The following is a 42,163-nucleotide window of genomic DNA, read 5'->3' as shown; positions in this document are numbered from 1 at the left end:
CGCCGGGGATGCGTTTCAACGCATCGAGCACGTAGATGTTCGTGTAGTTGGCGATGTAGGTCGAGTCGTAGCGATCGGTCGGCGAATAGATCGTGATGACCATCATGAACGCCGACGACTTCTTCTGCACCTGGATGCCCTGCGCCTGCACCGACTGCGGCAATTGCGGCAACGCGAGGTTCACGCGGTTCTGCACGTCGACCTGCGCGAGCTCGGGGTTGGTGCCGATCTTGAAATAGGCGTTAAGCGTGTAGTTCCCCGTCGATGAACTCGACGAGTTCATGTAGATCATGTTGTCCGCGCCGTTCACCTGCTGCTCGATCGGCGCGCCCACGTTGTTCGCCACCACGTCGCCGGTCGCGCCCGGGTAGGTCGCGGAGATCGTGATCTGCGGCGGCGTGATGTCGGGATACTGCGCGACCGGCAGCCCCAGCATGGCGAGGGCGCCGCCGAGCGTGATCACGATCGAGATGACCGACGCGAAGATCGGCCTGTCGATGCAGTAGTGGGAGATGTTCATTGGGCCCGTCCGCTCAGTGCGTCACGGCGTCATCGGACGAACGCCGCGCGAGACTTTGCGTTTCGCCACCGCCCCGCTGCCGCTCGGCGGGAGCGGCGGCCGCAGCGGCGGGAGCGGACGCGGGTGCGGCCGGCGGCGCATCGGTGATCTTGAGCGGCGTGTCGGCTACGACGCGGATCGCGCCGTCGACCACGATCCGCTCGCCCGGCTGCAGGCCCTGGTTGATGAACCAGTCGTCACCGTGCCACTCGCCCACTTCGACCACGCGTTGACGCGCCTTCGAATCCTTGTCGACTACCCAGACGAAATGGCTCTTCGAGCCCTGCAGCACCGCGCGCTGCGGCACGAGGATCGCGTGCAGACGCACCGCGCCGTAGACTCTCGCGCGCACGAACTGGCCGGGGCGCAGCGTCCCCTTCGGATTGGGCAGCGACGCCCGCACGAGGAACGTGCCGGTCTGTGTATTGAAGGCGGGATTCGTGAAATCGATCTTGCCGCGCGCCGGGAACACGGTACCGTCGGCGAGGATCACCGCGACCTCGAAGTCGCGGTTAGGCGGGAACTTGATGAGGCCCTTCGCTTCCTGATCGCGATACGACAGGATCTCGTTCTCCGAGATGCTGAAGTTCACCCACATTGGATCGAGTTGGTAGACGTAGGTGAGGAGGCCCGTCGCGCTCGCCGTGACGTAGCTGCCGTCCTGCTGGCGCGCGAAGCTCGACAGTCCCGTGAGCGGCGACTTGATCGTGGTGTAGCTCAGATTGAGTTCGGCGGTGCGGACCTGTCCGCGCGCGGCGATCACCGCGGCTTCGGCTTCCTTTTCACTGCCGGTGGCATCGTCGAGGTCCTTCTGGCTTAACGCGTTCTGCGCGACGAGCGGCACTACGCGCGCAAGATTCGCCTTCGCAACCGACAGTCGCGCCATCTGCTGCGACAGCTCGCCGCGCGCTGATTGCAGCGTCGCTTCGAACGGCTTCGTGTCCATCAGGAAGAGCGTCTGCCCGGCCTTCACTAGCGAGCCTTCGGTATACACGCGCTTTTCCAGAAAGCCATCGACGCGTGCCCGGATCTCGACTTCGCGCGAGCTTTGCGTCTGCGCGGTGAACTCGTATTCGACCGGGATATCGCCCTGCTTCACGGTCATCACCGTGACTTCGATCGCTGCGTGCGGCGCCGGGGCCGGTTTCTTGTCGCAGGCTGCAAGCAACGCTAGCGCCGCACCCGTGCATGCGATGCGCAGCCAGGCGCGTGCGCGCCGCGCCTCACTGTTCCCGTTCCCGTTCCGCGAATGTGACATCAGCATGTGACGCTCCCTTACGCTGGCGCTTGGGTTTGTGGTGGTTCAACATCGTTTGATGTTTGATGCGCTTAGGCTTCTATGGAACTTGCCTTCCTCTCGGTCTATTAGCTCTGCCCCTGTCCGGAGCGGGACTCACTTTCTTTGCACAAGGTTTTACGCTGGCGCTTGGGTTTGTAGTTCAACACCGTTTGATGCGCTTAGGCTCCTAGGAAACTTGTTTTCTTTTCGGTCTATTTGCTCTGCCCCTGTCCGGGGCGGGACTCACTTTCTTTGCTGCTGCAAAGAAAGTAAGCAAAGAAAGCAGCTTCCAACCGCCAGTGCTAACGGTCCATCACTCGCATAGGGAGGGGATTGGCGCTGGAGAGTAAGTGTCGCCCTCACGGTGGAACCCGGCTTGGCTCGCGGACCCACTGTGGCAACGCGCAGTACAACGGACCGGTGCAGCAGTCATACATCCGTCCTCGCGCTACGCGCTCAGACGTTGGGTGCACCGCGCAGGGAATCCAAGGTAACAAGAGCGCAAGCACAAGATGGCTTTTGTGAACCCCACGTCGGAGCGAAGCGAGGACGGAGCCAAGCGGAGTGCATACCACTCCGAGGAAGTACGCGTTGTCACAGTGGGTCCGCGAGCCAAGCCCGGTTCCGCCGTGAGGGCGACACTTACTCTCCAGCGCCAATCCGTTGTTACGCGAGTGAGGGTTCGGTAGCACTGGCGGTGGGAAGCTGCTTTCTTTGCTTACTTTCTTTGCAGCAGCAAAGAAAGTGAGTCCCGCCCCGGACAGGGGCAGAGCTAATAGACCGCTAAAAAAGCAAGTTCCATCGAAGCCTGAGCGCATCAAACGGCGTTCAACAAGCCCACCCCCTCACTGCGGCGTGCAGTAACCAAAGACCACCAAAACCTCCTGATTATTAACGAGCGTCATCGACATCGACCCATCCTGGTCGAGCACAACCGTCCAGCCGTAGCCAAGTTCGTTGCCCTGCATCAGCACCTGATCCGAAGTCTTTTCGATAGACCGAATCTCCGTCGAACGCTTCGGACCCGCGATCGTCTTCTTCGCGAAGTTGACGTTCATGAACTGCGGCACGCCGAAACCCGCCGGAAGATCGCGCAGGCACACCTCGCCGGGGTCGCACGCGTGCGCGTCGACGGTGGCGCAGATGAGCGCCTTGCTGCCGTCGAAGTCCGCGCCCGACGCCCACGTCGCCGCGCCCGACAACACCGTGGCCAGCGCAAGCCGCTTCAGTTCGGTCACCCTCATGCCTGCCTCCCGACTCATTGAACGGTATACCCACGGCCCGTCATGCAGGCGCCCACCGCGCGGTTGAACGTCACCATCGCCTCCGACGACTGCTGCTGACTCGCTTGCTGCTGCTCGCCCGAAGCCCGGTTGGCGCGGCGCTGCCGCGAGCCGCCGACGACCGTTCCCGTCACCGCGCCGATCGCCGCGCCCTTGCCCGCGTCGCCCGCGATCGCTCCGATCATCGCGCCGCCCGCCGCCCCGCCGGCCGCGCCGCGCACCCGGCCGCCTTGCTGCTGGGCAGGCGCGGGCTGGCTGGAATGCTGCGCAATCGCGACGGGATCCACGCCGGTGCTCTGCTTGGCCCAGCCCTGGCACGCGGCGAGATCGCTGCTCTGCTGCTGCGGGCTCTGACCTTTCGCCGGATAGACGATAGGTTGCTGCGCGCTGGCGGCAAACGCGATCGCCCACACGGCCAGCGCGACTGGAATTTTCAGCGTTCGTTGCATGGCTCACGCCTCCCGACTGTTCGACTGCTTTCCCGATGTGCTTGACGTTCGCCCGGCCGCGCGCGCCGGGACCCTTGCCCCGGATCGTTTCCATAGTGGTGGGTGAACGGCCAGAGGGCTATTGGACTTTGGTCCCATAGCCATGCCCGTGAAGACGTGTGAGCGCGTAGTCATGGCCCGGCGTCCAGGTTGAGGACCGTGCGCACCGCCTTGATGAGGACTTCGTCGTTGAAGGGCTTCCGCAGGTAAGCCGCCGCACCCGCCGACAGCGCCTGCTGGCGCACGCTGAGTTCGTCGTGGGCCGTGATGAAGATCACCGGGATGCCGCTGCCCGCGAGCCGCTGCTGGACTTCGAGACCGTTGAGGCCCGGCATCTGCACGTCGAGAACAATGCAGGCGGGCCGGTAGGACGGAATCGAATCGAACATCTCCAGGAACTCGTCGCCCGTCTTGAACGTGTCAGCCGCCAGCCCCGCGGAACTCAGGAGCCGCTTGATGGCACGGCGCACCGATTCGTCGTCATCGACGAGTGCGACGAGCGGCTTGACATGGCTCATGGCGAATATTCCCCGTGCAGGCACCGTGGTACGCAACCCGTTCGACGCTTGGGTTTACGTTATGGCAGCGAGGAGACGTCGTATATTGGACTTTGGTCCAATACACGCTTGCGAGGAAGCGAGCGCGTTCAGCCTTGCGGCCGATGGAGCCCGGCTTTGTCATTGATGCGCACGAGTTCGGCGAGCGAATGCGCGCCCATCTTGTCCATCACGCGCGCGCGATGCACCTTGATGGTCTTCTCAGCGGTGCCGAGCTTGCACGCCACCTGTTTGTTCAGGTGACCCTCGACGACCAGCGCAAGCACTTCCCGCTCGCGCGGCGTGAGGCGTTCAAGACGATCGCGGATCGAGTCGATTTCGATACGGTTCGCGCGCGCATCCGACGCGTGGCGCAACGCGTTTTCGATAGCGGAGAGCAAAGCCGTATCGCCGACGGGTTTCACCAGAAAATCGAGCGCGCCGGCCCTCATCGCGCTGACCGTCATCGCGATGTCGCCGTGTCCGCTGATGAAGATGACCGACACCGGCGCGCTCATCGCGTTCAGTTCGCGCTGCAGTTCGAGACCGTTGAGGTCCGGCAGTTCGACGTCGAGCAGCAGGCAGGCGGCGCAATCGTCTGCGTGCGCGCGCGACAGGAATTCCCGCGCCGATTCGAACGCCTCCACGCGGTAACCGGCGGAACGGATCACGCGGGTCAGCGCGCGGCGCACAGAGACGTCGTCATCGACGACGAAGACGACTGGCGTGGCATCGTTCATCGGATTCACCTCAACGAAGCGGCTCGGTGGGAAGCGTGAAATGGAACGTCGCGCCGGCGTCCGCATTGTTCTCGGCCCAGATGCGCCCGCCGTGCATATCGACGATCGTGCGGCTGATCGACAAACCCAGCCCGAGCCCGTCACGCTTCGACGTAAAGAACGGCGTGAAAAGCTTTTCGACGATATCGTCCGCGAGGCCCGGCCCACGATCCCGCACAGCCACTCGCACCGAGCCTTCGTCTTTCACCGACGCCTCGATCACGACCTCGCGATCGGGCACGCCGTGAGACTCCATCGCGTCGAACGCATTGAGCAGCAGATTCAGCACGACCTGCTGCAACTGCACTCGATCGCCGTGAACCGGCGGCAACCCGGGATCGATGTTCAGGAAAACGCGCACGCCGCGCACGATCGCATCGCTGTGCAGCAGCAGCACGACGTCGCCGATCACGTCCGCGAGACTCAGCGGCGCGGCTTCGAGTTCGCCTTTTTTCAGAAGCGCGCGAATCCTTCGGATCACTTCACTTGCGCGTCGATTGTCCGCGACGAGATCGTGGAGAATCTCGCGCACTTCGTCGAGATCGATCGGGTCCATTGCCATGAAGCGCTGCGCTGCCTGCGCGTTGCTGAGCATCGCCGTGAGCGGCTGATTCAGTTCGTGAGCCAGCGAGCCCGCGAGTTCGCCGAGCGTCGAGACGCGCGTGAGATGCGCGAGGTCCTGCCGGTTGCGCTGCAGCTCGTGACGCTCCGTCCGGTCGATGACGACGGTGAGCATCAGCGCTTCCCTGTGCGACGTCAGAGGATTGGTCGTGATCTCGGCGGGGAATTCGGTGCCTTCCTTGCGGCGCGCGAACACATCGCGCGAACCATGCGCTGCGCCAGGCGCGTGGCCCGAAGCCGTATCGATCTGCAACGCCGTATGCGCGCCGTCGCGCAAGCCGGGCACGAGCGCCTCGGCGGACGCTCCGATCAACTCGTCGCGGTTGTAGCCGAAGAGTTTCTCCGATGCCGCATTCGCCTGCACGATTTCGCCATGCCGGTTCGTGACGAGAATCGCGAACGGCAAGAGTTCGAGCGTGCTGGGAAACGGATCGTCGTCGTTCGGGAGTTTTTTCAGCGACTCAGGCCGTGCGTCCTCGCCGTTGCGCCGTGTGCCGAGGCGCGACGTGTATTGCATGAGCCGTGCAGCGGACAGCATCAGATAGGCGCGAATGCGCTTCCTTCTTCCGCCTTGCTGCGTTTTGCGTAATGGTGGATCGAAACGTTGCGCCTCGTTGAATGCCGGAGGCGGAACAGTAGTGACAGAAGAATCCGACGAAGAGACCACTCCAGCGTGAACCACGGTCATGGTGTCGCTCCTGCGCGTTGATCCGCAATATCGGCACGGATTCGTCGCTTCGCCCCTGGGGCCGCCATCTGATGGCGACTCGAATTCGCAACGGATGCCAGCATCCGCGCTTCGGTCGCAGTACTGGCTTCATGCAAAACGCGGCAGGCGACTCGCAACGAACAGATTCGAGGACGTTCCGTGTTTTCGTCGATTACTTACCGGGACGAGAGCCCGTTGTGCGGGGCTGTCGGATTGGGCGCGCAAGGATTACCCGTGCGCGCCGAAGCCCGTGCGCATTGGCACTCCGGTCGTTGCTCGTTGCAACTCGGCTTGGCGAGTGGAGTATCGAGTAAAGACTACGCGCTCGGAAGTCCTTCGTAAACAAAAATCCGACTGCGTTCACGCAAACTTCATAACGGTTTCGCGATGCGTCGAATCCGTGCAATACGCGCATCAATAGGGCTAGGATCGCAGACACAATAATCGAGAGAATCCGGACGATGCCAAGGCACATCCCCGCGCTTCAGCGCACCCGCAAGCCACCCATGCCGCCAGGACGGCGGCGGCTCTTTGTCATCGCCGTGGTGTTGCTGGTCGGGGCGCTCGGCTGGTCGCTCGCGATCGTGCTCAAGCCCGCGATCCAGCGAACGATCGTTATCACGACCGGCGCGGAGGCCGGCATCTATCGCGGCTTCGCGGATCGCTATGCACCAATCCTGAAGCGCGACGGCATCACGCTCGATATTCGCGGCTCCTCTGGTTCGATCGAAAACTACGAGCGGCTAAAGGACCCGAACAGCGAATACGAAGTAGGCTTCATCCAGTCGGGCACCACGAGCCCGAAAGACACCGACGGGCTGCAGACCATCGCCGCCGTCGCGTACGAGCCGATCTGGCTGTTCTATCGCGGCGACGCCACGATCAACCGGCTCGCGCAACTACGTGGCAAGCGCGTCGCGACGGGTGTGCCCGGCAGCGGACTGCTCAACGTCTCGATGGTGCTGCTCGCGCATAGCGGCATCACCGCGAACAACACGACGCTCATTGAAGTCGATGCCACAAACGCGTACAAGGGTCTGCAGAATGGCGAACTCGATGCTGCGTTCTTCATCGGCCGGCCCGACGCGCCGATGCAGAAGACGCTGCTGAACAGTAATCTGAAGCTGATGAGCTTCGCCCAGGCCGATGCGCTCGTGCAGAAGTTCCCGTCGCTCACGAAGGTGGTGTTTCCGCGCGCGTCGACCAGCATCGTCGACGATCTGCCGCAGGCCGACGTCACGCTGCTCGCGGCCACGGCGCTGCTCGTCTCGAAGGACACGCTGCATCCCGCCCTCGTGTATCTGCTGCTCGACGCGGCCAAAACCGTGCACGGCGGCGAGGATTACTTCACGCCGCTCGGCACGTTTCCAAACCTCAACACCGACGAATTCCCCGTGTCCGACGAAAGCGCGCGCTACTTCAAATCCGGTCGCCCTTTCCTTCAGCGGTATCTTCCGTTCTGGCTGGCGAGCTTCGTCGAACGGCGTTTGTTGATTCTCGTGCCGTTCATGGCCGTGCTGCTCGGTTTCCTGCAGGCGCTGCCACGCATGGCGGAATCGCGCATGAAGCACCGGCTCGTGGTGTGGTATCGCGAAATCAAGGCGCTCGAGGACGAAATCTGGAAGACCGCGCAGCCAACGTCGGAGCAGATCGCGCAGTGGCGCGACGAGATCGACAACATCGATGCGCACGCGAGCCAGATCCGCATCCCGCACCGCTACTTCCAGGACATCTACGCGCTCAAGCAGGCGATCGGCCTCGTGCGCGAGCGGATCGATCAGGCGGCGCGCAAGGCGCCGTCTTAAGCGCTGACTTCTGCTTTGACCGGCTTGGCTGCGTAAGCCGCGTCTTCCTCGGCTTCGGCCGATTCCCCGGCCGGACACACTGCAACCAGGATGCTGCACGACACGCGATCGAGCAGCGGCGTGTTGCCCGCGCCCATCCACCAGCGCGCGAGGCCGCTGCGGCATCGATGGCCGACCACCACGAGATCGACCTTGAGGCTCTCTGCAAGATTGGCGATTTCGTCGATCGGATGGCCGAACGCGAAATGTCCCTGCGCTGGGAGCCCACGCTCGGTGAGCCAGTCGACGCCTTCCTGAAGGATGTCGCGGGCAGCGTCTTCGAAACGTCCGCACGCCATGTCGGTGAGAAGCCCAGCGCTTTGGGCGATCGACGAACGCATGTCGACCACGGCCAGCACGTGCGTCTCGGCCTTCAGGTCGAGCGCGAGATTGGCGCCATGACGCAGCGCCTTGCGGCCTTCGCGAGTGCCGTCGTAGCACAACAGGATCTTCTGATAGCTCGCCATGATGGGCCTCCCTGGCCGCATGTGAATCGGTGAAGCGTTGTCTGCATGATGGTGCGTCGCGGCGCGAGCGGCAACGCTGGAAAACGCGTACGTCGCTACGCTTGGGCTCACAGTTCGGGCACACCACTAGCTCGCATCGTGCCAGCGTCGCAGGAGCCTTGCCAGCCAAGGCGCTGGCATTTTCAGCCGACGCTCGAACCCGAATTTCGACGCTGTCACGAAGGCATCACGCGCTCGAGCAGTGCAACGAGTGGCGCTCAAGCGCCGGATTGGTGCAATGAATTACACTAGCTCGCCCGGCTTCTTTCGTGGCCGCATACATCACAGGCTCCGTGCGCCGTCGCACTCAATTTCAATGTCAGCTCTGGAATCCTTCGCAAAATCGCCGGGTTCGCCCGCCATCGACTTCGCCGATGTAAGGAAGCACTACGGCGGCAAGACCGTCGTCGACGGCCTGTCGTTTCACGTCCAGCCCGGCGAATGCTTCGGCCTGCTCGGCCCGAACGGCGCGGGCAAGACGACGACGCTCAAGATGCTCCTCGGCATCACGTCGCCGGATGCGGGCTCGATCAGCCTCGTCGGCGAGCCGATCCCCGAGCGCGCCCGCTTCGCGCGGCGGCGCGTGGGCGTCGTGCCGCAGTTCGACAATCTCGATCCCGATTTCACCGTCCGCGAGAACCTGCTCGTGTTCGGACGCTATTTCGGTATGTCGAGCGGCGAGATCGCGGCGCTCGTGCCGTCGCTGCTCGAATTCGCCCGGCTCGAAAACAAGGCCGATTCGCGCGTGAGCGAACTGTCGGGCGGCATGAAGCGGCGCCTCACGCTCGCGCGCGCACTCGTCAACGATCCCGACGTGCTCGTGATGGACGAGCCGACCACCGGCCTCGATCCACAGGCGCGCCATCTGATCTGGGAGCGGCTGCGGCAACTTCTTTCACGCGGCAAGACGATCCTTCTCACGACGCATTTCATGGAAGAAGCCGAGCGCCTCTGCGATCGCCTCTGCGTGATCGAGGAAGGCCGCAAGATCGCGGAAGGCCGGCCGCACGAGCTGATCGAATCGGTGATCGGCTGCGACGTGATCGAGATCTACGGACCCGATCCACAGGCGCTCGCCGACGAACTCGCGCCGTTCGTCGAGCGCATGGAGATCAGCGGCGAGACGCTTTTTTGCTACGTCGACGATCCGCAGCCGGTGCATCAGCGGGTGAAGGGACGCGCGGGCGTGCGCTACCTGCATCGGCCGGCGAATCTCGAAGACGTTTTTCTGCGCCTGACCGGGCGCGAGATGGTGGACTGACACGATGAGCACTTACGACAATTCCCGCATCGCCGGCAAGGGCGAGCGGCCTCAACGTCACGGCGAAGGCGGCAAGCGCTACCCTTCCGCGATGCCTTCCAGCGCGACCAACTGGATGTCGGTCTGGCGGCGCAACTATCTCGTCTGGAAGAAGCTCGCGATCGCGTCGATGTTCGGCAATCTCGCCGATCCGATGATCTACCTCTTCGGCCTGGGCCTCGGGCTCGGGCTGATGGTCGGGCGCGTCGACGGCGTCTCGTACATCGCGTTTCTCGCGGCCGGGACCGTGGCGTCGAGCGTGATGATGTCGGCGAGTTTCGAGTCGATGTATTCGGGCTTCTCGCGCATGCACGTGCAACGCACGTGGGAGGCGATCATGCACACGCCGCTCACGCTTGGCGACATCGTGCTCGGCGAGGTGATCTGGGCGGCGAGCAAGTCGGTGCTCTCGGGCGTGGCGATCATGCTGGTGGCGGCGGTGTTCGGCTATGCGAGCTTTCCGTCGATGCTGTGGGCGCTGCCGGTCATCGCGCTGACGGGGCTCGCGTTCGCGAGCAGCACGATGATCGTGACGGCGCTCGCGCCGAACTACGACTTCTTCATGTTCTATCAAACGCTCGCCCTCACGCCGATGCTGCTGCTGTCGGGCGTGTTCTTTCCGATCGCGCAGTTGCCGGTGGCGGCGCAGCATATTACGTTGCTGCTGCCGCTCTCGCATGCGGTGGAGTTGATTCGCCCCGCGATGCTCGGACGACCGATGGAGGATGTAGTGCTGCATGTGGGGGTGCTGCTGGTTTATGCGGTTGTGCCGTTTTTTGTATGTGCTGTCTTGTTCAGACGGCGGATGATGAAGTAAAAAGACCGTCCCTTCTGAGAGAGGGGTGGGAATTTTCGTACTAACAAAAATTCTCGCTTTTTTTAATTTTTGTTAGCACAATAATTATGACAATCACGTATGACATCCCAAGCGCGACGAGACGCTGGCGGACCGGGGGCTGGACTTTGCACATGCCGAGGCGGTGTTTGCCGGTCGCACTCTTACACACGCGGACGTGCGCGGACTATGGCGAACCACGCTTCGTTACGGCCAGTCGGCTGCGTGGAAGAATTGTCATGGTGGTCTGGACTCCATGCGGCGCGGCTCGCCGCCTCATCAGCATGAGGAAAGCAAATGAACGCGAAATTAAAAGCTATGAAAAGCAATTGGGTTGACCCCGACGACGCCCCGGAACTTACCGAGGAATGGTTTGAAACCGCGGAGATACGCGAAGGTGACAGGATCATCCGGCGCGGCCGCCCCATGGGTAGCGCCAAAACACCGACTACCGTGCGGCTCGACAACGAAGTGCTCGAAGCGTTCCGCGCTACCGGCCCGCGCTGGCAATCGCGCCTGAACGCGGCGTTGGCCGACTGGCTCAAGACCCACTCGCCGGCTGAGCTCGCGGTGTAACGGCATCCGTGACACTCACACATGCAACGGGCCGCGTCGAACGACGCGGCCCGTTCTCCTTCCGGCAGCAGCAATCGCAATGGCTACTTCACCGGAAACTCCTTATGCCCGCCGAACCCGAACCGCATCGCCGACAGCATCCGTTCCGGAAACGCTTCCATATCGCGTGACCTGAAGCGCGTATAAAGCGCCGCCGACAGCACCTGCGCCGGCACCGCTTCCTCGATAGCCGCCTCGATCGTCCAGCGCCCCTCCCCGCTATCCGCGACTTCGGTTGAGAAATGCTCCAGCGTGCCGTCGTGCGCGAGCGCTCCCGCCGTCAGATCCAGCAGCCACGACGACACCACGCTCCCCCTTCGCCATACTTCCGCGACATCCGCGAGATCGAGGTCGTAGCGCTGCTCAGCCGGAAGTTCCGTCGATGCCTTGTGCTTCAGGATATGAAACCCTTCCGCATAAGCCTGCATCAGCCCGTACTCGATGCCGTTGTGGACCATCTTCACGAAATGCCCCGATCCGACCGGCCCGGTATGCATATACCCCTGCTCGACCCGAGGATCGCGTCCCTCGCGTCCCGGCGTGAGCGGTATATCGCCGCGATGCGGCGCAAGCACGGAGAGAATCGGATCGATGCGCCGCACGACCTCCTCCTCCCCGCCGATCATCATGCAGTACCCGCGCTCCAGACCCCACACGCCGCCCGACGTCCCCACATCCACGTAATGCACGCCCTGCTCGCGAAACTGCGCCGCGCGCCGGATGTCGTCCTTGTAAAAGCTGTTGCCGCCGTCGATCACGACATCGTCCGCGCCGAGGATCTTGTGCAGATCGCCGAGCGTGTCCTCGGTGATCTTGCCCGCCGGCAGCATCAGCCAGATCACGCGCGGCGCGTCGAGTTTCGTGACGAGATCGCCGAGATCGCTCGCGCCCGTCGCGCCTTCCGCGGCGAGCGCCTGCGTGGCGTCCGGATTGTGATCGTAGACGACGCAGCTATGGCCGCCACGCATCAGCCGCCTTCCGATGTTGCCGCCCATCCGTCCCAACCCCACGATGCCGATCTGCATGATGGCTCACTCCTTGCCGTTGATGCCGCTGGATTTGACGCGCTCGATCTGCTTCTTCGCTTCCTCGTACACGCGCTCGGGCGTAAAGCCGAACTTCGTCTTCAGCGCCTTGAGCGGCGCCGATGCCCCGAACGTATGCATCACGATCTGCGAGCCGAGCCGTCCGACGTAGCGATCCCAGCCGAGCGTCGCCGCCTGCTCGACCGCGACGCGCGCGTTCACTTCGGGCGGCAGCACCGAGTCCTTGTACGCGTTGTCCTGCTGCTCGAAGATGTCCCACGACGGCATCGACACCACGCGCGCCGCAATGCCTTCGGCCACGAGCTTCTCGTAGGCCTCCACGCACAGCGACACTTCGCTGCCCGTCGCGAGCAGCAGCACTTCGGGCGTCTTGCCGCCGGGAGTATCGGCGAGCACATAGGCACCGCGCCGCACGCCCTCGGCCGATGCGTACTTCGTGCGGTCGAAGGTCGGCAGCGGCTGGCGCGTGAGGACGATGCACGACGGCGCGTGCGGCTTCGAGAGCGCGACGCGCCACACTTCGCTGACTTCGTTGGCGTCGGCGGGGCGCAAGGTCGAAAGTCCTGGCACGCCGCGCAATGACGCGAGCTGCTCGATCGGCTGATGCGTCGGACCATCTTCGCCGACGCCGATCGAATCGTGCGTGAATACGTAGATGACCGGCACCTCCATGATCGCGGAGAGGCGGATCGGCGGCTTCATGTAGTCGCTGAAAATCAGGAATGTCGACCCATACGGCCGCATGCCGGAGAGCGCGAGGCCATTGACGACGGCGCCCATGCCATGCTCGCGGATGCCGAAATGCAGGTTGCGGCCGGCGTAGCTGCCGGCTTCGAACGAACCGGCACCTTCGAACTTGAGATTGGTTTTGGTCGACGGCGACAGGTCCGCCGCCCCGCCGATCATCCACGGAATGCGCTGCGCGATCGCGTTGATGACCTTGCCCGACGATTCGCGCGTGGCGATGCCCTTCGCGTCCGGCTCGAAGACCGGAATATCGGCGTCCCAGCCTTCGGGCAACTGCGCCGCGTGCATCTGCGTGAACTCCTTCGCGAGCTCGGCATGCTGCTTGCCGAAGTCGTCGAAACGCTTGTGCCACTCGGCGCGGGCCGCCTTGCCGCGCGCGCCCATTACTTCCGCGAAACGTTCCTTGACGCCGTCCGGCACCAGAAACTGCGCGTCCTCCGGCCAGCCGTACGTGCGCTTCGCGAGCTTGATTTCCTCCTCGCCGAGCGGCTCGCCGTGGGCCGCCGACGTGTCCTGCTTGTTCGGCGCGCCCCACGCGATGATGCTCTTCACGACGATCAGTGTCGGCCGGTCGGCGGTCTCTTTCGCCTTGTTGATGGCGGCTTCGAGCGCGGCTTCGTCGTTGGCGCTGTCGACGTGCATCGTGTTCCAGTTGTAGCCCCGGAAACGCGATTCGACGTCGTCGCTGTACGCGAGGTCCGTGTGCCCTTCGATCGTGATGCGGTTGCTGTCGTAGATCCAGATCAGGTTCGAGAGCTTCAGATGCCCCGCAAGCGATGCCGCCTCGTGCGACACGCCTTCCATCATGTCACCATCGCCGCACAGCGCGTAGACGCGGTAATCGAAGAGCGCATTGTCCGGCTGGTTGAAATGCGCCTCGTGCCAGCGTGCGGCCATCGCCATGCCGACGCTGTTCCCAAGGCCCTGGCCGAGCGGGCCGGTCGTCGTCTCGACGCCGGTCGTCATGCGGTATTCCGGGTGGCCCGGCGTGTTGCTGTCGAGCTGGCGGAACTGCTTGATGTCGTCGAGCGAGACGGCGGGGGTATCGGTCGGCTTGCCGTTCTTGTCGACCGATTTCACGCCCGCGAGATGCAGCAGCGAATAAAGCAGCATCGACGCATGCCCGACCGACAGCACGAAACGGTCGCGATTGGGCCACAGGGGATCGTCCGGGTCGTAGCGCAGATGGTTCTGCCACAGATGGTAGGCGACGGGCGCCAGGGCCATCGGCGTGCCGGGGTGGCCGGAATTGGCCTTCTGCACGGCGTCCATCGACAGCGTCCGGATCGTGTTGATGCAGAGTTGATCGAGCTCGGCGGGGGTTTTCGCGGAGGGTTGTGACATGAGCGACGACTCCTTGGAAAGAGCGCGCGCTGGGCACGACAGGCGCCACAGCGGGCAACCAGGACAATCGAGCAAGCGCAGTGCCTTGCCTGCGGCACTGCACCAGAAAAAACCTGAAACGCCCGTCGCGCAAGGCTTCGCGGCGGATGAGCGGGCTTGGCGCCCGCCCTGGCGGCACGGTACTGCGCCGCGCGACCCGCTAATGCTGACACATCGGCGGCCGCGCGGGTTCAATCAAGGGCTTGCAGCCTCATCGATGCTCAAGGCGCGGGATTCGGCTGCTGCTCGTGCAGCGCGTCGATCTCGGCGAGTAATTCGTCGGACAGTTTCACGTCGATGCTGCCGATGTTCTCCTTCAACTGCTCAAGCGTGGTCGCGCCGATCAGCGTGCTCGTCGTGAACGGCCTGCCGTTGACGAACGCAAGCGCGAGCTGCGCGGGCGTCAGGCCATGTCGGCGGGCAAGCGCCGAGTAGGTGTCGATGGCGGATGTCGCCTGCGGCTTGCTGTAGCGTTGGAAGCGTTCGAAAAGCGTGATACGCGCGCCGGCCGGCCGCGCGCCGCCTTCGTACTTGCCCGAGAGCCAGCCGAACGCGAGCGGCGAATACGCGAGCAAGCCGACGTTTTCCTTGTGCGTGAATTCGGAGAGCCCCGTTTCGAACGTGCGGTTCACGAGGCTGTACGGATTCTGGATGCTCACGATGCGCGGCAGCCCGAGTTTCTCCGATGCGCGCAAAAACTGCGCGACGCCCCACGGCGTCTCGTTCGACACGCCCACATGACGAATCTTGCCCGCCTTCACGAGATCGCCGAGCACGCCGAGCGTTTCCTCGATTGGCACGGTGTATTCGTCGTCGATATACGGATACGACGGGCGGCCGAACGTCATCGTGCTGCGGTCGGGCCAGTGCAACTGGTACAAGTCGATATAGTCGGTTTGCAGGCGCTTCAGGCTGCTATCGACGGCTTCGGTCAGGTTCGCGCGGTCGAACTGGTTGCCCGCGCCGCGAATATGCCGCGGATTGTGTGGCTGGCGCGCGGGACCCGCGATCTTGGTCGCGAGCACGATCCTGTCGCGCTCGGCCGGATGCGCCGCGAGCCATGTGCCGATGTATTGCTCGGTGAGCCCCTGCGTTTCGGGACGCGGCGGCACCGGATACATCTCCGCGGCGTCGATCAGGTTCACGCCTTGCGCGAGCGCGTAGTCGATTTGCGCGTGCGCCTCGCTTTCCGTGTTCTGTTCGCCCCACGTCATCGTGCCGAGGCCGATCAGGCTCACGTCGATATCCGTTGTCCCGAGTTTGCGAAACTCCATTGTTCCATTCCCTTGTTCGTTGGCAAAAATCCGGCGAGAACGTCGAAACTACCATAGCCACGCCGGCTTTGCTTCGACGCTAAAATGTCAGGCCGCAAGCGCCTGCCCGAGCCTTGCAAGCGCCTTGCGGCACGCTTCCGAACCCCTCCGAGGAGACCCCAGCCGATGCAGGCCCCCGCCGCCCCCGCGCGTTCCAGTGCGTCGCTGATCGTCACGCTCGTCGCGGCGACCTTCTTCATGGAGAACCTCGACGGCACGATCATCGCGACCGCGCTGCCGCAAATGGCGCGCTCGTTCGGCGTGCATCCCGCCGACATGAGCCTCGGGATCACCGCTTACCTGCTGACGCTCGCCGTCTTCATCCCGATCAGCGGCTGGGCCGCCGACCGCTTCGGCCTGCGCACCGTGTTCGCGAGCGCGATCGCGGTCTTCACGGCGGCTTCCGTGCTGTGCGCGACCACGTCCACATTGCCGGCGTTCGCGGCGGCGCGGGTGCTGCAGGGCATCGGCGGGGCGATGATGGTGCCGGTCGGGCGCCTCGCCGTACTGCGCGCGACACCGAAGGACGGCCTCATGCGCGCGATCGCAATCATCACCTGGCCGGGGCTCGTGGCGCCGGTCGTCGGCCCGCCGCTCGGGGGTTTCATCACGACTTACTCGTCGTGGCGCTGGATTTTCTATCTGAACCTGCCGCTCGGCATCGTCGGTCTCTTCGTCGCGCTGCGCTATCTCGACAACACACGCGAGAACGCGCAGCGACGCTTCGACCTGCCCGGCTTCGCGCTCTGCGGCCTCGCCTGCACGACCCTTCTCTACGCGATGGAACTGATCGGCCGCAGCGACACGCCGTGGGGCTTCACTGGCATGCTGATCGCGGTGGGCGTGGTGTCGGGGTTCATCGCGTGGCTGCATTTGCGGCGCGCAGAGGAGCCGGTCGTCGATCTGACGGCGCTGAAGGTGAAGACGTTCGCCGTCGCGATGGGCGGCGGCTCGCTTTTTCGCATCTCGATCAGCGCGGTGCCGTTCCTGCTGCCGCTGATGTTCCAGGTCGGCTTCGGGATGGACGCGTTTCAGTCCGGCCTGCTGACGCTCGCGGTCTTCGCGGGCAACCTGTCGATGAAGCTCGTCACCACGCCCGTCATGCGCCGCTTCGGCTTTCGCTCGGTGCTGATCGTGAACGGCGTGCTCGCGGCGGTATCGCTCGCGGCGATGAGCCTGCTCTCGCCCGCGACGCCGAAAACCGTGATCGTCGTCGTGCTGTTCCTCTCGGGCCTCGCGCGCTCGCTCCAGTTCACCGCGCTCAACACCCTCAGCTTCGCCGACGTCCCGAAGACGCAAATGAGCGGCGCGTCGGCGTTATCGAGCACGCTGTTCCAGATGACGATGGGTATCGGCGTAGCGGCCGGCGCAATCGCGCTCCGGCTCGCGCAATGGATGCACGGCCACGATTCGCACGCGATGACGCCCGCTGATTTCAGCGTGGCGTTTCTGATTGTCGCGGTGATCGGGCTCGTCGGCGTGGCGGATCTGTTCGGGCTCGCGCGCGATGCGGGCGCCGTCGTGAGCGGGCATCGGCCGGAAAAGACTTGAGCGTTTCCGCCGCGCTCAATGCGTGCCGCGCTTGAGCCAGTCGAGCCAGCCGAGCTGGATCGCCGCGTTCACGAGCACGCCTGTGGTCGCCGCAATCGCCGCGATCATCGTCCAGAACGCCGAGCGGCGCGCGGCTTCGGAAGAATCGCGTGCTTCGGTGGCGGCATCGTTCGCCGCTGTGACCGAGGCGAACATCGCCCGGCGCTGCTCGTCCTGGCGCCCCTCTTCCTTCTGATAAAGCCACGCGCGCTTGGCGAGCGTCTCGGCATCGGCGGGCGACGTCGCCTCGACCTCCGCCCGAATCGACGCCTCGCCCATCGACTCGTAGCGGCGATAGCGCGCTTCGTGATTTTCGTGTTCGTCCATGTGGCCTCGCTCGCGGGTTCCGCACGATTCTCGCCTGCGCGCCGGATCGGCGCCAGCGATCGTGTGTCGGTACGCACGCGACGGTTGTCACAGCGTTGTGTCGGATCGAAGCCGACATTGTCGGTATGAAGGAAGCGTCCTGCCTTGATTGACGGTTCTCGCCCGATGGCACGACTAGTGCAGTGATGTGTCGCGGGCGGACTGACGCCCTCATCGAACGCCAATGGAGAGCACCATGAAGACGCTGAACATCAACGACATTCCCGTCGCCAACGATCTCGACAAGGAAGAAATGGCCGCGATCCAGGGCGGCATGCGCAAGTTGCCGTTCCAGATCAATCACGTCGGCCTGACGCTCGCCGATGGCGAACCGGCCGACGTGTACGTCGACGGCGTGCGCGTCAATTCCGTGACGGACGGCTTCGCGCATTGAACCGCTGGCGGCGCGAGAGCGCCGCCCATCGTTGCTTACTGCCTGACGAGATCGCGCATCGGCTGCAGGAACTCGATCGTGCGTTCGCGCGAAAGCAGCCTCGGCAACGCCGCCTCGTAATCCTGCCGATACGGCAAGCCGAGATGATGCGCACGGAAATACTCGGCGCTGCAAGCCCAAGTCTCATAGATCACGAGCGTCTCCGGCTCGTCCTTCGAGCGGTTCACATACGCGTTGACGAAATCGGGCTCTTCGGCCATCCGCTCGATGATCGCGATGAGCTTCGACTCCAGTTCCTCGCGATGTTCGGGCTTGCCCTGCAGATGCACGATGAACGACGTGTTTTCCTTCATGACGATGCTCCGTTAGTCGGCGTTCAAAGCTGGCTCATGCCGCCGTCGATGATGATCTCCGTCCCGACGATGAAGCCCGATTCCGGCGATGCCAGATGCAGCACCGTCGCCGCGACTTCGCTGCTGCGCCCGAAGCGGCCGAGCGGAATCTGGGCTTGCAGTTGAGCGGCGACATCGTCGGAGAGGCCGAGCTTTTCGTGCAGCGGCGTCGAGACGGGTCCCGGACTCACGACGTTCACGCGCACGCCGCGCGGCAGCAATTCGGCCGAGAGCGTTTTCGCAAAGGTGATGAGCGCCGCCTTGCTCGCCGCATAGACCGATGACGCCGGCATGCCGATATGCGCGTTGATCGATCCGTTCAGCACGATCGATGCGCCTTCGTTCAAAAGCGGCAGCACCGACTGGATCTGGAAGTACGCGCCCTTTACGTTGGTGTTGAAGCTCTCGTCCCAGAGCGCTTCGTCGACGTCGGGAAACGGCGCGAACTTCGCGATGCCCGCGTTGATGAAGAGCGCATCCAGACGGATGCCCTCGGCTGAGAGGCGCGCCGCCAGATCGCGGGCAGCGGCGACGGAGCCGGCATCGTTTGCGATCGCCAGCGCGTTTGCGCCGAGCGTTTCCTTCGCGGCGGCGAGCGTGGCTGCATCGCGGCCCGTGATCACGACGCGCGCGCCTTCGGCCGCGAATGCCTGCGCGGTCGCGAGGCCCATTCCGCTGTTGCCACCGGTAACCAGCACGGTCTTGCCTTCGAATCGGTTCATGACGTTCTCCTGTGAACGTTGGTGAGTGTGTGAAGAGAGTGTGGACCGGCGCGTGCCGATTGCCGTACGACGTTCCCGATGAACACGTTCGATAGCGTCGCACGAGTTTGTATCACGCAATTACTGGGTGGCGCAGCGAACATAACGCCTTGAACACACCAGGAGCCTTACCTAAAGTTAGCTGCGATCTTTCGACGAGCCTTCGTTGGATCGCCTTTTTCATCACATTTAAGGAAGGGTTGAGTTATGGAGAATGCGCAAGTGACTTCCGCCGATGCAGGCGACGAACCGCCCCCCGTCGTGCCCGACCGCCTGCTGCAAATCGGCATGGGTTTCTGGGCATCCAAGACGCTGCTCTCGGCGGTCGAACTCGGCGTGTTCACGCAACTCGCGAGCGGTCCGCGCGATGCCGCCGATCTGTCCGAAGCGCTCGGATTGCATCCGCGCGGCGCGCTCGATTTCCTCGATACGCTCGTCGCGCTGAACCTGCTCCAGCGCGATGACGGGCGCTACAGCAATCCGCCCGACGCTGATCTCTTCCTCGACAAGGCGAAGCCGAGCTATGTCGGCGGCTTGCTGGAGATGGCCAACTCGCGGCTGTATCCGTTCTGGGGATCGCTCACGGATGCGCTGCGCACGGGGTTGCCGCAGAACGAGGTGAAAAGCGGCGGCAATCTCTTCGATGCGATCTACCGCGACGAAGCATCGCTGCGCGGCTTCCTGCAGGCAATGAGCGGCGTGAGTCTCGGCGCGGCGAAAGCGATCGCGCGCAAATTTCCGTGGGGCGACTACCGTACGTTCATCGATATCGGCGCGGCGCAGGGCGCGTTGCCGGTGCAGGTCGCTCTGGCGCATCCGCATCTGACGGGCGGCGGGTTCGATTTGCCGGCGGTGGGTCCCGTTTTCGACGAGTACGTCGCGTCGCACGGATTGCAGGACCGGCTGCGTTTTTATCCAGGCGATTTTTTCAGCGACGCTTGCCCAAGCGCCGATGTGCTCGTGATGGGACACATCCTGCACGACTGGGCACTGCCGCAGAAGCTTGATTTGCTCGCGAAATGCCATGCGGCGCTGCCGAAGGGTGGATCGCTGATCGTGTACGACGCGGTGATCGACGACGAGCGGCGGCAGAATGCGTTCGGCTTGCTGATGAGCTTGAACATGCTCATCGAGACGCCCGGCGGGTTCGATTACACCGGCGCGCAGTGCATCGAATGGATGAAGGAGACGGGGTTCTCGGAGGTGCGCGTGGAACCGTTGGTCGGGGCGGATTCGATGGTGGTTGGGGTGAAGTGAGGAACGCTTGTTATCAGGAAAGCCCCGCGACTGCGGGGCTCGTTTCGCGGATCAGATCACTTCTCTCTCTGTATCGGAGCTTGCGTCACGCTCATGTACGTCGCGAGTTCAGGGGAAGAAAGCGAGAGTACGTTCAATAGCGAGACGCCTAGCTGCCGGGCGAATTCGTCGTCCAGTTTGAAATCGGACTCTTCCAAGAGAATGGGAGCTTCCATCACTTCGGCGGTCAATGCCGATGCCTTTCTTGTTTCGACCACGTGAATCAAAAGTCGCTGGCTGTCCGGTGCGTACGACAGAATGATCGAAGACGGCTTGTGTTTCTGTGTCATCAGTACCCTCTACATTGTTGGAATCGTTCAAAGGCGTTTTCTTTGCAAATCCGATAGCCGTCCATGCCGCTACGAGGAAGGGCTATCGCTCTGCATACGTCCAGGTCTGCCTCGTAAGCCGCGAAGCAATCGCCTTCGTCTGCTTCGCTGACTCCACGCGCGGCTATCTCCACGGCATCGTCTGACAGCATGCTCTGGCCCAACTCGAAAGACTCCGCATCACCAAGTGGTGTCGACTCCGCTTGCGCATGAGTCTCCGACAAATCCGGCAAGCCATATCGACTCACCCATCCCGCCCTGGCGAACATCGGCAGAAAGAGCGCCGGTGCAGCACGGACGGCCGCGTGCATCATCGCCTGATTATTCGCATCGTGCCACGCGTCGCCTTCAGCCGCCGACGTCTCCGGTACGTCGGGCCACGGCTCTTTTTCGATGGGCAGTTCGCCGTAGTCCTCCACGCCCCAAAAACTCGACGGCTCGTGCAACTGCAACGGCGCGACGAGCCCTCCGCCATACGCCGACTCGCGCTCGACAACGTGCACGTCGCCCTTCCACACCGCGCGTCGCAGCGTATCAAGCGTGTGACACGCGTTGCCCTTTCGATAATACGGAAACGACGCAACCAGAAAATCCTCGACGCGCTTGACGATCTCAGCGTCGCGCTCCCACACGTCAGGATAGACCGCATCGAGCATCCTGCGGCCCGCGTCTGCAGCGGCTTTCTTCTCGGGATCGGGGTACGAAAGCGAGCCGATTCGGTAGTCGCTCGCGAGGTCCATCGTATAGCGGAATCCGCCATAGTGCGTCAGCAAAGATGTCATTCGTGTTCCGAAGTAATCGCAACGACGAAAGACTAACGCACCTTCTGCAGGACCTATCCTGAAAATCGCGCAAGGGCCTCATGGCTCAAACGTTATCCTCCACCACCACCGCTGACGCGGAAACGCGAACGAACCGACGGACGGCGGCGGCACCGATGGATTGCCGCTCGATCCGTTGTCGTCGTCGTGGCCGTGGCACGCGGCAAGCGTGCCGGTCGCGGCAAGCGTGCCGGTCGCGGCAACGACGATATAGAACGTGGACAGCGAGAGAAAGCGTCGGCGATCCATGACAATGCCGCTCGATCTTCGGACGCGCCGATGCCTGCGCGGCCCGCATGCCAAGCGGAGCGCGCACGGCGTCGAGGCGCTGGGAATCGGTGGGATGTTCTGGCTGATGCAGCCGACGCTCGGTTCGGCGCTGCGTACGATCGCGAGAATTGCCTTACAAGCTAAAAAGCAGGATCGGAAGTGTCAAGAAAGGATTTCGAACGAACTCAGCCGATGCCGCTGCGCACTGATCGCGCGGCCGGCGGCATCGTGTCCTAGTGATCCTCGGCCATCGCCTTGAGGCGGTCGTTGCCGGCGTCGCGGGCGGCGTCGGCGGTCGCGAAATTCTCTTCCGACACCATCGACCGCTTGACCTCACGCGCGTCGAAATCGACGAGCGAAATCACCCACACGAAACCGCCTCCCTGCTCGGCGGTGTGCACGACCGCGCGCTTGCTCCCGTCGTTCGCTGATCCCATGATGACCTCCCTTCTGAAAGAGATGCGCCCGGATACTGCGGCGAGCCCCAAGCCTAAACCTTTTTGCTGTCGGCGTGAGGGCAGTTTCGTAACGACTTCATGCCTCGAAATCGAGCCCGCCGACGAGCACCGCGAACTCGGCCTGCGAGCGCGTTTCCAGATCGACGTCGCGCGCGCCTTGCCATGCGGCGAGCTTCGCCGGAATCGCATGCAGATAGCGCGCGAAACGCTCCTCGCCGCCGGCATCGAACAGGCGTTCGATCTCCTCGCCGTCCCACGTGAGGTACACGTTCAGCGGGCACTCGTAACCCGGCGGAGAACCGCGCCCATGCGCCACGCGCTCGGCGGCAACGCGCACACGCGTCGGCATGCGACTGCCTTCGTGCGGCATCACTTCAACGCGCACGCCGGCATCGAGCAGGCTCGTGATCCGGCTCGCGATGCGCGGTGCGAATTCGATGTCGAAGCGGCGCGCTTTCTCACTATCCACGGCGGCACTCCGCGACACGCCTTCGCTGCCTCATACCGGCGGCAGGTCCTCCAGCGACTTCTCGATCTGCCCGTCCTGCACACGCGCCTCGATGCCGATGTGCCCCGCCGTGTAGGGCAGCGCCGTCACCTTCGGACCGAGAAACGTCCGGCCGCCTAGCGTGAAGAGCGTGCGGACTTCCTTGCCGCTCTTGATCGCCTCGACGACCTGCGCGACATCGACGATCGTCGTGGGAGTCGTCCAGTCGTTGATGCCCGCGTCGAAGCTGCCCCAGCGAACGTTCGACACGCGGTCGTTGGTCCAGCGCACACCATCGATAGCCAGAGTAGACATGGATGCCTCCATCGCATCGTTGTATCGGGCAATCGTAGCACTTTGTCGCTGCCAGAGCGCTACGTGGAGCGCGCGGAAAAGCATGCCGCGGCGCATCAAATCCCAAGCCTGCCGACGATGAAATCGACAAACGTGGTGAGCTTCGGCGTCGCGCGGCGGTCACGCGGATAGACGAGGTGCGCGGGCGACGGCTCCGGCAAATAGCGTTCGAGCAGCGCAACCAGCGCGCCGCTCGCGAGTTCCTCTTCGACCAGCACGCGCGGCTGCAACACGATCCCGAAGCCCGCGAGCGCCGCCTTCCTGAGCGCCTGCCCGTTGTTCGCCTTGAAGCGCGCGGCCCGCGCCCGATGCTCGCGCGCTTCCGGCTCGTCGCCTTCGAGGCGCCAGCCCGCTTCGCGTCCCGTATGCACGAAACCGAGGCACTCGTGCTCCGCTAAATCACGCGGCGTGTACGGCGTGCCTGCGCGCGCGAGATACGAAGGCGCCGCGCACACCGCCATCTCGTAAGCCTTGAGCGGACGCGCGACGAAGCTCGCATCGGCGAGACTCTCCAGCGTGCCGATGCGCACGGCAGCATCGAACGCTTCGTCGACGAGATCGACAAGCCGGTTCGACAGGTCCAGTTCGACGCTGATCTCCGGGTAGGCCGCGAGAAACTCCGTCACCACCGGCGTCACGAACTGCACGCCGTAAGTAAGCGGCACGGTCACGCGCAGGAGGCCGCGCGGCGTCGAGGTCATTGCTTCGGCGAGCGACTCGGCGGCGGCGACGTCGGCGAGAATGCGCCGGCAGCGCTCGTAATACTCACGGCCGATTTCAGTGAGGCTCTGGCGGCGCGTCGTGCGCACGATGAGCCGCGCGCCGAGCTTCGTTTCGAGCGCCTGCAGGTGCTTGCCGACCATCGCCGCTGAGATGTCGAAGCGCGCGGCGGCTGCGGTCATGTTCCCCGCCTCGACGACTTCCACGAAAACCCGCATGCTCAACAAGGTGTCCACTGCTATTTTTCCCAGACGTATCGGTTGTAAGCAGATGTCGCAACGCGCCATGACGGCCGCGCAATCGTGATACTAATAACGCGTTTTCGGCCGGGCGGTGCGGATCGGCGGCGTCGAGCCCCATGCACCGCGCGCCATTTTCCAATTGACAGAAGGTCTCACGCATGAAAAAAACACTCGTTGCACTGGCGGCTTCCCTCGCTATGAGCGCGGCTTTCGCGCAGTCTTCCGCACCGGCCGCGGCGTCCGCAGCGGCGCCGGCTTCGGCGCCTGGTGCGCAACGCGAGGCGCACGTCGAGCAACGCATCACCGAATTGCATTCCGCGCTCAAGATCACGCCGCAGCAGGAAGACCAGTGGTCGAAGTTCGCCGACATCATGCGCGAGAACGCGCGCACGATGGGTGACCTGTATCGACAGCGCGTGGCGCAGCGCAACACGATGTCCGCACTCGACGACATGAAGCAGTACGGCCAGATCACGCAGGCGAACGCGGACGGCACGAAGCGTCTCGTCGATGCATTCGAGCCGCTTTACGCGAGCCTTTCACCGGAACAGAAAAAACTCGCCGATGCGAACTTCCGCCAGGGCGGGCGCGAACACGGGCATCGCGAGCGGCGTCATCCGCGTGCGGCGGCGCCGGATGCGGCTTCGGTCACGAAGCCCTGAGTTTGCCGATGTTTTGAAAAGCGCCCGCATTGTTCGATGCGGGCGCTTTCATTTGCGCGGTTGAAGTGCAAAATGCGCTGATAGCCGTTACGATCGCGAACCCCGGATTTCCAACGACCTGCCATGACCGCACTCATCACCATCGACCTGAGCACCGACCCCGCCGCATTGCGCGTCGTAAAGGACGAAGCCGTGGCCGTCGAATTCGCGGCGAGCGCGGGCGAACTGATGAGCCTCGAAGGCCCGAACCGCTACCAGTTCGGCGACGCCATCATCACCGGTGCAACGGGCGAACGCTGGGTCGTTTCGCGCGAACGCTTCGACGCGAAGTACGTGCCGGAGCAAAACGTCGTCCACGGTGAACCGGGCGTGTATCGCAACCGGCCGGCCGTCGTGCTCGCGAAAGAGATGCACGACGCGTTTTCCCTCGCCCGCTCGGATGCCGGCGACATCCTCACCGGCGCGGCCGGCGACTGGGTCATGCAATACGCGCCCGGCGACTTCGGCGTCGTCAAGGCCGAGCGTTTCGCGAAAGTTTACAAGCGCGCTGACTGACGCGCGCGCTGATTCACGCGAAGTCCTCGCCCATCTCGATCTCGACCGAACGCGGCACGGTCTTTTTGTTCGCGTACGCCTCCTCCAGCGCGCCCAGTTCCGCTTCCACGTAAGCGCGCAGCACCGCGTAACCGCGCGCGTGCATGCGCACCGGCGTCGCACGATGGCGCGCGAGCGCGACGGAATCGAAGCGCACTTCGATCGTGATTCGGCGCGCCGTCGAGCCGAAACGCATCGCGATGTAGTGAATCACGAGCGAAGTCCGGCCCTCGTCGTCGATGCGCTCGGCGAATTGCGTCTGCTCGGGAAAGAGATCGCTGATGACGTGCGCGAGCATGTCGATGTCGGCGCTCGGGCAGTCGTACTGGTAGTCGTCCATGATCGGTCAGTGTTCGGGATGAAGTGTAGGCGACGCAGCGCCGGGCCGTCCGCCGCCCGTGCGGAAATACCGCAAGAGCGCGCGCACGACGATCAGTCCGAAGACGAGATAGACGGCGTCGGCGGCGAGGAGCGGAATCAGGCGCGCCTGGAAGGCGGCGGCGGGCAGGCTGATCAGCGCGTGCGCCGCGATCATCGCCGGCAGCGTGTAGCGAAAGCGCTCGCGCAGCATCTGCCACATCAGCACCGAGAAGCCGAGCTGAAAGACGAAGGCCGCCGCCCGTTCGACGATAAACAGCGCCGCGTATTGCGGAGACAGATTGCCGAGCACCATATGCAGGCGCATCAGCGATTCGAGCGGCGCGCTGGTGAAGTGCTCGTCGAGCTGGTTGTTGTTCGCAAGCAGCGCGTAGACGATCCACTGCATCTGCACGAACACGCCGACGAGCCACGCCTCCGCCCCGCCATGCCCGATGCCGTATCCGAGCGACGTGCCTGCGTTCGCGAGCGTGTGCGGCTGCCGCGCGATCAGCCACTTCATCGCGATGAAGCGCCCCACTTCCTCGCAGACGCCCGCCGCCAGCGCGCCATACGCGACGAACACAACTGGATTCGCGAGCCAGCCGACGGTCGTTGCGTTCGAGAGCACGAGGCCATGCAGCCCGCGCTCGACGATCATCGAAAAGAACGCGAAGACCGCGATGCCGAGGATCACTTCACGCCGTTCGAAACCGAATCGCGGCTTGAGTTTGCGCAACAACACGACCGGCATCGCGGCAATGAGAAGCGTGGAAATCGTGAGGCATGCGAGCGTCGTTACACTGACCATTCAAATCCTTAAAGTTTGTCGCGGCGCGTCGAGGCGCGCACGACGAGTTCGCCCGGCAACAGGCATTCGCGCGCCGGCATGCGCGCGCCTTCGAGCCGCTCGTGCAGGAACTCGACCGCGCGCCGGCCGATATCGTAAGTCGGCTGGCGAATCGTCGTCATGCCGGCGAGTTCGGCCCATTCGGAATCGTCGATCGACATCAGCGCCGCGCGCTGCTGCCAGTCAGCGCCGTAGCGCTCCTTCAGATGCAGCGCCACGCGCAATGCGACCGGTGCATTCGCCGCGAAAAGCGCGATACGTGTGCCCTTTTCTTCCGACGCTTCAAGTTGCACATCGATCGCGGCGAGTGCAGGCGCTTCGTCCGCGAGATCGAGCACGACGGTCGAGCCCTGCGCCCCGAGCGCGCCGATAGTGTCACGAAACGCCGCTTCGCGCACGCGCCGCGAACTGATGCGCCTGAACGGTTGCACGATGAAGAGCACGTCGTCGAAGCCCTCGTCGACGAGATGGCGCGTCGCGAGCGAAACGGCCGCCGGGTTGTCGAGCCCGACCATATCGGTGACGAGACCTTCGATCGAACGGTCGACCAGCACGACGGGAACGCCGCCGCGCGAAAAAGTCTGCAGCAGTTCTTCCTTCACACCGAGCGCATTCACGATCACGCCTTCGACGCGGTACGTCGTGAGCAGTTGCAGATAGCGGCGCTCCATGTCGATTTCGTTCGCTGCGTGGCAAATCAGCGGCATGTAGCCGAGCGCATGGCACGCGGCCTCGACGCCTTGCAGCACTTCCACCGAATAAGGATTCGTCAGGTCGGCGAGCAGCATGCCGATCAGGCGGTTGCGTCCGCGCTTCAGGCCTCGCGCCATCTGGTTCGGCCGGTAGTCAAGCTTCGCGATAGCGGCTTCGATGCGCTCGCGCAAATCCGGCGAGAGCACGCTCGTCTCGCCGTTCAGATAGCGCGAGATACTGGTCTTGCCCGTGCCCGCTTCGCGCGCGACGTCAGTGATCGTGGCGCGGCGTTCGGCGCTGGCTATCATCGGGTTTGGCTCTTCATGCATATTGCTTTCACCGGGCGTCCTTGATGATCAAAGGCAAAAAAGCGCACCGTGGCGCGCTCTTTGCCGCATTTTGACGCACGCTCAGTCAGCGCTTCAGCACGTCGGGATTGACGATGTTGTTCGTGAGCGTGCCGTCCAGCGCGCCGATCAGGTTCTCCGCCGCGTTACGGCTCATCGCGTGACGCGTCTCGTGCGTCGCCGAGCCGATGTGCGGCAGCGCGACGACGTTCTTCATCGCGAGGAGCGGCGAACCGGCGGGCAGCGGCTCTTGCTCGAACACGTCGAGACCGGCGCCCAGGATCGTGCCATTTTGCAGCGCCTCGATGAGCGCGGCTTCATCGACGGTCGTCCGCGCGATGCGTTGATCAGGATCGCGCTCTTCTTCATCGCCTTCAGTTGCGCCGCGCCGATCATGCCGCGCGTTTCGCCGGTGAGCGGCACTTGCAAGCAGACGAAGTCGGACTGCGCGAGCAGTTCATCGAGTTCGACGCGTTTCGCGCCGTATTCCTGTTCCGCTTGCGCGTTCGGACGGCGATTCGTGTAGAGCACGTTCATGCGAAATCCGAGCGCGGCACGGCGTGCCACGGCCCCGCCGATGCGCCCCAGACCGACGATGCCGAGCGTCTTGCCCTGCACGTCGACGCCGAAGTGCGCATCGCCGATGCTCGCCTTCCAGTTGCCCGCTTTCACCCATTCCGCGAGTTCGACGACGCGCCGCGCGCTTGAGAGGATCAGCGCGAAGACGGTATCGGCGGTGGATTCCGTCAGGACGTCGGGGGTGTGGGTGAGGACGATGCCGCGACGCGTGAGATCGGCGACGTCGAAGTTGTCGTAGCCGACCGAGATGGTCGAAAGTACTCTCAGGTTCGTAGCGCCTTCCAGCATCTGGGGCGTGATTTGTACGCTCGCGCCGATCGCGCCGTTCGCGCTTTTTAGCGCGGCTTGCAGCGCGTCAGTGTCTTTCGGATCTACCGTCACGACTTCGGCGCGGGCCTCAAGGTATGACAGCACGTCGGCGGGCAGTGCCTTGTAGGCGACGATTTTCTTTTGCGTGGACATTTCGATTTTCGTTTCCAGTGGACGCTTGGTGTCTGCTTTTTAACACCGTTTGATGCGCCCGGCCATCAAGCGGTGTCACTCACATTCGAACCCTATCGCGCCGCAAGCTTCCCTGCAGGAGCAGCCACTACTGGCGGCTTGACCGCCAAAGTCAACACCACAGCGCCGAGAAGCGCCACGCTCATGAACACGTACGATGCCCCCGGCGAGCCGGTCGCGCCATTCAGATACCCGACCACATAAGACCCGACGAACGACCCGAGCGCGCCCATGCTGTTGATCAGAGCCATCGCCCCACCGGCGACGTTCTTCGGCAGCAATTCCGGCACGATCGCGAAAAACGGTCCGTACGGCGCATACATCGCAGCCCCAGCGATCACCAGCAACGCATACGAAGCCCAGAAATGGGTCGATCCGAGCAAGTACGATCCGGCGAAAGCCACCGCGCCGATCAAGAGGAACGGCCAGACAAAAAGCTTCCGGCGATCGAGCTTGTCCGATGCCCACGAAGCCGCCAGCATCGCGATCGTCGCGGCAAGATAAGGCGCCGCCGACAGCCATCCCGTCTCGACCATGCCGAACGACGAAGCGTTCTTGAGAATCGAAGGCAGCCACAGCACGAAGCCATACACACCGATGCTCCAGCAGAAATACTGCGCACACAGCTTGATCACCGCAGGCGAACGGAACGCCTCGCCGTAGTTCTTCACCGGCTTGATCGCAGCCTGCTCGGCGCGCAGCGTGGCATCCAGATCCTGTTTTTCCTGATCGGTCAGCCACTTGGCCTGCGCGGGCTTGTCCTGCACGATGAACCACCAGATCACGGCCCAGATCACCGCCGGCAACCCTTCCGCGATGAACATGTTGCGCCAGCCGAACGAATTCACCAGATATCCCGACACCACCGACATCCACAGCACCGTCACCGGATTGCCGAGGATCAGGAACGTGTTGGCCCGCGAGCGCTCGGACTTCGTGAACCAGTTCGCGATGAAGACGAGCATCGCCGGCATCACGGCCGCCTCGACGACCCCGAGCACGAAGCGGATCGCCATCAGCGAGGGAATGTTGCTCACCATGCCCGTGAGGGCCGCGCAGCCGCCCCACAGGATCAGGCTCACAAATACGAGTTTCTTCACGCTGCGCCGCTCGGCGTAGATCGCGCCGGGAATCTGGAAGAAGAAATAGCCGAGGAAGAACAGCGCGCCGATCAGCGACGACAGGCCCTTGCTGATGCCCAGGTCGTGATTGATGCCGGCGGCCGCAGCGAAGCCGTAGTTCGCGCGATCGAGATACGCAAGGCTGTACGTGATGAAGACGATCGGCATGATCGCCCACCAGCGGCGAATCGCCAGCTTGGGGGTAGTCGTGGTTTGCATGTGTGTCTCCGGGAGTCGGTCAGGCAAGGTTGAGCGCGGTTTTAGCCGTCTTTTCCGCTTGAATAGCTTGAGTGTCGGGTGCTTCCAATGCATTCAGTTCGGCGCGCGTCGGCAGCCCTTCGCTGTCGCCGATCACCTGGATCGCCAGCGCGCCGATCCGGTTGCCGCGCTCCAGCGCGTGCCGCAGGTCGCGGCCTTCGAGCAGCGCGCTCACCACGCCGACGGCGAAGCCATCGCCCGCACCGACCGTATCGACGACCTTCGCGACCGGTATCGCCGGGACGATGCCGGCTTCCCCGTCAGCGGTGCGGAAATACGCGCCGTGCGCGCCCAGCTTGACGATCACGCCCTTAGAACCCTGGTCGAGGTAGAAGCGGGCGATGTCCTCCGGCTGCGTGTAGCCGGTGAGCGTGAGCCCTTCGCTGACGCCCGGCAGCACCCAGTCGGCGAGGGCGGCGAGTGCGTTGAGCGACTCGGCCATCGCCTCGCGCGACGGCCAGAGCGTCGGGCGCAGGTTCGGATCGAAGGAAATCGTTTTGCCTGCTGCGCGCATTTCGCGTGCCATATGGAACGCGAGTTCACGGGATGTCGCGGAAATCGCGGGCGCGACGCCCGTCAGGTGCAGGTGGCGCGCGCCGGTCACGTAATCGGCGGCGTAGTCGGCGAGCGACAAATGGCTCGCGGCCGACCCTTTGCGGAAATATTCGACTGCCGGATCGCTCCCGTCGTCGTTCTTCGACTTGAGCTGAAAACCGGTCGGATAGCGCTCGTCGATCGTCACGCAATTCGCGTCGATACCTTCGGCCGCCAGCACGTCGAGCACGTAGCGCCCGAACGAATCCGCGCCGACGCGGCTCATCCAGCCCACCTTGAAGCCGAGCCGCGACAAGCCGATCGCGACGTTCAGGTCCGCGCCCGCGACGCGCTTCGTGAACTGGCCGACCTTCGCGAGATCGCCGGTTTCGGCGGCAACGAACATCGTCATGGCTTCGCCGTAGGTCACGACGTCGAGGGATTGTGCTTGCATGATGGGTCCTTGTTCTCAGTGCTTCGAAATAGCTTTGGAATCGCTTTGGAATGCGTCAGGCGGCCGACAGCCACGCGACTTTCGCCGCGGCATCCGCTTCGAGCGCGGCCGGATCGAAGGGGAATTCGATGCCGCGCGGAACGTCCGCCGGCAGCGCGGACAGCAGCGCGGCGAAGTGAGCGTCATCGGCGGCGGGCGCCACGGCGAAACGGCGCGCGCCCTCGCCCGTCACCGCCTTGCAGTGCACGTAGGTGACGTACGGCGCGAGGCGCGCGGCGGCATCGAGCGGGGTTTCCCCCGCCCACAGCCAGTTGCCGGTGTCGAACGTCATCGTGAGGGCGCGCGGCGCTTCGGGCAGCGCGCTGAACAGTGACGCGAACGCATCGATCGTGCCGCCCGCGCGCAACTGGCCGTTTTCCACGACAACTTGCGCGCCGGATTTCGAAATCGCCGTCAGCGCGTGGTCAAGCGTGACGGCATCCGTCGCTATACCGGTTGAGGTGCCGCCCAGTTGCAGCTTGACGATGCGCGCGTTGAGTGCGGCGGCTTCGTCGAGGGCGAGATCGAGCGCGCCGAGGTCGAGCGCGCCGTCGTCGGCGAAAAGCGTCGCAGGCGCCGAGAACACGGCCCACAGGCCGAGCGCGCGGATCGCGTCGCCGAGCTGGCGCAGCGCGTCGGGCGCAGCGTCGGCATCGTCGGCGAAAAGTTCGCGACGCACTTCGAACCCGTTTGCGCCCGCACGGGCAGCAGCGGCCGCCCAGAAGGCGTGTCCATCGCGACGGATCGCATCGGCGCCGAACGCGCTCGCGACGATCACCACTTCTGTCTTGAATCCCGGTTTGCGCTCGTTCACTTTCGACGTTTTCCGTTCAGTTTCTCCTGATGGAACCGGTTCTGGAACCGGTTCCATCAGGAGTTTTCAAAAAAGACGCCGTGGCGTCCCTGTGAGAACGAATGGTGCGCCCGGTCGTCCCGAGCGCGCCATAGTGGAATTCCCTAGCCCGGATTCGAGTCGTCGAGACACAGGTCCAGAAAGCGTGCCGCTGTCCGCGACGGCGCCGCCGAATGCGGCATCAGGATCGAAAAACGGCGCGTGAGCGGTTCAGGCGCGATGCGCAGACGCCGCAGCGCGTTGTCCTCGTGACGCATCGACATCGCCGATACGAAGCCGATGCCCATCCCCGCCCGCACCGCCTCCTTCACGCCCTCGACGCCCGCGATCTCCAGCGCGACGCGCATCGGCGCGCCCGCGCGGGCGAAGGCGCGCTCGACGATCTGCCGCACGCCCGAGCCGCCCTCGCGCAGCACGAGCGGATGCGCGGATATCGCGTCGAGCGTCGTCAAGCCGTCTGCTGGCGCGAGTGGATGCGCGTTCGGCACGATCGCGACCACCTGGTCCTCGCGCCACGGCGTGACGCCCGTGCCCGGGGGCAAATCGCCGCTCACCGGACCTTCGACCATCGCGATATCGAGCGCGGGGAGCGCCGCGACGATGTCGGACGTATTGCCGTCGATAGTGGTGATCGTGACGTCGGGAAATTTCCGGTGGAATGCGGCGATCAGGTACGGCAGCAGGTAGCTCGCGGGCGTCGTGCTCGCGCCGATGCGCAGCACGCCGCGCTCCAGGCCGCGCAGCGCGTCGCGAAACGCGTGCGCCTGCTGGTAGGTCTCGCGGATGCGCTCGGCGTAATGCGCGAGCTGCTCGCCGGCGGCTGTAAGCCGCACGCCGCGCCCGTCGCGTTGATAAAGCGGTTCGCCGAATTCGTCCTGTAACTGGCGAAGCTGGCCGGAGACCGCCGGCTGCGACAGATGCAGCGCCACGGCGGCGCGGCTGATGTTGCCGAACTCGGCGACGGTCGCAAACGTTATCAGTTGATCGGGGGTCATGGCGGTCAATGTATCGGTTGAGCCGATACTTTACATCCCAAATGACGATTTTTCATATCGATATTCCACGGATAGGATTAGCAGCATCAAACAACCCATTCCGTGCTTCCCATGTCTACCATCGTCGTCAGCAAACTATCAACCCGCGGCCAACTCAACGGCATCCTGTTCGTCGCGCTCTTCGCGGCGGCTGTCACCCGGCTCGCTTCGATGCCGGCCATCGCCGGGCTGGGCGTGAGTCCGCTGATCGTCGGGATCGTGGCGGGCGCGATTTACGGCAACGCGCTGCGCCACGGCATGCCCGAAAGCTGGGCGGCCGGCGTCAACTTCTCCGCGCGCAAGCTGCTGCGCATCGCGGTGGCGTTTTTCGGCTTGCGCGTGAGTCTTCAGGAAATCGCGCAGGTCGGACTCGCGGGCGTTGCCGAGTCGGTGCTGATCGTTGTGAGCACGCTCGCGATCGGCACGTGGGCCGGCATGAAGCTGATGAAGCTCGACCGCGATACTGCCCTGCTCACCGCCGCCGGCAGCGCAATCTGCGGCGCGGCAGCCGTGCTCGCGTTCGAATCGACGCTGCAATCCAAGCCGCACAAGAGTGCGATGGCAGTGGGCAGCGTCGTGCTGTTCGGCACGCTCTCGATGTTCCTCTACCCGCTCGCGATGCACGCTGGCTGGCTGCACCTCGATACGCTCGGCGCCGGGCTTTTCTTCGGCGGCACGATTCACGAAGTGGCACAAGTGGTCGGCGCGGCGAGCAACGTGAGCCCGGAAGCGACGCACATCGCCACGATCGTCAAGATGACGCGCGTCATGCTGCTCGTGCCCGTGCTGCTGGCCATCGGGTTTTGGATTAACCGTTCGCGGGCATCGGCAACCGGCGCTCAAAAGGGCAAGCTCGCCGTGCCCTGGTTCGCGCTCGGCTTTCTCGCCCTCGTGATCGTGAATTCCCTGCACATCCTGCCGGAAGCCGCAACCAGCACGCTCAACACACTCGACACCTTCGCCCTCACGATGGCAATGACCGCCCTCGGCATGGAGACGCGCTTCTCCCAAATCCGCGAGGCAGGTCCGCGTGCACTTGCGACTGGCGCGATCCTGTATGCATGGCTGATCGGCGGCGGATTGGCGATCACGTATGGCGTGCAGCACCTCTTCGGTTAAACCCGCACAAGCCGACAAGCCCCGCCCCCGCGCGGGGCTTTCGCGTTGTATGGCACGGACGATGCTGAACTCGGGGTCTCGAAGCAATGTCGTAGCGAAACCCAAGCGAAGAGGAAAACGCCAATGCCCTACGAACTGTATTACTGGGACGGCCTGCAGGGCCGTGGAGAATTCGTCCGGCTCGCGCTCGAGGATGCAGGCGCGGAATATATCGACGTTGCACGCGGCGCGAAGAAAGACGGCCTGGGCACGGAAGCCATGATGAAAGTCATGAACAGCAAGACCGAGGCGCACATCCCGTTCGCGCCACCGTTCCTGAAGGACGGCGAGCTGATCGTGCCGCATGTCGCGAACATCCTGCTGTATCTCGGCCCGAAGCTCGGCCTGGCTCCAAAGAGCGAAAACCTGCGCTACGTCGCGCATGGCCTGCAACTGACGATCGCGGATGTTGTCGCGGAAGTGCACGACACGCATCACCCGCTCGCCACCGATCTCTACTACGAAGACCAGAAGGACGCCGCGAAGATCCGCTCGCAAAATTTCATCGAAGCGCGCATTCCGAAGTTTTTCGGCTACTTCGAGCGCGTGCTGAGGCAGAACCCCGACGGCGACACGCACATGGTCGGCAAAGCGACGACCTACGTCGATCTCTCGTTGTTCCAGCTCGTCGATGGCCTGCAGTACGCGTTCCCCCGCGCGATGCGAAAATTCGGCAAGCACTATCCGCGTGTGGCGGCGCTGCACGACGCGGTGCTGGAGCGGCCGAACATCGCGCTCTACGTCGATTCGGAGCGGCGCATTCCGTTCAACGAATCGGGCATCTTCAGGCACTATCCCGAACTCGATCAGGACGCGAAGTAACGCGCGTCTCTCTCGAACTCATCTGAAACAAGGAGCCACAAGCATGGTCGATACGATTCCCTCATTCGGTCTCGGCACGTTCCGCGTCGCTGCCGGCAAAACCGCGCAATCGGTGAGGAGCGCGCTGCAGCTCGGCTATCGTCACATCGATACCGCCCAGTACTACGACAACGAAGCCGAAGTCGGCCAGGGCGTGCGCGACTCGGGCATCCCGCGCGAGGACATCTGGGTCACGACGAAAGTCTGGTGGGAGCGCCTGCGCCGCGACGACCTGATCGAGAGCCTCAAAGTGAGCCACGAGAAACTAGGCATCGGCGCGATCGATCTCGTGCTGATCCATTGGCCGTCGCCCGACAGCGTGGTGCCGATCGCCGAGACGCTCGCCGCGTTCCAGGAAGCGCGCTCGCTCGGGCTCTTGCGGCACTACGGCGTGTCCAATTTCCCCGCGCCGTTGCTCGAAGCGGCGGTAAAGGCGCCCGGCGGCAGCGAGATCGTCACGAACCAGATCGAAGTGAGCCCGTTCCTCGCGAATCGCGCGCTCGTCGAGGCGACGCAGAAGCTCGGCGTGAAGGTGACCGCGTACATGCCACTCGGCGAAGGCCGCGCCCACACGGACCCGACGCTCGTCGACATCGCGAAGAAGCACGGCGCGACGCCCGCGCAGGTGACCTTCGCGTGGCTGCTCTCGCGCGGGATCGTGGTGCTGTCGGCATCGACGAATGCTGAGCACCAGGAGATCAACTGGGACGCGCAGAAAGTGAAGCTCGACGCCGACGACATCGCCCGCATCGACGCGCTCGACGAAGGCAAGCGCAACGCGAATCCGCCGTTCGCGCCGAAGTGGTGAGCGCCAGGCCTCATCGATCGATCGACCAAGCCCGGCCTGCGTCGCGCGCCGGGCTTTTTCGCAGCATTGCGAGTGCTATCCTTTCGGCGCTCTGTCCCCTTGGTCTTTTGGTCCCTTAAGTGCTTTCATTCCTGCTCAAGCTGCGCACGCGCGCGCAAACGCTCTTTCGCCTGTCGGATGCCCACACGATGCTCGTCTGGGCCGTGATCGTCGGCGTCGCCGGGGCGTTCGCGACGGCCGCGTTCCGCGAAGGGATCGATGAGCTGCAACGGTTTTTCGGCGGCGAAGCGGGCAGCTTCGTCGATATGGCGAAGCGTCTGCCCTGGCCGGTGCGCGTCGTGCTGCCGGCCATCGGCGGGCTGATCGCGGGCGTGTGTCTCCTGATCGCGCGGCGCCACCAATCGAAGCAGGCGCACGCGGATTACATGGAAGCAGTGACGATCGGCGATGGCGTCGTGCCCGTATGGCAAAGCCTCTGGCGCAGCCTCTCGTCGCTCTTTACGATCGCGTCCGGCGGTTCGATCGGCCGCGAAGGTTCGATGGTGCAGCTTGCGGCGCTCGCGTCTTCGCTGATCGGGCGCTTCGTCCACTTCGATCCGCCGCGTCTGCGCCTGCTCGTCGCGTGCGGGGCGGCGGCCGGGATCACGTCGGCGTACAACGCGCCGATCGCGGGCGCGTTCTTCGTCACCGAGATCGTGCTCGGCTCGATCGCGATGGAGAGCTTCGGGCCGATCGTGGTGTCGTCGGTGGTGGCGAATATCACGATGCGCGAGTTCGCGGGCTATCGGCCGCCGTACGAGATGCCTGTCTTCCCGACGATCACCGGAATCGAAGTGCTGCTGTTCGTGCTGCTCGGCCTCCTGTGCGGCGTGCTCGCGCCGCACTTTTTGCGCTTGCTCGCGGCATCGCGCAAACGCTTCGCGCTGCTGCCGCTTCCTTTGCCGATCCGGCTTGCATTGGGCGGATTGATCGTCGGCGTGATCTCGATCTGGTGGCCCGAAGTCTGGGGCAACGGCTACGAAGTCGTGAACTCGCTGCTGCACGAGCCGTGGACGTGGACCGCCCTCCTCACCGTGCTCGTCTTCAAGATCATCGCGACGGCGGCGACGGCGGGCTCGGGCGCCGTCGGCGGTATCTTCACGCCGACGCTCTTCGTCGGCGCCGTGCTCGGGTGCCTGTTCGGCATCGCCGCGCACACGATCTGGCCGCATTCGACCTCGGCGCCCTACGCCTACGCGATGGTCGGCATGGGCGCGTTCCTCGCCGCCGCCACGCACGCGCCGCTGATGGCGATCCTGATGATCTTCGAGATGACGTTGTCGTATCAGGTCGTGCTGCCGCTGATGCTCTCGTGCGTGGTGGCGTATTTCATCGCGCGCACTTCCGAGCAGACGTCGATGTACGAAGTCACGCTGCGCCGCACGCGCGATGAAAAGGAGCGCATGCGCCTCGCGGCCACGCAGATGCGCGAGCTGGTCAAGCCCGCCGATACGGTCGTCCCGCTCACGGCGAACGTGAAGGAAATGACGCGCGTCTTCCTCGAATATCCTGTGAAGTATCTGTACGTGGTCGATGAAGGCGAGCACTTCCAGGGCGTGGTCGCGCTGAAGGACATCACGTCCGACCTGCTCGACGAGCGCGACACTGAAACCAAGACCGCCGCCGACTATCTGCAGCCGCACTTCGATGTGCTCACGCCCGACATGTCGCTCGGCGAGGCGCTTCAGCACTTCCTCGCGTTCCAGGGCGAACGATTGCCGGTGATCGAGCGGCGCTCGCAGCCGCTCTTGCTCGGCGTCGTGTACAAGACGTCGCTTCTCGACGCATACTTCCGTCTGAACCCGACGACGCGCTGACTTTGCGCTACTGTGCAATTTTGCGGCGCGTGGATGCCTTTTCGTGAGCGGGGGCATCGCATTGAAGACGCTTGGGCACACTTCAGAACTCACGCGAAGTGTGCTCACGGCACACCCGTTCGGACGCGCTCGCGCGTTGTAAGCAGTTAGTCTGACCGCCCGTTTGCGGCCAGAACGATGACGATTGGCACGGCCTTTGCTCGTTGCTTTCTCGCTGCTTACGTCAGGAGGGGTTGAGCGATGAAGACCTCAACGATGTTGTCGATGGCGCTGGTTTCCGTGTCCTGCTATGCGGCGCCGCTGCATACGAGCGACACCGAATCGGCGAGCGCGACCAACGCGATGCGCGCCAATTTGCGCGCGAATGCCGCACCGGTTTCGGCGCCCGCGCCAGACGTGTCGGCGCAGGATCTCGACCACGCGCACTGGCGCCATGTCAAGATTCCGAAGTCGCGCGCGCCGAGCCGCGGCATGGCCAGCACGCCCGTGCAGGTGCAGACCTGACGTTTGACGATTACCGGACCCTTCGAATGACCGACACGCCCAAAAACAACGCATTGAACGACGAGCCGATCAACGATGAAATCGCGCAGGTGTTGCGCGCGGTCGCGTATCCCGCGAACAAGGACGCGATCGTCGATGCCGCGCGCGAAGCCGGCGTGAGCAACGACGTGATCACCGTGTTCGACGCGCTGCCCGAGCAGGATTACGCCGACGCCGATGCCGTCGAGCAGTTGCTCGGCAGCAATGGCGGGCCGGGGATATCGGCTTGATTCGCTGCGAGTGGTCAGTTCAGGACGCGCCAAACACGACCCGTCCGAAGAACCCCGCAAGCACGGCCTCTGCAAAATCCGCTGGCACCGACTGCGGATCAGACGAATAGAAGAACTGGACGCCGTCGCATAGCGCGGTCAGTCCGAGCGACAACTGCTCGGCCGGCATCGGTAATGGCGTGCCGACCCGCTCCGAGAACGCGCGAATGTAATCGGTCGTGGTCTGCCGCAACTCCCGCATGAACGCATTGAATTCGACGCGAAACTTCGGATCGCGGCTCGCGTGCAACTTCGCCTCGACCCACAGCAAGAAGCAATTGTTCTCGCGATAAATCTGGCTGTAGTACTTCAGCACACGCGCTTCCATGTCGGCGCGCGTTGCCTGACCGTCCTCGAAAATCGAGCGCATGCGGCCCATTGTGATTTCATGATCGCGCTTGAGCAGTTCGAGCAGCAACTCCGACTTGCTGCCGAAATTCGAGTAGAACGCGCCGCGCGTATAACCGGCCGCCGCGGCGATGTCTTCGACACTCGACGTGCCGAATCCCTTCTTCATAAAGATCACGACCGCCGCGTCGAGCAGGCGCTGCCGCGTCTGGTCCCGGCTTTGTTCGCGAGTGAGGCGGGTGGGTTTCATGCGGCGGAGTTTAGCACCGAAGACCCCCTCAAAACTCTTTTGATACGTCTTTGCATTCGGATACAACTCTGTATTAGAATTCGACGTGCATCTGCTGGCGTGATCCTGGAAAGCTTGTCGCTGTTGGTTGTCAGCCCGCTCGCCGTATTCCTTCCCGCGCCCCCCGTATCTTGAAAACGTCCGCGTGCATTGCCCGCGCCGCTTCGTCTCGCCCCCGCGCCGAGGTCTTTCGTGAACCGTCTCCATTCCCGCGTGTTGTCGTCGATGCGCCTTCGCGCGCTCCTCGCCGCGCTCTGCGTGATGCCGCTCGCCGCGTGCGGCAAGAAGGAAGCGCCGCCGCCCGCGCCGCGTGCCGTCGTCGCTGTGGCGGCGAGGTCCGACGGCCGGCCGCCGCGCGCCACGCTCCCTGGTCAGATCGAGTCGCGTTATTCGACGCCGCTGTCGTTCCGGGTCGGCGGGAAGATCGTCGAGCGGCGGGTGCGTCTCGGCGATACGGTGAAGGCCGGGCAGATCGTCGCGAAGCTCGATCCCGCCGATCAGTCGAAGAACGCCGCGGCCTCCGCCGCGCAACTCGACGCCGCGCAGCATCAACTGGACTACGCGAAACAGCAACTCGACCGCGACCGCGCGCAGGCCGCCGAAAACCTGATCGCGCCGGCGCAACTGGAGCAGACGCAGAACGCGTATGCATCGGCGCTCGCGCAGCGCAACCAGGCACAGCAACAGGCCGGGCTTTCCGCCGATCAATTGAAATACACGACGCTCATCGCCGATCACGCGGGCGTCATCACGTCCGAACAGGCCGACACGGGCCAGAACGTCACCGCCGGGCAGCCGGTCTACAACCTCGCGTGGAATGGCGACATCGACGTCGTCTGTGACGTGCCCGAGAGCGCGCTGCTGGCGCTGGCGGTCGGCGAACGCGCGCAGATCACGCTCGCGGCGCTGCCGGGCCGCACCTTCGCCGCGCGCGTGCGCGAGCTTTCGCCCGCCGCCGATCAGCAGAGCCGCACGTATCGCGCGAAGCTGACGCTCGAATCGCCGACCCCTGACGTGCGCCTCGGCATGACCGCCGACGTGACGTTCGCGCAATCGTCCGCCTCGCAGACAGCGCGCGCCTCGACGTTCACGCTGCCTTCCACCGCCCTCTTCCACGACGACAAGCAGCCCGCAGTCTGGGTCGTCAAGCCGGATAACGCGCTGGAATTGCGTCGCGTCGATGTCGCGCGCTACGGCGAGCGCACCGTCACCGTCACGCGTGGCCTGAACGCGGGCGAGCGCGTCGTGTGGCAAGGCGTGCATACGGTCTCGGCGGGTGAGAAGGTGCGCGTCGTGGCGCCGCTGCATCCCGAGGACTTCGCGTCATGAGCGCGCCGCAAAACGGGCAGGACAACGACTATCGTCAGGAAGAAGGCCGCTTCAATCTGTCGGCGTGGGCGCTGCGGCATCGCGCGCTCGTGATCTTCCTGATCGCGATGGCGACGATCTTCGGCGTCATCTCGTACACGCGGCTCGCGCAATCGGAAGACCCGCCGTTCACGTTTCGCGTGATGGTGATTCGCACGTTCTGGCCGGGCGCGACCGCGCGGCAAGTGCAGGAGGAAGTCACCGACCGCATCGCGCGCAAGCTGCAGGAAACGCCATCGACCGATTTTCTGCGCAGCTATTCGCGCCCCGGCGAGTCGCTGCTCTTCTTCACGATGAAGGACGGCGCACCGCCCGAGGACGTGCCCGAGGAGTGGTATCAGGTTCGCAAGAAGGTCGGCGACATCGCGGCGACGCTTCCACAAGGCGTGCAGGGGCCGTTTTTCAACGACGAGTTCGGCGACGTCTACACCAACATCTATACGCTCGAAGGCGACGGCTTCTCGCCGGCGCAGTTGCACGACTACGCCGATCAACTGCGCGCGGTGCTTCTGCGCGTGCCGGGCGTCGCGAAGATCGACTACTTTGGCGATCAGGAGGAGCGCATCTACGTCGAGATCGCGAATACGCAACTCACGCGCCTGAACATCTCGCCGCAGCAGATCGCGCAGGCGGTGAACGGCCAGAACGCGGTCGCGCCGGCGGGCACTCTAAACACGCCCGACGATCGCGTGTTCGTGCGCCCGAGCGGCCAGTTCACCGACATGAAAGCGCTCGCCGATACGCTGATCCGCGTGAACGACCGCTCGTTCCGCCTGGGCGACATCGCGACGATCAAGCGCGGCTACGTCGATCCGATCGCCACGCAGATGCGCTCGGGCGGGCAGCCGGTGCTCGGTATCGGCATCACGATGCAGCCGGGGCAGGACGTCGTGCGGCTTGGCAAAGCGCTCGACGCGAAGACCGCCGAGTTGCGCACGCATTTGCCCGCCGGGCTCAAGCTGGCGGAAGTGTCGAGCATGCCGCATGCGGTGTCGCACTCCGTCGACGACTTCCTGGAAGCCGTCGCCGAAGCGGTCGTGATCGTCCTGATCGTGAGCCTCGTGTCGCTCGGCGTGCGCACGGGGATGGTCGTCGTGATCTCGATTCCGGTCGTGCTCGCGGTCACCGCGCTCTTCATGTACTTCTTCGACATCGGCCTGCACAAGATCTCGCTCGGCACGCTGATCCTCGCGCTCGGCCTCCTGGTGGATGACGCGATCATCGCCGTCGAAATGATGGCCGTGAAGCTCGAACAGGGCTGGAACCGCACGCGCGCCGCAGCCTACGCGTACACGAGCACTGCGTTCCCGATGCTCACCGGCACGCTCGTGACCGTCGCCGGCTTCCTGCCGATCGCGCTCGCGAAGTCCAGCACGGGCGAATACACGCGCTCGATCTTCGAGGTGTCGGCGATCGCGCTGATCGCGTCGTGGCTCGCGGCGGTCGTGCTGATTCCGCTGCTCG

The 42,163-nt window shown here is 64.0% G+C and carries 47 protein-coding genes and 1 pseudogene (1 of these 48 running past the window's edge); 18 read left to right on the top strand and 30 right to left on the bottom strand.

The window, feature by feature from the left end; genetic code table 11:
- The 7 genes from AWB65_RS20035 to AWB65_RS20005 form a co-directional block, all read right to left on the bottom strand.
- A partial coding sequence (locus AWB65_RS20035; protein WP_200821749.1) for an efflux RND transporter permease subunit occupies positions 1-520 on the bottom strand: 520 nt, incomplete at its 3' end.
- A 13-nt stretch (positions 521-533) separates the two neighbouring features.
- Positions 534-1,823 carry an efflux RND transporter periplasmic adaptor subunit gene (locus AWB65_RS20030; RefSeq protein WP_235007692.1) on the bottom strand — a complete coding sequence of 430 codons (1,290 nt, stop codon included), beginning with the start codon at positions 1,821-1,823 and terminating at the stop codon, positions 534-536.
- Positions 1,824-2,683: 860 nt separating this feature from the next.
- Complete coding sequence (locus tag AWB65_RS20025) at positions 2,684-3,082, bottom strand: hypothetical protein (protein ID WP_087668793.1); 399 nt, start codon at positions 3,080-3,082, stop codon at positions 2,684-2,686.
- A gap of 14 nt (positions 3,083-3,096) precedes the next feature.
- Entirely contained in the window at positions 3,097-3,570 is a 474-nt protein-coding gene (locus AWB65_RS20020) for a glycine zipper family protein (protein ID WP_087668792.1), read from the bottom strand.
- Positions 3,571-3,740: 170 nt separating this feature from the next.
- Complete coding sequence (locus AWB65_RS20015; RefSeq protein WP_087659466.1) at positions 3,741-4,127, bottom strand: response regulator transcription factor; 387 nt, start codon at positions 4,125-4,127, stop codon at positions 3,741-3,743.
- Between the two features lie 128 nt (positions 4,128-4,255).
- Positions 4,256-4,885, bottom strand: a complete 630-nt coding sequence (locus AWB65_RS20010; protein ID WP_087668802.1) for a response regulator transcription factor — start codon at positions 4,883-4,885, stop codon at positions 4,256-4,258.
- A gap of 10 nt (positions 4,886-4,895) precedes the next feature.
- Entirely contained in the window at positions 4,896-6,233 is a 1,338-nt protein-coding gene (locus tag AWB65_RS20005; protein WP_235007691.1) for a two-component system sensor histidine kinase NtrB, read from the bottom strand.
- 482 nt (positions 6,234-6,715) lie between these two features.
- On the opposite strand from AWB65_RS20005, the gene AWB65_RS20000 reads away from it, so the two are divergent.
- On the top strand, positions 6,716-8,059 hold the full coding sequence (locus tag AWB65_RS20000; RefSeq protein WP_087668790.1) for a TAXI family TRAP transporter solute-binding subunit: 1,344 nt from the start codon (positions 6,716-6,718) through the stop codon (positions 8,057-8,059).
- On the opposite strand, the gene AWB65_RS19995 is transcribed toward AWB65_RS20000, so the two are convergent.
- Complete coding sequence (locus AWB65_RS19995) at positions 8,056-8,565, bottom strand: universal stress protein (protein WP_087668789.1); 510 nt, start codon at positions 8,563-8,565, stop codon at positions 8,056-8,058. The two genes, AWB65_RS20000 and AWB65_RS19995, sit on opposite strands and share 4 nt — an antisense overlap.
- Before the next feature lie 355 nt (positions 8,566-8,920).
- On the opposite strand from AWB65_RS19995, the gene nodI reads away from it, so the two are divergent.
- The 4 genes from nodI (at position 8,921) to AWB65_RS19975 (ending at position 11,315) form a co-directional block, all read left to right on the top strand.
- The gene (gene nodI / locus AWB65_RS19990) at positions 8,921-9,865 is read left to right on the top strand and encodes a nodulation factor ABC transporter ATP-binding protein NodI (protein WP_087668788.1); all 945 of its coding nucleotides are present in this window, start codon (positions 8,921-8,923) and stop codon (positions 9,863-9,865) included.
- Between the two features lie 91 nt (positions 9,866-9,956).
- Positions 9,957-10,721 (top strand): nodulation factor ABC transporter permease subunit NodJ, encoded by a 765-nt coding sequence (gene nodJ / locus AWB65_RS19985; protein ID WP_235007694.1) that lies wholly within the window; start codon positions 9,957-9,959, stop codon positions 10,719-10,721.
- An 86-nt stretch (positions 10,722-10,807) separates the two neighbouring features.
- On the top strand, positions 10,808-11,077 hold the full coding sequence (locus AWB65_RS19980) for a BrnT family toxin (protein WP_327358488.1): 270 nt from the start codon (positions 10,808-10,810) through the stop codon (positions 11,075-11,077).
- Positions 11,037-11,315 carry a BrnA antitoxin family protein gene (locus AWB65_RS19975; protein WP_125474155.1) on the top strand — a complete coding sequence of 93 codons (279 nt, stop codon included), beginning with the start codon at positions 11,037-11,039 and terminating at the stop codon, positions 11,313-11,315. The genes AWB65_RS19980 and AWB65_RS19975 overlap by 41 nt, the downstream gene beginning before the upstream one ends.
- Before the next feature lie 83 nt (positions 11,316-11,398).
- Here the strand turns inward: AWB65_RS19975 and gnd are convergent, their stop codons facing one another.
- From gnd to AWB65_RS19960, 3 genes are all read right to left on the bottom strand, one after another.
- A complete protein-coding gene (gene gnd, locus AWB65_RS19970; protein ID WP_087668785.1) occupies positions 11,399-12,379 on the bottom strand; it encodes a phosphogluconate dehydrogenase (NAD(+)-dependent, decarboxylating) in 981 nt (326 codons plus the stop codon).
- Positions 12,380-12,385: 6 nt separating this feature from the next.
- A complete protein-coding gene (gene tkt / locus AWB65_RS19965; RefSeq protein ID WP_087668784.1) occupies positions 12,386-14,491 on the bottom strand; it encodes a transketolase in 2,106 nt (701 codons plus the stop codon).
- 260 nt (positions 14,492-14,751) lie between these two features.
- Entirely contained in the window at positions 14,752-15,804 is a 1,053-nt protein-coding gene (locus AWB65_RS19960; protein WP_087668783.1) for an NADP(H)-dependent aldo-keto reductase, read from the bottom strand.
- Between the two features lie 165 nt (positions 15,805-15,969).
- Between AWB65_RS19960 and AWB65_RS19955 the strand changes: the two genes are divergently transcribed.
- Positions 15,970-17,394: an MFS transporter gene (locus tag AWB65_RS19955; protein WP_087668782.1), complete on the top strand. Its 1,425-nt coding sequence runs from the start codon at positions 15,970-15,972 to the stop codon at positions 17,392-17,394.
- A gap of 15 nt (positions 17,395-17,409) precedes the next feature.
- On the opposite strand, the gene AWB65_RS19950 is transcribed toward AWB65_RS19955, so the two are convergent.
- The gene (locus AWB65_RS19950; protein WP_087668781.1) at positions 17,410-17,760 is read right to left on the bottom strand and encodes a hypothetical protein; all 351 of its coding nucleotides are present in this window, start codon (positions 17,758-17,760) and stop codon (positions 17,410-17,412) included.
- A 235-nt stretch (positions 17,761-17,995) separates the two neighbouring features.
- Here AWB65_RS19950 and AWB65_RS19945 point away from each other — a divergent pair, with 235 nt between their 5' ends.
- A complete protein-coding gene (locus AWB65_RS19945) occupies positions 17,996-18,193 on the top strand; it encodes a hypothetical protein (RefSeq protein WP_087659499.1) in 198 nt (65 codons plus the stop codon).
- 35 nt (positions 18,194-18,228) lie between these two features.
- Here AWB65_RS19945 and AWB65_RS19940 read toward each other — a convergent pair whose 3' ends face one another.
- Positions 18,229-18,546, bottom strand: a complete 318-nt coding sequence (locus AWB65_RS19940) for a putative quinol monooxygenase (RefSeq protein WP_087668780.1) — start codon at positions 18,544-18,546, stop codon at positions 18,229-18,231.
- Positions 18,547-18,569: 23 nt separating this feature from the next.
- Positions 18,570-19,307 (bottom strand): SDR family oxidoreductase, encoded by a 738-nt coding sequence (locus AWB65_RS19935; protein WP_087668779.1) that lies wholly within the window; start codon positions 19,305-19,307, stop codon positions 18,570-18,572.
- A 327-nt stretch (positions 19,308-19,634) separates the two neighbouring features.
- On the opposite strand from AWB65_RS19935, the gene AWB65_RS19930 reads away from it, so the two are divergent.
- Complete coding sequence (locus AWB65_RS19930) at positions 19,635-20,603, top strand: methyltransferase (RefSeq protein WP_510183497.1); 969 nt, start codon at positions 19,635-19,637, stop codon at positions 20,601-20,603.
- A gap of 56 nt (positions 20,604-20,659) precedes the next feature.
- Here the strand turns inward: AWB65_RS19930 and AWB65_RS19925 are convergent, their stop codons facing one another.
- The 7 genes from AWB65_RS19925 to AWB65_RS19895 form a co-directional block, all read right to left on the bottom strand.
- Complete coding sequence (locus AWB65_RS19925; protein ID WP_087668777.1) at positions 20,660-20,932, bottom strand: hypothetical protein; 273 nt, start codon at positions 20,930-20,932, stop codon at positions 20,660-20,662.
- Positions 20,932-21,753, bottom strand: a complete 822-nt coding sequence (locus tag AWB65_RS19920) for a hypothetical protein (protein ID WP_087668776.1) — start codon at positions 21,751-21,753, stop codon at positions 20,932-20,934. Before AWB65_RS19920 ends, AWB65_RS19925 begins: the two co-directional genes overlap by 1 nt.
- Before the next feature lie 78 nt (positions 21,754-21,831).
- Complete coding sequence (locus AWB65_RS19915; RefSeq protein ID WP_087668775.1) at positions 21,832-22,041, bottom strand: hypothetical protein; 210 nt, start codon at positions 22,039-22,041, stop codon at positions 21,832-21,834.
- A gap of 254 nt (positions 22,042-22,295) precedes the next feature.
- Positions 22,296-22,499 carry a hypothetical protein gene (locus tag AWB65_RS19910; protein ID WP_087668774.1) on the bottom strand — a complete coding sequence of 68 codons (204 nt, stop codon included), beginning with the start codon at positions 22,497-22,499 and terminating at the stop codon, positions 22,296-22,298.
- Between the two features lie 97 nt (positions 22,500-22,596).
- On the bottom strand, positions 22,597-22,989 hold the full coding sequence (locus AWB65_RS19905; protein ID WP_087668773.1) for a DUF5594 family protein: 393 nt from the start codon (positions 22,987-22,989) through the stop codon (positions 22,597-22,599).
- A 30-nt stretch (positions 22,990-23,019) separates the two neighbouring features.
- Positions 23,020-23,322 carry a hypothetical protein gene (locus tag AWB65_RS19900; protein ID WP_087659487.1) on the bottom strand — a complete coding sequence of 101 codons (303 nt, stop codon included), beginning with the start codon at positions 23,320-23,322 and terminating at the stop codon, positions 23,020-23,022.
- 95 nt (positions 23,323-23,417) lie between these two features.
- Positions 23,418-24,317, bottom strand: coding sequence for a LysR family transcriptional regulator (locus tag AWB65_RS19895; RefSeq protein WP_087668772.1), 900 nt, complete (start codon positions 24,315-24,317; stop codon positions 23,418-23,420).
- 164 nt (positions 24,318-24,481) lie between these two features.
- Here AWB65_RS19895 and AWB65_RS19890 point away from each other — a divergent pair, with 164 nt between their 5' ends.
- Together AWB65_RS19890 and AWB65_RS19885 are read left to right on the top strand one after the other, a co-directional pair.
- On the top strand, positions 24,482-24,985 hold the full coding sequence (locus AWB65_RS19890) for a Spy/CpxP family protein refolding chaperone (RefSeq protein WP_087668771.1): 504 nt from the start codon (positions 24,482-24,484) through the stop codon (positions 24,983-24,985).
- A gap of 123 nt (positions 24,986-25,108) precedes the next feature.
- Positions 25,109-25,540 (top strand): PGDYG domain-containing protein, encoded by a 432-nt coding sequence (locus AWB65_RS19885; protein ID WP_087668770.1) that lies wholly within the window; start codon positions 25,109-25,111, stop codon positions 25,538-25,540.
- Between the two features lie 13 nt (positions 25,541-25,553).
- On the opposite strand, the gene AWB65_RS19880 is transcribed toward AWB65_RS19885, so the two are convergent.
- The 8 genes and pseudogenes from AWB65_RS19880 to AWB65_RS19845 all read right to left on the bottom strand — a co-directional run bounded on the left by AWB65_RS19880 (position 25,554) and on the right by AWB65_RS19845 (position 33,160).
- Entirely contained in the window at positions 25,554-25,919 is a 366-nt protein-coding gene (locus tag AWB65_RS19880) for a DUF3022 domain-containing protein (RefSeq protein WP_087668769.1), read from the bottom strand.
- A 6-nt stretch (positions 25,920-25,925) separates the two neighbouring features.
- Positions 25,926-26,747: a YhfC family intramembrane metalloprotease gene (locus AWB65_RS19875; RefSeq protein WP_087668768.1), complete on the bottom strand. Its 822-nt coding sequence runs from the start codon at positions 26,745-26,747 to the stop codon at positions 25,926-25,928.
- 8 nt (positions 26,748-26,755) lie between these two features.
- The gene (locus AWB65_RS19870; protein ID WP_235007690.1) at positions 26,756-27,787 is read right to left on the bottom strand and encodes a LacI family DNA-binding transcriptional regulator; all 1,032 of its coding nucleotides are present in this window, start codon (positions 27,785-27,787) and stop codon (positions 26,756-26,758) included.
- 106 nt (positions 27,788-27,893) lie between these two features.
- A pseudogene (locus AWB65_RS19865) lies at positions 27,894-28,867 on the bottom strand (2-hydroxyacid dehydrogenase).
- A gap of 92 nt (positions 28,868-28,959) precedes the next feature.
- Positions 28,960-30,246: an MFS transporter gene (locus tag AWB65_RS19860; RefSeq protein WP_087668766.1), complete on the bottom strand. Its 1,287-nt coding sequence runs from the start codon at positions 30,244-30,246 to the stop codon at positions 28,960-28,962.
- Positions 30,247-30,265: 19 nt separating this feature from the next.
- Positions 30,266-31,273, bottom strand: a complete 1,008-nt coding sequence (locus AWB65_RS19855) for a sugar kinase (protein WP_087668765.1) — start codon at positions 31,271-31,273, stop codon at positions 30,266-30,268.
- A gap of 55 nt (positions 31,274-31,328) precedes the next feature.
- A complete protein-coding gene (locus AWB65_RS19850) occupies positions 31,329-32,183 on the bottom strand; it encodes a sugar phosphate isomerase/epimerase family protein (RefSeq protein WP_087668764.1) in 855 nt (284 codons plus the stop codon).
- 86 nt (positions 32,184-32,269) lie between these two features.
- A complete protein-coding gene (locus tag AWB65_RS19845) occupies positions 32,270-33,160 on the bottom strand; it encodes a LysR family transcriptional regulator (protein ID WP_087668763.1) in 891 nt (296 codons plus the stop codon).
- A 111-nt stretch (positions 33,161-33,271) separates the two neighbouring features.
- On the opposite strand from AWB65_RS19845, the gene AWB65_RS19840 reads away from it, so the two are divergent.
- The 6 genes from AWB65_RS19840 (at position 33,272) to AWB65_RS19815 (ending at position 38,655) form a co-directional block, all read left to right on the top strand.
- Positions 33,272-34,318 (top strand): YeiH family protein, encoded by a 1,047-nt coding sequence (locus AWB65_RS19840; RefSeq protein WP_087668762.1) that lies wholly within the window; start codon positions 33,272-33,274, stop codon positions 34,316-34,318.
- 123 nt (positions 34,319-34,441) lie between these two features.
- Positions 34,442-35,179, top strand: coding sequence for a glutathione S-transferase (locus tag AWB65_RS19835; protein WP_087668761.1), 738 nt, complete (start codon positions 34,442-34,444; stop codon positions 35,177-35,179).
- A gap of 43 nt (positions 35,180-35,222) precedes the next feature.
- Positions 35,223-36,026: an aldo/keto reductase gene (locus AWB65_RS19830; RefSeq protein ID WP_087668760.1), complete on the top strand. Its 804-nt coding sequence runs from the start codon at positions 35,223-35,225 to the stop codon at positions 36,024-36,026.
- Positions 36,027-36,145: 119 nt separating this feature from the next.
- The gene (locus AWB65_RS19825; RefSeq protein ID WP_087668759.1) at positions 36,146-37,882 is read left to right on the top strand and encodes a ClcB-like voltage-gated chloride channel protein; all 1,737 of its coding nucleotides are present in this window, start codon (positions 36,146-36,148) and stop codon (positions 37,880-37,882) included.
- 240 nt (positions 37,883-38,122) lie between these two features.
- Positions 38,123-38,386 (top strand): hypothetical protein, encoded by a 264-nt coding sequence (locus tag AWB65_RS19820; RefSeq protein WP_087668758.1) that lies wholly within the window; start codon positions 38,123-38,125, stop codon positions 38,384-38,386.
- Between the two features lie 26 nt (positions 38,387-38,412).
- The gene (locus tag AWB65_RS19815) at positions 38,413-38,655 is read left to right on the top strand and encodes a DUF2795 domain-containing protein (RefSeq protein ID WP_087668757.1); all 243 of its coding nucleotides are present in this window, start codon (positions 38,413-38,415) and stop codon (positions 38,653-38,655) included.
- A 19-nt stretch (positions 38,656-38,674) separates the two neighbouring features.
- Here AWB65_RS19815 and AWB65_RS19810 read toward each other — a convergent pair whose 3' ends face one another.
- Positions 38,675-39,292: a TetR/AcrR family transcriptional regulator gene (locus tag AWB65_RS19810; RefSeq protein ID WP_087668756.1), complete on the bottom strand. Its 618-nt coding sequence runs from the start codon at positions 39,290-39,292 to the stop codon at positions 38,675-38,677.
- Between the two features lie 264 nt (positions 39,293-39,556).
- On the opposite strand from AWB65_RS19810, the gene AWB65_RS19805 reads away from it, so the two are divergent.
- Complete coding sequence (locus AWB65_RS19805) at positions 39,557-40,660, top strand: efflux RND transporter periplasmic adaptor subunit (protein WP_087668801.1); 1,104 nt, start codon at positions 39,557-39,559, stop codon at positions 40,658-40,660.
- A protein-coding gene (locus tag AWB65_RS19800) for an efflux RND transporter permease subunit (protein WP_087668755.1) crosses the window boundary here: on the top strand, positions 40,657-42,163 show its 5' portion. Its footprint extends 1,652 nt past the window's final position; the window shows 1,507 of its 3,159 coding nt (coding positions 1-1,507); it begins with the start codon at positions 40,657-40,659; its stop codon lies beyond the right edge, outside the window. Before AWB65_RS19805 ends, AWB65_RS19800 begins: the two co-directional genes overlap by 4 nt.

Origin of the sequence: Caballeronia humi (genome assembly GCF_001544475.1) — a bacterium.
Taxonomy (GTDB): domain Bacteria; phylum Pseudomonadota; class Gammaproteobacteria; order Burkholderiales; family Burkholderiaceae; genus Caballeronia; species Caballeronia humi.
This window is presented reverse-complemented; position numbering and strand designations above follow the sequence as displayed.

Excerpts from the sequence above, each read along its gene's own strand:
- AWB65_RS19810 (WP_087668756.1), bottom strand. The coding sequence starts at position 39,292 with ATGAAACCCACCCGCCTCACTCGCGAACAAAGCCGGGACCAGACGCGG.
- tkt (WP_087668784.1), bottom strand. The coding sequence starts at position 14,491 with ATGTCACAACCCTCCGCGAAAACCCCCGCCGAGCTCGATCAACTCTGC.
- nodJ (WP_235007694.1), top strand. The coding sequence starts at position 9,957 with ATGCCTTCCAGCGCGACCAACTGGATGTCGGTCTGGCGGCGCAACTAT.
- AWB65_RS20000 (WP_087668790.1), top strand. The coding sequence starts at position 6,716 with ATGCCAAGGCACATCCCCGCGCTTCAGCGCACCCGCAAGCCACCCATG.
- AWB65_RS20025 (WP_087668793.1), bottom strand. The coding sequence starts at position 3,082 with ATGAGGGTGACCGAACTGAAGCGGCTTGCGCTGGCCACGGTGTTGTCG.
- AWB65_RS19815 (WP_087668757.1), top strand. The coding sequence starts at position 38,413 with ATGACCGACACGCCCAAAAACAACGCATTGAACGACGAGCCGATCAAC.
- AWB65_RS19805 (WP_087668801.1), top strand. The coding sequence starts at position 39,557 with ATGCGCCTTCGCGCGCTCCTCGCCGCGCTCTGCGTGATGCCGCTCGCC.
- AWB65_RS19980 (WP_327358488.1), top strand. The coding sequence starts at position 10,808 with ATGACAATCACGTATGACATCCCAAGCGCGACGAGACGCTGGCGGACC.
- AWB65_RS19880 (WP_087668769.1), bottom strand. The coding sequence starts at position 25,919 with ATGGACGACTACCAGTACGACTGCCCGAGCGCCGACATCGACATGCTC.
- AWB65_RS20015 (WP_087659466.1), bottom strand. The coding sequence starts at position 4,127 with ATGAGCCATGTCAAGCCGCTCGTCGCACTCGTCGATGACGACGAATCG.
- AWB65_RS19900 (WP_087659487.1), bottom strand. The coding sequence starts at position 23,322 with ATGTCTACTCTGGCTATCGATGGTGTGCGCTGGACCAACGACCGCGTG.
- AWB65_RS19930 (WP_510183497.1), top strand. The coding sequence starts at position 19,635 with ATGGGTTTCTGGGCATCCAAGACGCTGCTCTCGGCGGTCGAACTCGGC.
- AWB65_RS19910 (WP_087668774.1), bottom strand. The coding sequence starts at position 22,499 with ATGGGATCAGCGAACGACGGGAGCAAGCGCGCGGTCGTGCACACCGCC.
- AWB65_RS19995 (WP_087668789.1), bottom strand. The coding sequence starts at position 8,565 with ATGGCGAGCTATCAGAAGATCCTGTTGTGCTACGACGGCACTCGCGAA.
- AWB65_RS19940 (WP_087668780.1), bottom strand. The coding sequence starts at position 18,546 with ATGAAGGAAAACACGTCGTTCATCGTGCATCTGCAGGGCAAGCCCGAA.
- AWB65_RS19870 (WP_235007690.1), bottom strand. The coding sequence starts at position 27,787 with ATGATAGCCAGCGCCGAACGCCGCGCCACGATCACTGACGTCGCGCGC.
- AWB65_RS19835 (WP_087668761.1), top strand. The coding sequence starts at position 34,442 with ATGCCCTACGAACTGTATTACTGGGACGGCCTGCAGGGCCGTGGAGAA.
- AWB65_RS19845 (WP_087668763.1), bottom strand. The coding sequence starts at position 33,160 with ATGACCCCCGATCAACTGATAACGTTTGCGACCGTCGCCGAGTTCGGC.
- AWB65_RS19885 (WP_087668770.1), top strand. The coding sequence starts at position 25,109 with ATGACCGCACTCATCACCATCGACCTGAGCACCGACCCCGCCGCATTG.
- AWB65_RS19820 (WP_087668758.1), top strand. The coding sequence starts at position 38,123 with ATGAAGACCTCAACGATGTTGTCGATGGCGCTGGTTTCCGTGTCCTGC.
- AWB65_RS20010 (WP_087668802.1), bottom strand. The coding sequence starts at position 4,885 with ATGAACGATGCCACGCCAGTCGTCTTCGTCGTCGATGACGACGTCTCT.
- AWB65_RS19875 (WP_087668768.1), bottom strand. The coding sequence starts at position 26,747 with ATGGTCAGTGTAACGACGCTCGCATGCCTCACGATTTCCACGCTTCTC.
- AWB65_RS19920 (WP_087668776.1), bottom strand. The coding sequence starts at position 21,753 with ATGACATCTTTGCTGACGCACTATGGCGGATTCCGCTATACGATGGAC.
- AWB65_RS20030 (WP_235007692.1), bottom strand. The coding sequence starts at position 1,823 with ATGCTGATGTCACATTCGCGGAACGGGAACGGGAACAGTGAGGCGCGG.
- AWB65_RS19975 (WP_125474155.1), top strand. The coding sequence starts at position 11,037 with ATGAACGCGAAATTAAAAGCTATGAAAAGCAATTGGGTTGACCCCGAC.
- AWB65_RS19950 (WP_087668781.1), bottom strand. The coding sequence starts at position 17,760 with ATGGACGAACACGAAAATCACGAAGCGCGCTATCGCCGCTACGAGTCG.
- AWB65_RS19840 (WP_087668762.1), top strand. The coding sequence starts at position 33,272 with ATGTCTACCATCGTCGTCAGCAAACTATCAACCCGCGGCCAACTCAAC.
- AWB65_RS19955 (WP_087668782.1), top strand. The coding sequence starts at position 15,970 with ATGCAGGCCCCCGCCGCCCCCGCGCGTTCCAGTGCGTCGCTGATCGTC.
- AWB65_RS19925 (WP_087668777.1), bottom strand. The coding sequence starts at position 20,932 with ATGACACAGAAACACAAGCCGTCTTCGATCATTCTGTCGTACGCACCG.
- gnd (WP_087668785.1), bottom strand. The coding sequence starts at position 12,379 with ATGCAGATCGGCATCGTGGGGTTGGGACGGATGGGCGGCAACATCGGA.
- AWB65_RS19850 (WP_087668764.1), bottom strand. The coding sequence starts at position 32,183 with ATGGAACCGGTTCCAGAACCGGTTCCATCAGGAGAAACTGAACGGAAA.
- AWB65_RS19890 (WP_087668771.1), top strand. The coding sequence starts at position 24,482 with ATGAAAAAAACACTCGTTGCACTGGCGGCTTCCCTCGCTATGAGCGCG.
- AWB65_RS19945 (WP_087659499.1), top strand. The coding sequence starts at position 17,996 with ATGAAGACGCTGAACATCAACGACATTCCCGTCGCCAACGATCTCGAC.
- AWB65_RS19855 (WP_087668765.1), bottom strand. The coding sequence starts at position 31,273 with ATGCAAGCACAATCCCTCGACGTCGTGACCTACGGCGAAGCCATGACG.
- AWB65_RS19830 (WP_087668760.1), top strand. The coding sequence starts at position 35,223 with ATGGTCGATACGATTCCCTCATTCGGTCTCGGCACGTTCCGCGTCGCT.
- nodI (WP_087668788.1), top strand. The coding sequence starts at position 8,921 with ATGTCAGCTCTGGAATCCTTCGCAAAATCGCCGGGTTCGCCCGCCATC.
- AWB65_RS19915 (WP_087668775.1), bottom strand. The coding sequence starts at position 22,041 with ATGGATCGCCGACGCTTTCTCTCGCTGTCCACGTTCTATATCGTCGTT.
- AWB65_RS19860 (WP_087668766.1), bottom strand. The coding sequence starts at position 30,246 with ATGCAAACCACGACTACCCCCAAGCTGGCGATTCGCCGCTGGTGGGCG.
- AWB65_RS20005 (WP_235007691.1), bottom strand. The coding sequence starts at position 6,233 with ATGACCGTGGTTCACGCTGGAGTGGTCTCTTCGTCGGATTCTTCTGTC.
- AWB65_RS19935 (WP_087668779.1), bottom strand. The coding sequence starts at position 19,307 with ATGAACCGATTCGAAGGCAAGACCGTGCTGGTTACCGGTGGCAACAGC.
- AWB65_RS20020 (WP_087668792.1), bottom strand. The coding sequence starts at position 3,570 with ATGCAACGAACGCTGAAAATTCCAGTCGCGCTGGCCGTGTGGGCGATC.
- AWB65_RS19960 (WP_087668783.1), bottom strand. The coding sequence starts at position 15,804 with ATGGAGTTTCGCAAACTCGGGACAACGGATATCGACGTGAGCCTGATC.